This is a genomic window from Cellulosimicrobium funkei (assembly GCF_004519295.1).
Lineage (GTDB): Bacteria > Actinomycetota > Actinomycetes > Actinomycetales > Cellulomonadaceae > Cellulosimicrobium > Cellulosimicrobium funkei.
Genome location: NZ_SOZH01000002.1, coordinates 227,516 through 283,116 on the forward strand (window position 1 = coordinate 227,516; position 55,601 = coordinate 283,116).

49 protein-coding genes and 1 pseudogene (1 of these 50 cut by a window edge) are annotated in these 55,601 nt (G+C 74.9%); 26 read left to right on the forward strand and 24 right to left on the reverse strand.

Features of this window, described 5'->3' with window-relative positions:
• The 4 genes from E1O70_RS02745 to E1O70_RS02760 all read left to right on the forward strand — a co-directional run.
• Positions 1-470 carry the final stretch of a thiamine ABC transporter substrate-binding protein gene (locus E1O70_RS02745; protein ID WP_061267790.1) on the forward strand. The gene continues 622 nt to the left of window position 1, outside the view, so 470 of the gene's 1,092 nt are visible here — the last part of the coding sequence; its start codon lies off the left edge, out of view; the stop codon is at positions 468-470.
• 88 nt (positions 471-558) lie between these two features.
• Positions 559-2,274, forward strand: a complete 1,716-nt coding sequence (locus E1O70_RS02750) for an ABC transporter permease (protein ID WP_205688600.1) — start codon at positions 559-561, stop codon at positions 2,272-2,274.
• Positions 2,275-2,276: 2 nt separating this feature from the next.
• Positions 2,277-3,374 (forward strand): ABC transporter ATP-binding protein, encoded by a 1,098-nt coding sequence (locus E1O70_RS02755; RefSeq protein ID WP_370670913.1) that lies wholly within the window; start codon positions 2,277-2,279, stop codon positions 3,372-3,374.
• A gap of 64 nt (positions 3,375-3,438) precedes the next feature.
• On the forward strand, positions 3,439-3,759 hold the full coding sequence (locus E1O70_RS02760) for a DUF4235 domain-containing protein (RefSeq protein ID WP_061267789.1): 321 nt from the start codon (positions 3,439-3,441) through the stop codon (positions 3,757-3,759).
• 3 nt (positions 3,760-3,762) lie between these two features.
• Here the strand turns inward: E1O70_RS02760 and E1O70_RS02765 are convergent, their stop codons facing one another.
• Positions 3,763-4,395 (reverse strand): response regulator, encoded by a 633-nt coding sequence (locus E1O70_RS02765; RefSeq protein WP_205688606.1) that lies wholly within the window; start codon positions 4,393-4,395, stop codon positions 3,763-3,765.
• Between the two features lie 89 nt (positions 4,396-4,484).
• Positions 4,485-5,750, reverse strand: a complete 1,266-nt coding sequence (locus tag E1O70_RS02770) for a sensor histidine kinase (RefSeq protein WP_082774466.1) — start codon at positions 5,748-5,750, stop codon at positions 4,485-4,487.
• Between the two features lie 222 nt (positions 5,751-5,972).
• Here E1O70_RS02770 and E1O70_RS02775 point away from each other — a divergent pair, with 222 nt between their 5' ends.
• Together E1O70_RS02775 and E1O70_RS02780 are read left to right on the forward strand one after the other, a co-directional pair.
• Positions 5,973-6,431: a DUF6069 family protein gene (locus E1O70_RS02775; protein WP_240696575.1), complete on the forward strand. Its 459-nt coding sequence runs from the start codon at positions 5,973-5,975 to the stop codon at positions 6,429-6,431.
• A gap of 182 nt (positions 6,432-6,613) precedes the next feature.
• The gene (locus E1O70_RS02780) at positions 6,614-7,234 is read left to right on the forward strand and encodes a dihydrofolate reductase family protein (protein ID WP_009863654.1); all 621 of its coding nucleotides are present in this window, start codon (positions 6,614-6,616) and stop codon (positions 7,232-7,234) included.
• Here the strand turns inward: E1O70_RS02780 and E1O70_RS02785 are convergent.
• The 7 genes from E1O70_RS02785 to pgi form a co-directional block, all read right to left on the reverse strand.
• Positions 7,192-8,802: a fused response regulator/phosphatase gene (locus E1O70_RS02785; protein WP_061267788.1), complete on the reverse strand. Its 1,611-nt coding sequence runs from the start codon at positions 8,800-8,802 to the stop codon at positions 7,192-7,194. The two genes, E1O70_RS02780 and E1O70_RS02785, sit on opposite strands and share 43 nt — an antisense overlap.
• On the reverse strand, positions 8,799-10,535 hold the full coding sequence (locus E1O70_RS02790) for an ATP-binding protein (RefSeq protein ID WP_043653465.1): 1,737 nt from the start codon (positions 10,533-10,535) through the stop codon (positions 8,799-8,801). Before E1O70_RS02790 ends, E1O70_RS02785 begins: the two co-directional genes overlap by 4 nt.
• Positions 10,532-11,572 (reverse strand): ATP-binding SpoIIE family protein phosphatase, encoded by a 1,041-nt coding sequence (locus E1O70_RS02795; protein ID WP_051027905.1) that lies wholly within the window; start codon positions 11,570-11,572, stop codon positions 10,532-10,534. The genes E1O70_RS02790 and E1O70_RS02795 overlap by 4 nt, the downstream gene beginning before the upstream one ends.
• On the reverse strand, positions 11,569-11,991 hold the full coding sequence (locus E1O70_RS02800; protein ID WP_034651654.1) for an anti-sigma regulatory factor: 423 nt from the start codon (positions 11,989-11,991) through the stop codon (positions 11,569-11,571). The genes E1O70_RS02795 and E1O70_RS02800 overlap by 4 nt, the downstream gene beginning before the upstream one ends.
• Positions 11,988-12,392, reverse strand: a complete 405-nt coding sequence (locus E1O70_RS02805) for an STAS domain-containing protein (RefSeq protein WP_021483159.1) — start codon at positions 12,390-12,392, stop codon at positions 11,988-11,990. Before E1O70_RS02805 ends, E1O70_RS02800 begins: the two co-directional genes overlap by 4 nt.
• Entirely contained in the window at positions 12,389-13,228 is an 840-nt protein-coding gene (locus E1O70_RS02810) for an STAS domain-containing protein (protein WP_043653447.1), read from the reverse strand. The genes E1O70_RS02805 and E1O70_RS02810 overlap by 4 nt, the downstream gene beginning before the upstream one ends.
• 269 nt (positions 13,229-13,497) lie before the next feature.
• Positions 13,498-15,225 (reverse strand): glucose-6-phosphate isomerase, encoded by a 1,728-nt coding sequence (gene pgi / locus E1O70_RS02815; RefSeq protein ID WP_061267787.1) that lies wholly within the window; start codon positions 15,223-15,225, stop codon positions 13,498-13,500.
• Positions 15,226-15,435: 210 nt separating this feature from the next.
• On the opposite strand from pgi, the gene E1O70_RS02820 reads away from it, so the two are divergent.
• A complete protein-coding gene (locus E1O70_RS02820; protein WP_021483513.1) occupies positions 15,436-16,014 on the forward strand; it encodes a dienelactone hydrolase family protein in 579 nt (192 codons plus the stop codon).
• A 27-nt stretch (positions 16,015-16,041) separates the two neighbouring features.
• Here the strand turns inward: E1O70_RS02820 and E1O70_RS02825 are convergent, their stop codons facing one another.
• From E1O70_RS02825 to E1O70_RS02835, 3 genes are all read right to left on the reverse strand, one after another.
• On the reverse strand, positions 16,042-17,205 hold the full coding sequence (locus E1O70_RS02825) for a GNAT family N-acetyltransferase (RefSeq protein WP_061267786.1): 1,164 nt from the start codon (positions 17,203-17,205) through the stop codon (positions 16,042-16,044).
• Positions 17,202-18,386 carry a GNAT family N-acetyltransferase gene (locus tag E1O70_RS02830; RefSeq protein ID WP_061267785.1) on the reverse strand — a complete coding sequence of 395 codons (1,185 nt, stop codon included), beginning with the start codon at positions 18,384-18,386 and terminating at the stop codon, positions 17,202-17,204. Before E1O70_RS02830 ends, E1O70_RS02825 begins: the two co-directional genes overlap by 4 nt.
• A 125-nt stretch (positions 18,387-18,511) precedes the next feature.
• Complete coding sequence (locus E1O70_RS02835) at positions 18,512-18,778, reverse strand: GlsB/YeaQ/YmgE family stress response membrane protein (RefSeq protein WP_009865881.1); 267 nt, start codon at positions 18,776-18,778, stop codon at positions 18,512-18,514.
• A gap of 170 nt (positions 18,779-18,948) precedes the next feature.
• On the opposite strand from E1O70_RS02835, the gene E1O70_RS02840 reads away from it, so the two are divergent.
• A complete protein-coding gene (locus E1O70_RS02840; RefSeq protein ID WP_034651673.1) occupies positions 18,949-19,326 on the forward strand; it encodes an RNA-binding S4 domain-containing protein in 378 nt (125 codons plus the stop codon).
• Positions 19,327-19,466: 140 nt separating this feature from the next.
• Here the strand turns inward: E1O70_RS02840 and E1O70_RS02845 are convergent, their stop codons facing one another.
• The 3 genes from E1O70_RS02845 to E1O70_RS02855 form a co-directional block, all read right to left on the reverse strand.
• Entirely contained in the window at positions 19,467-20,204 is a 738-nt protein-coding gene (locus tag E1O70_RS02845) for a lytic polysaccharide monooxygenase (protein ID WP_021483737.1), read from the reverse strand.
• Positions 20,205-20,445: 241 nt separating this feature from the next.
• Positions 20,446-21,198, reverse strand: coding sequence for a lytic polysaccharide monooxygenase (locus tag E1O70_RS20540; protein ID WP_128957721.1), 753 nt, complete (start codon positions 21,196-21,198; stop codon positions 20,446-20,448).
• 377 nt (positions 21,199-21,575) lie between these two features.
• Positions 21,576-22,157 carry a 1-acyl-sn-glycerol-3-phosphate acyltransferase gene (locus E1O70_RS02855; RefSeq protein WP_082774840.1) on the reverse strand — a complete coding sequence of 194 codons (582 nt, stop codon included), beginning with the start codon at positions 22,155-22,157 and terminating at the stop codon, positions 21,576-21,578.
• Between the two features lie 142 nt (positions 22,158-22,299).
• Here E1O70_RS02855 and E1O70_RS02860 point away from each other — a divergent pair, with 142 nt between their 5' ends.
• The 3 genes from E1O70_RS02860 to E1O70_RS02870 are packed head-to-tail and all read left to right on the forward strand — an operon-like array spanning position 22,300 to position 25,903.
• The gene (locus tag E1O70_RS02860) at positions 22,300-23,514 is read left to right on the forward strand and encodes an ROK family transcriptional regulator (protein WP_061269365.1); all 1,215 of its coding nucleotides are present in this window, start codon (positions 22,300-22,302) and stop codon (positions 23,512-23,514) included.
• A complete protein-coding gene (locus E1O70_RS02865; RefSeq protein ID WP_061269364.1) occupies positions 23,511-24,455 on the forward strand; it encodes a ChbG/HpnK family deacetylase in 945 nt (314 codons plus the stop codon). The genes E1O70_RS02860 and E1O70_RS02865 overlap by 4 nt, the downstream gene beginning before the upstream one ends.
• Positions 24,452-25,903 (forward strand): MFS transporter, encoded by a 1,452-nt coding sequence (locus E1O70_RS02870; RefSeq protein WP_082774839.1) that lies wholly within the window; start codon positions 24,452-24,454, stop codon positions 25,901-25,903. The genes E1O70_RS02865 and E1O70_RS02870 overlap by 4 nt, the downstream gene beginning before the upstream one ends.
• A 157-nt stretch (positions 25,904-26,060) precedes the next feature.
• Here E1O70_RS02870 and E1O70_RS02875 read toward each other — a convergent pair whose 3' ends face one another.
• Positions 26,061-26,597, reverse strand: a complete 537-nt coding sequence (locus tag E1O70_RS02875) for a MarR family winged helix-turn-helix transcriptional regulator (RefSeq protein ID WP_082774837.1) — start codon at positions 26,595-26,597, stop codon at positions 26,061-26,063.
• Positions 26,598-26,687: 90 nt separating this feature from the next.
• Here E1O70_RS02875 and E1O70_RS02880 point away from each other — a divergent pair, with 90 nt between their 5' ends.
• Together E1O70_RS02880 and E1O70_RS02885 are read left to right on the forward strand one after the other, a co-directional pair.
• Positions 26,688-27,635, forward strand: coding sequence for an LLM class flavin-dependent oxidoreductase (locus E1O70_RS02880; protein ID WP_061269360.1), 948 nt, complete (start codon positions 26,688-26,690; stop codon positions 27,633-27,635).
• Positions 27,632-29,971 carry an LLM class flavin-dependent oxidoreductase gene (locus tag E1O70_RS02885; protein ID WP_061269359.1) on the forward strand — a complete coding sequence of 780 codons (2,340 nt, stop codon included), beginning with the start codon at positions 27,632-27,634 and terminating at the stop codon, positions 29,969-29,971. Before E1O70_RS02880 ends, E1O70_RS02885 begins: the two co-directional genes overlap by 4 nt.
• Before the next feature lie 95 nt (positions 29,972-30,066).
• Here E1O70_RS02885 and E1O70_RS02890 read toward each other — a convergent pair whose 3' ends face one another.
• The gene (locus E1O70_RS02890) at positions 30,067-31,284 is read right to left on the reverse strand and encodes a benzoate/H(+) symporter BenE family transporter (RefSeq protein ID WP_061269358.1); all 1,218 of its coding nucleotides are present in this window, start codon (positions 31,282-31,284) and stop codon (positions 30,067-30,069) included.
• Positions 31,285-31,367: 83 nt separating this feature from the next.
• Here E1O70_RS02890 and E1O70_RS02895 point away from each other — a divergent pair, with 83 nt between their 5' ends.
• Positions 31,368-32,066 (forward strand): helix-turn-helix domain-containing protein, encoded by a 699-nt coding sequence (locus E1O70_RS02895; RefSeq protein WP_082774836.1) that lies wholly within the window; start codon positions 31,368-31,370, stop codon positions 32,064-32,066.
• Here E1O70_RS02895 and E1O70_RS02900 read toward each other — a convergent pair.
• From E1O70_RS02900 to E1O70_RS02910, 3 genes are all read right to left on the reverse strand, one after another.
• On the reverse strand, positions 32,026-33,309 hold the full coding sequence (locus E1O70_RS02900; protein ID WP_240696576.1) for a PrsW family intramembrane metalloprotease: 1,284 nt from the start codon (positions 33,307-33,309) through the stop codon (positions 32,026-32,028). The genes E1O70_RS02895 and E1O70_RS02900 overlap by 41 nt on opposite strands.
• Positions 33,310-33,418: 109 nt before the next feature.
• On the reverse strand, positions 33,419-33,838 hold the full coding sequence (locus tag E1O70_RS02905; protein ID WP_034652356.1) for an LbetaH domain-containing protein: 420 nt from the start codon (positions 33,836-33,838) through the stop codon (positions 33,419-33,421).
• A gap of 678 nt (positions 33,839-34,516) precedes the next feature.
• Complete coding sequence (locus tag E1O70_RS02910; protein ID WP_061269357.1) at positions 34,517-35,518, reverse strand: LacI family DNA-binding transcriptional regulator; 1,002 nt, start codon at positions 35,516-35,518, stop codon at positions 34,517-34,519.
• A 191-nt stretch (positions 35,519-35,709) separates the two neighbouring features.
• On the opposite strand from E1O70_RS02910, the gene E1O70_RS02915 reads away from it, so the two are divergent.
• From E1O70_RS02915 to aspA, 6 genes are all read left to right on the forward strand, one after another.
• Positions 35,710-36,999 carry an ABC transporter substrate-binding protein gene (locus E1O70_RS02915; RefSeq protein ID WP_061269356.1) on the forward strand — a complete coding sequence of 430 codons (1,290 nt, stop codon included), beginning with the start codon at positions 35,710-35,712 and terminating at the stop codon, positions 36,997-36,999.
• 8 nt (positions 37,000-37,007) lie between these two features.
• Entirely contained in the window at positions 37,008-38,036 is a 1,029-nt protein-coding gene (locus E1O70_RS02920) for a carbohydrate ABC transporter permease (RefSeq protein WP_128957722.1), read from the forward strand.
• On the forward strand, positions 38,036-38,929 hold the full coding sequence (locus E1O70_RS02925) for a carbohydrate ABC transporter permease (RefSeq protein ID WP_043657187.1): 894 nt from the start codon (positions 38,036-38,038) through the stop codon (positions 38,927-38,929). The genes E1O70_RS02920 and E1O70_RS02925 overlap by 1 nt, the downstream gene beginning before the upstream one ends.
• Before the next feature lie 170 nt (positions 38,930-39,099).
• Positions 39,100-41,550, forward strand: a complete 2,451-nt coding sequence (locus E1O70_RS02930; RefSeq protein WP_061269311.1) for a beta-xylosidase/alpha-l-arabinosidase — start codon at positions 39,100-39,102, stop codon at positions 41,548-41,550.
• Complete coding sequence (locus tag E1O70_RS02935) at positions 41,547-43,127, forward strand: glycoside hydrolase family 43 protein (RefSeq protein WP_061269310.1); 1,581 nt, start codon at positions 41,547-41,549, stop codon at positions 43,125-43,127. Before E1O70_RS02930 ends, E1O70_RS02935 begins: the two co-directional genes overlap by 4 nt.
• 48 nt (positions 43,128-43,175) lie before the next feature.
• The gene (aspA, locus tag E1O70_RS02940) at positions 43,176-44,705 is read left to right on the forward strand and encodes an aspartate ammonia-lyase (RefSeq protein ID WP_082774831.1); all 1,530 of its coding nucleotides are present in this window, start codon (positions 43,176-43,178) and stop codon (positions 44,703-44,705) included.
• Between the two features lie 80 nt (positions 44,706-44,785).
• On the opposite strand, the gene E1O70_RS02945 is transcribed toward aspA, so the two are convergent.
• Both E1O70_RS02945 and E1O70_RS02950 read right to left on the reverse strand, forming a co-directional pair.
• On the reverse strand, positions 44,786-45,643 hold the full coding sequence (locus E1O70_RS02945; protein WP_061269309.1) for an META domain-containing protein: 858 nt from the start codon (positions 45,641-45,643) through the stop codon (positions 44,786-44,788).
• 64 nt (positions 45,644-45,707) lie between these two features.
• Positions 45,708-46,886, reverse strand: coding sequence for an APC family permease (locus E1O70_RS02950; protein ID WP_128957752.1), 1,179 nt, complete (start codon positions 46,884-46,886; stop codon positions 45,708-45,710).
• Positions 46,887-47,156: 270 nt separating this feature from the next.
• On the opposite strand from E1O70_RS02950, the gene E1O70_RS02955 reads away from it, so the two are divergent.
• The 6 genes and pseudogenes from E1O70_RS02955 (at position 47,157) to E1O70_RS02975 (ending at position 52,095) form a co-directional block, all read left to right on the forward strand.
• Positions 47,157-49,268, forward strand: a complete 2,112-nt coding sequence (locus E1O70_RS02955) for a hypothetical protein (RefSeq protein WP_128957723.1) — start codon at positions 47,157-47,159, stop codon at positions 49,266-49,268.
• A gap of 98 nt (positions 49,269-49,366) precedes the next feature.
• Positions 49,367-49,621, forward strand: a complete 255-nt coding sequence (locus tag E1O70_RS02960; RefSeq protein WP_061269306.1) for a hypothetical protein — start codon at positions 49,367-49,369, stop codon at positions 49,619-49,621.
• An 87-nt stretch (positions 49,622-49,708) separates the two neighbouring features.
• The gene (locus E1O70_RS20545) at positions 49,709-50,662 is read left to right on the forward strand and encodes a cold-shock protein (protein ID WP_061269305.1); all 954 of its coding nucleotides are present in this window, start codon (positions 49,709-49,711) and stop codon (positions 50,660-50,662) included.
• A gap of 154 nt (positions 50,663-50,816) precedes the next feature.
• Positions 50,817-50,990: pseudogene (locus E1O70_RS20685) on the forward strand (alanine--tRNA ligase-related protein); the annotation flags it as partial.
• Between the two features lie 43 nt (positions 50,991-51,033).
• A complete protein-coding gene (locus tag E1O70_RS20690; RefSeq protein WP_420808501.1) occupies positions 51,034-51,552 on the forward strand; it encodes a hypothetical protein in 519 nt (172 codons plus the stop codon).
• A gap of 75 nt (positions 51,553-51,627) precedes the next feature.
• A complete protein-coding gene (locus E1O70_RS02975) occupies positions 51,628-52,095 on the forward strand; it encodes a helix-turn-helix domain-containing protein (RefSeq protein ID WP_128957724.1) in 468 nt (155 codons plus the stop codon).
• A gap of 13 nt (positions 52,096-52,108) precedes the next feature.
• Here the strand turns inward: E1O70_RS02975 and E1O70_RS02980 are convergent, their stop codons facing one another.
• Together E1O70_RS02980 and E1O70_RS02985 are read right to left on the reverse strand one after the other, a co-directional pair.
• The gene (locus E1O70_RS02980; protein WP_061269303.1) at positions 52,109-53,191 is read right to left on the reverse strand and encodes a DUF3039 domain-containing protein; all 1,083 of its coding nucleotides are present in this window, start codon (positions 53,189-53,191) and stop codon (positions 52,109-52,111) included.
• 86 nt (positions 53,192-53,277) lie between these two features.
• Positions 53,278-54,144, reverse strand: coding sequence for a hypothetical protein (locus E1O70_RS02985; RefSeq protein ID WP_061269302.1), 867 nt, complete (start codon positions 54,142-54,144; stop codon positions 53,278-53,280).
• Between the last annotated feature and the right edge of the window lie 1,457 nt (positions 54,145-55,601).

Below are 55,601 nucleotides of genomic sequence, written 5' to 3' on the forward strand. Positions count from 1 at the left end.
GCTGGGAGGACTACTGGGCGGACCTGCGCGCCAACGGCGTGAAGGTCGTCGACGGCTGGTCCGACGCGTACTACGTGGACTTCTCCGGCTCGGAGGGCGCGGGCCTGCGCCCGCTCGTGCTCTCGTACTCGACGTCGCCCGCGTTCACGCTCACCGAGGACGGCTCCGCGTCGACCACGGGCGCGCTGCTCGACACGTGCTTCCGCCAGGTCGAGTACGCGGGCGTGCTCGCGAACGCGAAGAACCCCGAGGGCGCGCAGCAGCTCCTCGACTTCCTCGTGAGCGAGACGTTCCAGGCCGACGTCGCCGACCAGATGTACATGTACCCGGCCGACGACTCCGTCGCGCTGCCCGACGGCTGGGCCGAGTTCGCACCGCTCGCCGACGAGCCCTTCGAGGTCGCGCCCGCCGACGTCGCGGCGCACCGCGACGAGTGGATCAAGGCATGGACGGCGACGGTCGTCGACTGACCCCCGGTCCCCCGGCGACCACGGCTCTACCTCGCGGGGTAGAGCCGTGGTCGCGCAGGGGAGAACCGTGGTTTCCCGAGGTAGAGCCGTGGTGACGGGTCGGGCGGTCCGGCGGGGCGGCGTCGGGCGCGGGGTGCTGTGGGGTCTGGCGGCGGCGGTGCCGCTCGCGTTCCTCGGGGTGTTCTTCGCGTGGCCGGTCGTCACGCTCGTGGCGCGCGGGTTCGTCGGGGACGACGGCGGCCTCGACCTCTCGGGGTTCGCGGAGGTCTTCTCCGAGCCCCGCACGTGGCGGATCGTCGGCCTCACGCTCTGGCAGGCCGTGCTCGGCACGGCGCTGTCGCTGCTGCTCGGCGTGCCCGGCGCGTACGTGCTGTACCGGTGCCGGTTCCCCGGTCGGCGGGTCGTGCGCGCGCTCGTCACGGTGCCGTTCGTGCTCCCGACCGTCGTCGTCGGCGTCGCGTTCCGGTCGCTGCTCGTGCAGGGCGGCCCGCTCGGGTTCCTGCGGCTCGACGAGACGTTCGCCGCGATCGTCGTCGCGCTCGTGTTCTTCAACTACTCCGTCGTGGTGCGCACCGTCGGCGGGCTCTGGGAGCACCTCGACCCGCGCGCCGAGCAGGCGGCGCGCGCCCTCGGCGCGACGCCGTGGCGCGCGTTCCGCACCGTGAAGCTCCCGGCGCTCACGCCCGCGATCGCGAGCGCCGCGTCGATCGTCTTCCTCTTCTGCGCGACGGCGTTCGGCGTCGTGCTCGTGCTCGGCGGCATCCGCTACGGGACGATCGAGACGGAGATCTGGATCCAGACCACGCAGTTCCTCGACCTGCGCACCGCCGCGGTGCTGTCGGTCGTGCAGCTCGTGGTCGTCGCGGCGGCGCTCACGGTGGCGAACCGCACGCGGGCCCGGCGCGAGCGCGCCCTCAACCTGTCGTCGTCGGCGTCGTCCGCGCACCCGCTGCGGCTGTGGCGCGACGGCCGCCCGACGGGCGACCTCGCGCCCGCGGCGCTCACCGCGGCCGTGGTCGTCGTGCTCGTCGGGCTGCCGCTCGGCACCCTCGTCGTGCGGTCGTTCCGCGTCCCGGGCGGCGGCTGGGGCCTCGACAACTACGCGAACCTCGGCACCACGGGCGGCCGCAACGCGCTGTCGGTCACCGTGTGGGAGGCGGCGGGCAACTCGCTGCGCACCGCCGCGCTCGCGACCGTGCTCGCCGTCGTGATCGGGGGTCTCGTGGCGCTCGTCGTGTCCCGGCGCCCGCGCTCGCGTGGGGGCCGGCGCGCGATCTCGGTGCTCGACTCGGTGTTCATGCTCCCGCTCGGGGTCTCCGCGGTGACGGTCGGCTTCGGCTTCCTCGTCACGCTCGACCGGCCGATCGGCCTCGACGTCGACCTGCGCACGTCGGGGCTCCTCGTGCCGATCGCGCAGGCGGTCGTGGCGACCCCGCTCGTCGTGCGCTCGGTCCTGCCGACGCTGCGCGCCATCGACCCGCGCCTGCGCGAGGCCGCCGCGACCCTCGGCGCCGCGCCCGGGCGCGTGTTCCGCACGGTCGACGGCCCGATCGCCGCGCGCTCGCTCGGGCTGGCGGTCGGGTTCGCGTTCGCCGTCTCGCTCGGGGAGTTCGGCGCGACGTCGTTCCTCGCCCGCCCGGACAGCGCGACCCTGCCGGTCGTGATCTTCCGGCTCATCGGGCGCCCGGGCGCCGAGAACTACGGCATGGCGCTCGCGGCGAGCGTCGTGCTCGCGCTGCTCACCGCGACCGTGATGCTGCTCGCCGAGCGGTTGCGCGGCGACCGACCCGGAGGAGAGTTCTGATGGTGCAGACCGACCCCGCCCCCGCGCGCGCGGGCGCGCCGGAGCCGTCGCGCCCCGGCCCCGGCACCGGGGAGGCCGCCGGGCTCGCGGTGCGCGACGTCGTCGTGCGGTACGGCGGGCGCGGCGCCGGGGGAGCGCGCACGGACCCCGGCACGACGGCGGTCGCGGGCGTCACGCTCGACGTCGCGCCCGGCGAGGTGCTCGCCCTGCTCGGGCCGAGCGGCTGCGGCAAGTCGAGCCTGCTGCGCGCCGTCGCGGGGCTCGAGCCGGTCGCCGCGGGCTCCGTGGCGTGGGACGGCCGCGACCTCACGGGCGTCCCCGTGCACCGCCGCGGGTTCGGGCTCATGTTCCAGGAGGGCCAGCTCTTCCCGCACCGCGACGTCGCGGGCAACGTCGCCTACGGGATCGCGGGGCTGCCGCGCGCCGAGCGCGACGCGCGCGTGGCCGAGCTGCTCGACGTCGTCGGGCTCGCCGGGTACGAGCGGCGCGCGGTCGCGACGCTCAGCGGGGGCGAGCGCCAGCGCGTCGCGCTCGCGCGGTCGCTCGCGCCGCGCCCCCGCCTGCTCCTGCTCGACGAGCCCCTCTCCGCGCTCGACCGGGGACTGCGCGAGCGCCTCGCGCTCGACCTGCGCGAGGCCCTGCGCGCCACCGGCACGACGGCCGTCTTCGTCACCCACGACCACGACGAGGCGTTCACCGTCGCCGACCGCGTCGCCGTCATGGACGCGGGCCGGCTCCTCCAGGTCGCGCCGCCCGAGGACCTCTGGCGCGCGCCCGGATCGCGCCGCGCCGCGGAGTTCCTCGGCTACCAGGCGTTCGTCCCGCACGGGCCCGGGAACCTGCTCGCGGTCGGTCCGCGCGGCCTGCGGCTCGCGGGCGAGGGCATGCCGGCGTCGGACGACGCGTGGGACGCGACCGTCGTCGGGAGCGTGTTCCGCCGCGGCGCGGTCGAGGTGACCGTCGACGTCGACCTGCCCGGACGCTCCGGCGGTGCGCCCGCGCGGCTGGTGGCGCTCGCGGGCGCCCCGGCGGTCGTCGAGCAGGGCGACCGGGTGCGGGTCGTCGTCGACCCGGCCGGGTGCGCCGTCGTCCCGGACTGACGCCCGGGCGGGTCGCCCGGGCGTGCGACGAGCGAGAGCGCCGCAGCCGACCTAGCGTCGGGGGATGGACGACGTGACGACCGGTGACCACCCCCCGGAGAAGAACGGCAGCAAGTCCGCGAAGATCCTGTACCGCCCCGTCGGCATCGTCAGCTCCGTCGTGGGCGGGCTCGTCGCCGGGCAGGTGTTCAAGCAGATCTACAAGCGGGTCTCGCCCGGCCACCGCAAGGACGCCCCGACACCTTTGCAGTCGGAGTACCCGCTCAAGGAGATCGTGCTCGCGGCGCTCCTGCAGGGGGCGGTCTACGCGGTGGTGAAGGCGCTCATCGACCGCGGCGGGGCGCGCGCGTTCGAGCGCTGGACGGGGGAGTGGCCCGGCGACTGACGGTCAGTCGAGGCCCGCGGCGTGGACGAGCAGCGCGACCTGCGTCCGGTTCTCCAGCCCGAGCTTGAGCAGCACGCTCGACACGTGGGCCTTGACCGTCGGGACGCTGAGGAACAGGCGCGCGGCGATGTCCGCGTTCGTCGCGCCGCGGCCGAGCTCGACCGCGACGTCGCGCTCGCGCCCGGTGAGCGCGTCGAGCGCGGCCCGGGCCCGCTCGCGCTGGCCGCCCGCGTCGGCCACCGACGTCATGAGACGCCGCGCGATCTCCGGCGACAGCACGGGTTCGCCCGTCGCGGCCGCGCGCACGGCGGCGACGATCCGCTCGGGCGGCATGTCCTTGAGCAGGTAGCCGGACGCCCCGGCGTGCAGGGCTCCGACGACCTCCTCGTCCGTGTCGAACGTCGTGAGCACGACGACGGCCGGCGCGTCCGGTCGCGCCCGCACGCGCCGCGTGGCCTCGATCCCGTCGACGCGCGGCATGCGCAGGTCCATGAGCACGACGTCGGTCGGGTGGGCGTCGAGCACGGCCGTCACCTCCGCGCCGTCCGCGGCCTCGCCGACGACCTCGATCCCGTGCGCGCCGTCGAGCATGAGGCGCAGCCCGGCGCGGACGAGCGCGTCGTCGTCCACGATCACCAGGCGGGTGCGCGCGGTGTCCGGGGGGACCGGCCCGTCGTCGCGGTCGTCGCTCCCGCGCGGGGCGTCCCCGCGCCCACCCTGCTCCGTCACGCGTCCCACGGTAGCCGGACGTCGAGGACGAACCCTGCGTCCCGCGCCCCGACGTCGAGGGTCCCGCCGAGCAGGTCGACGCGCTCCCGGAGCCCGACCAGCCCGGTGCCGGTGCCGCTGCCCGCGCGGTCGCCGACGCCTCCCGGGCCGACACCGCCGCCGCCATCGCCCGCGCCGACGGGGACGCGGCGCGGGCCGTCGTCGGACACCGTGACCCGGACCTCGCCCGCCCGGGCGGCGACGCGGAGCGTCACCGGGCCGCCCGGCGCGTGCCGCCGGGCGTTCGTCAGCCCCTCCTGCGCGACGCGGAAGGCCGCGACCGCGACCGTCGGCGGGACGTCGGCGGACCCCGTCCGCTCGTAGGTCACGTCGCCGCCGGCGTCGCGCGCCTCCACGACGAGCCGCTCGACGTCGTCGAGCGTCGGCTGCGGCGACAGCGCGTCGGCCCCGCCGGGCCCGGGCTCGGCGCGCAGCACCCGTACGACGTCGCGCAGGTCGTCGAGCGCCGAGCTCACCCCGGCGCGCACCAGTCCCGCGGCGCGGGCGAGCCGCTCCGGGTCGGCGTCCGGCCGGTACTCGAGCGCGCCCGCCGTGGCGGCGAGGAGCGAGAGCCGGTGCGCGAGGGTGTCGTGCATCTCGCGCGCTATCCGGGTGCGCTCCGCGACGCGCGCCTCGGCCACACGGCGCTCCTGCTCGCGCTCGGCGCGGCGCGCGCGGTCCCGCAGCGACCACAGCAGCTGGTCGCGCGCCCGCGCGTACTGGCCCCAGCCGAGCAGGGCGGCGTGCACGGCGAGGTCGCACAGGAGCCACCAGCCGAGCGGCAGCGCCTGCGGCCGCCACAGCGCCTGCACGGCGTGACCGACGAACCCGGCGACCGCGACCGGGAGCGCGGTGCGCAGCGGGTACCAGCGCGCGACCTGCAGGGTCGTGACGGTCGAGGCCGGGGTCGCGGCACCCGAGTACGCCGCGAGCGAGGCGAGGACCAGCGCGCCGACCACCGGGGCGTCGCGCGGGGTCCGCGACCACAGCAGGGGCAGCGCCGCGAGGGCGAGGACCGCGACGGCGACGTCGAGCCACGGGGCCGCGCCGGCGTCGTCCTGCGCGACGACCCCGGCCGTCGCGAGCGCCGTGAGCACCGCGACGGCGAGCCAGGCGAGCGCGACCACCCACCCGGGGACGAGGACGTGCGTGCCGTCGCGGCGCGCGGCGGCCGTCGCGAGAACGGGGCGCCCGGCGAGGGGAGGGCAGTCGGTGGTGGTCATGCTCCGGACGCTAGGCGGCCGGTGCGCGGCCGACCACCGACCAAGGTCGGGGGTCGCCGTCCGGCAGGAGGGTCGAGGCCCGACGCCGGCCGGCCCGGCCCCCGCCGTCCGGCCGACGCGAGGCGGGCGCTCGGGCCGCGAGCGTGGGAGACGTCGGCACCCGCCGACCGCGGCCCCGGCCGCACGAGACGCGGCTCCGCCGCGCGACGAAGGAGGAACGTCATGTCCACGACACGGAGCACGTCGAGCAGCGCCTCGGACGCCACCTCGCGCGGCGCCTCGCACGTCCCAGGCCACCCCGTGCCGGACGGGCGGACGGCGCGGCGCGTGCCGCGCTGGGCCGTCCCGCCCGTCGCGGCGGTGGTCGCCGCCGTCGTGCTGCTCGTCGGGACGGCGCTCGGCGTCGACCCCGCGGTGCGCACCGCGACCGGGACGCAGACGGTCGGCGTCGTGGCGGCCGTCGTCGTGACGCTCGTCGTCGGGTACGCCGGGTGGGGCGTGCGTGCGCTGCTCGGCCGCCTGCGCTCGGGCGGCCGACGGCCCTGGCTCGTGACGTGCGGCGTCGTCCTGCTCGTCTCCCTGCTCGGCCCGCTCGGAGCGGTGACGCCCGGTGCGGTGGCCCTGCTCGTCGTCGAGCACCTGACGGTGGGCGCGACCCTGACCCTGGCCCTCCGCCGCTGAACCCCGCCCCCACCCCCCACCCCCACCTCCGCCGAACACGGGGTCGGCGACCGTTATCCGCCGGATCTGGTCGCTGACCCCGTGTTCGACGGGGGATTGGTGGCGTGTTCGGCCGGGGACGATGAGATTCCGCTGCGGCTACGGTCTGTTTCTCGTCGATCCTCCCGACCGGAAGGCCCACCATGACCGCGACGCTCGTGTCCACCCTGTTCCTCTCGCTCGACGGCGTCGCCGAGATCGACCCGGCGTGGCACTTCCCCTACTTCGACGACCACATGGCCGCGGCGGTGGACGAGGACTACCGGGACGTCGACGCGCTCCTCCTCGGGCGCGTCACGTACGACAGCTTCGCCGGCGCGTGGCCCGAGCGGGAGACCGCCGGGGAGGAGGACGCGGAGTTCGCCGCGCGCCTCGGGAACCTGCGCAAGATCGTCGCGACGCGCGGCGACCAGGACCTCGGGTGGCGGCACGTCGAGCGGGTCGACGGCGACCTCGTCGACGCGGTCCGCGCCCTCAAGGAGGAGCCGGGACTCGGCAAGGTGCTCGTCGCCGGGTCGATCTCGGTCGTGCGCCAGCTCCTCGCGGCGGGGCTGCTCGACGAGCTGCGCCTGCTCGTCCACCCCGTCGCGGCGCGCACGGGCGAGCGGCTGTTCGACGAGGGCGAGCCCGTCTACCCGCTGACGCTCCTGCGCTCGGAGACGTTCCCCACAGGCGTCGTGCGGCTCGTCTACGCCCCGGGCGAGATCCCCGGGGACGTCGGCTACGACGACGTCAAGGACAAGGTGCCGTCCGGCGACGCGTGACGCGTGACGGCGACCACCGCGACGTCGTCCTCGCGGCCCGGGTCGTCGAACGCGGCGACGACGCGCTCGCACAGGAGCGCCGGGCTCGCGCCGGCGCTCCGCCCGGCGACCTCGGCCAGCCGGTCCAGCGCGTCCACGAGCGACGCCCCGCGGCGCTCGACGAGACCGTCGGTCACGAGCACGAGGAGGTCGCCGGGGGCGAGCACGTCGTGGTGCGCGGGGCGGGACCGCGGGCTGGGTACGCCCAGCAGGCGCGAGCCCGCCTTGGCCCGGTCGACCGTGCCGTCGGCGCGCACGAGGAGCGCGGGCAGGTGGCCGGCGTCCGTCAGCTCGAGGGCACCGGTCCGGGGGTCGAGCACGCACACGCACACGGTCGCGAACTCGGGGTGGTCCTCGCGCAGCGCCGTGTTGAGCAGGTCCAGGGCGGACGCCGCGTCGTGGCCCTCGCGCAGGTAGGCGCGCAGCGTGACCCGCACCTCCGCCATCACGGTCGCCGCGCGCAGCGAGTGCCCCTGGACGTCGCCGATGACGACGGCCACGCGCCCGTCCGGCAGGTCGAACGCGTCGTAGAAGTCGCCGCCGACGTCCAGCCGGTCGTCCGACGCCTCGTAGCGCGCGACGACCTCGACCCCGCCGCTCACCTGCAGCCCCGACGGCAGGAGCGCGCGCTGGAGCGCGAGGGCGATCCGGTGCTCCTCGGTGAACGTGCGCAGGTTCGACAGCGCGACCGTCGCGGCCTCCGTGAAGCGCGCGGCGGCCTCCTGCTCCTCGTCGGACAGCGGCTCGTCGCCGACCTCGATGCCCAGGCCGCCGACGAGCGCCCCCGACGCGTCGACGAGCCAGTGCGTGAACCACGCCGACGGCCCGACGCCCGCCTCGTCGAAGAGCGGCCGCCAGGGGAGGGGGACCTCGTCCGGGCCGAACACGGCGGTCGACGCCCCGGTCGGCGGGAGGACCGCCGTCGGGCCGCGACCGCGCACGAGCGCGGCGCCCTCCGCGACGCAGACGGAGCGCAGCACGACCCCGGCGTCCGCGACGACCATCGAGATCACGGCGCGACCGAGGACGGCGCACGCGCCCCGGGCGGCGTGGTCGGCGACGGCCTCGGGGGAGCGCGCCTCGTGCAGGGGGACGAGCGCGTCGGTGAGCGCCTCCAGGCGGCGGGCGGTGCGCCCGGCACCACGCTGGGCGTCGACGCGCCGGCACAGCGCGCTGATCGTCGCGAGGAACTCGTCGCGGTCGAGCGGCTCGGGCAGGTAGGCGTCCGCGCCGCCCTCCAGCCCGGCAGTGCGCGCGGCGGCGTCGACGTCGGTCGCGGAGACGTGCAGGACGGGGAGGTGCGCGGTCGCGGGGTCGCTCTTGAGGATCCGGCACACCTCGCGGCCCGAGAGGTCCGGCAGGTTCACGTCGAGCACGACGGCGTCGACCGGGGTCGTGGCGTGCGCGAGCGCGTCACGGCCGGTCCCGGCCTCGACGACGCCGAACCCGGCCCGCCGCAGCCAGCTCGCCATGACGTACCGGTGCGCGGGCGTGTCGTCGACGACGAGCACGGTGCGGTCGGCGTTCATCGGCTCCGCACCTCGCGCCCGAGGGCCGCCACCAGGCGGTCGCGGTCGATCTCGGACTTGGCGAGGAACGGCACGTCGCCGATGCCGGGCGGCGGTGGCGCGCTCGACATGAGCACGGCGGCCGTGGCCGGGTGGACGTCGCGGATTCGCGACCGCAGCGCGAGGCCGTCCGTGCCGGGCAGGCACACGTCGAGGAGCGCGACGTCGGCCGGGCCGTCGTGCAGGAGGGCGAGCGCGTGCGTGGCGTCGTGCGCGACGCTGACGCGCGCCGCGGCGTCGCGGAGCATCGAGGCGACGACCGACGCGTAGGCCCGGTCGTCGTCGACGACGAGCACGTGCCCGAGCGGGGTGTCGCGGCCGGGGGCCTCCTCGGGCTCCGGGCGCGCGGCGGGGGCGTCCTCGGGCACCGCGGAGAGGGACGGGAGGCGCAGCGTGAACACGCTCCCGGCGCCCGGGCGCGACGTCGCGACGAGCGTGCCGCCCAGCGCCTCGGAGGTGCGGCGGGCGTACGGCAGGCCGAGGCCCGTGCCGCGGACGGTCGGCTGGAGGCGGTTGGGCACCTGGACGAACTCCTCGAACACGGCCTCGAGCTGGTCGGCCGGGATCCCGAGACCCGTGTCGCGCACGTCGAACCGCACGACGTCGCCGTCGGCCGCCGCCCGCAGCACGACCTCGCCCTCGTCCGTGAACTTCACCGCGTTCGTCAGCAGGTTGCGCAGCACGCGGGACAGCAGCCGGCGGTCGGTGACGAGCGTGAGGCCCGGCTCGGCCGCGACCCGCAGGGAGACGCCGGACCGCACGAGCGGCAGGGTCGTGCCGCGCAGCTCGTCGAGCAGCGCCCCGAGGTCGACGGGCGTGGGCTCGACGTCGTCGTGGCCCGCCTCGGCGCGCGCGAGGTCGAGCAGCTCGTCGACGAGCGTGAGCAGCGTCGTCGCGCTCTCGCGCAGGAACCCGACCTGCTGCGTCTGGTCGGCGTCGAGGTGGGAGTCCGACAGGAGCGAGGTGAGGCCGATGATCGAGTTCACGGGCGAGCGCAGCTCGTGGCTGACGTTCCGCAGGAAGCGGGTCTTCGCCTCGTTCGCGGCGGCGAGCTCGCGGCCGCGCTCGTCGAGCTCGGCGTACAGCGCGACGACGCCGGTGTTGGTCTCCTCGAGCTCCGCCGAGAGCTGGTCGTACATCGCGAGGACGCCGCGGTTCGTCTCCTCCAGCTCCTCGTTGAAGCGCCGGAGCTCGTCCTGCTGGCGCGTCAGCTCGTCGAGCGTCCGCACGAGCTCGGCGTTCTGGACGCGCACCTCGTCGCTCGCGTCGGCGACGTGCGCCGCGGCGGTGGACCGGCGCACGCCCGCGAGCGTCGCCTCGTCCGTGCGCGCGGTCGCGGGCAGGGCCTTGGTGAGGAGCACGCGCGTGCCCGTCGGGTCGACCTGGAGGCCGGGGACGAGCCGTCGGGCGGCCGGGACGCCGCCGTCGCTCGAGTCGCCCTCGACGAGGAACGGCGTCCCCGCCACGATCTCGGCGCGCAGCGTGGCCTGCGGCAGCCCGGGCAGGACGCCCACGACGACGTCGGCCGTGCCGGAACCGACCGCGGACCGCCCGATCTCGGACAGCGCCGTCGCGACGCGCACCTGGTCCTGCGTGTCGAGGCCGAGCAGGCGGCAGATCTCCCGCCCCGCCCGGCGCAGCGCGAGCACGTCGGAGTCCGAGCGCAGCTGGGTGATGAGGAGGGTGGTGCTCACGCGGCCTCCCGGGGGATCGGCAGCACCGCCACGCACGAGTCGTCGCGGCGCACGGCGTGGTCACGGAGCAGGACGCCCGCGACGACGAGGGGGGAGCGGACGGCGAGGCCCGGATAGTCGGCGAGCGACCACCGGGCCGTCAGCCCGTCGCTGTGCAGCACGACGACGTCGCCCGGCTCGACGGGGTACGTCGTCTCGCGCAGCGGCCGGCCGCGCGTCCCGGCGATGCCGGGGTGGCTCACGAGCCCGCGCGAGCGCGCCCCGTGGACGGTCCCGGCGATGTTGCCGAGGCCTGCGTGCCGCAGCACGCCGCCCGACGCCTGGACCACCGAGACGGCTGCGCCGCGCGTGCCGCCGAGGGCGCCGTGCACACGCTCGAGGAGCGCGACCGCGCTCCCGGGCGGCGCGTCGAGGAAGGCCCGCACGGCAGCGCCGGAGGCCACCGCGGCGAGCGGGCCGTGGCCGAGCCCGTCGGCGACGAGGAGGCTGGGCGCGCCGTCGTCGTGGCGCACCGCGAGGGCGTCGCCGCACACGTCCTGCCCGGTCATGGGGCGGGTCACGCCCGTGGGCGCCGCGAGGTCGGCGGTCGCGCCGTGCGCGACGAACGTCGCCGCGATGACCGTCCCCTGGCCGGGCGACGTCCACGCGTCCCACGCCGACGCGAGGCGGGGGAGGGTGCCGAGGCCGATGCCGAGCGTGCCGCGGCTCGAGACGCCGTCGCGCATCGCCGCGGTGATGTCCCGCATACCGGGCCCGGCGTCGACGGCGAGCACGTCGAGCGCGGCCTCGGCGCCGGTGCGCCGGACGCGGACGAGCACCGAGCCACCCCCGGCGTGGCGGCACTGGTTGGTCGCGAGCTCGGAGACGACGAGGCCGACCTCCGCCGCGCGCTCGTCGTCGAGCCCGAGGTTCCGCGCGGCGGTGCTCGCGCCGCGCCGCACGCTGCCGACCGCGGACGGGTGGTCCACGGTGTACCAGGTCCCGTCCTCGACGAGCGTGCGGCGGTCGTCCGGGCGGTCCGGCTCCGCCGAGGTCATCGGGACCAGGTCGCGATCTCGACGCGCGTGCCCACGCCCGGCGCGGTGTCGATCGCGAAGTGCTGGACGAGGCGTCGTGACCCCGAGAGCCCGAGCCCGAGCCCGCCGCCGCTGGTCCAGCCGTCGGTGAGCGCGAGGTCGAGGTCGGGGATGCCCGGCCCCTCGTCCGAGAAGACGGCGCGGACGCCCGTCCGCGCCCCCTCCGTGACGAGCTGCACCTCGGCCTCGCCACCGCCCCCGTACACGAGGGTGTTGCGCGCGAGCTCGCTCGCCGCCGTCACGAGCTTCGTCTGGTCGACGAGCGAGAGGCGTGCCTGCTGCGCGAGCGACCGCACGAGCTGGCGCACCTTGACGACGTCGGAGTCCGTGCGGACCGGCACGCGCTCCGCGGTCGTCGGCGGCGGGGTGGTCGTGCTCACCTCTCCTCGCGCTCGGCGGCGGCGAGGAGCACGTCCTCGGCGGACCGCTCCTCGGGGGCGAGGAGCGCGAGGCCGCGCTCGACGTCCAGCGCGGTGCGGACGTCGCCGAGCGACAGGCCGAGCTCGACCATGGTGATGGCGACGGCCGGGCGCATGCCCACGACCACCGTCGTCGCGTCGAGCACGTGCGAGATCCCGGCGACCGACGCGAGCATGCGGCCGATGAACGAGTCGACGATCTCCAGCCCGGAGATGTCGATGATCACGCCGCGCGCACCGGTGTCGGTGATCCGCTGGGCGAGGTCCTCCTGGAGCTGCAGCGCCGTGTCGTCCTGGAGGTCGATCTGGATCGAGACGAGGAGCGTCGAGCCGATCTTGAGGATGGGGACGCCGTCGGTCATGCGGGGAGCCCGGCCTGCCGGGTGTCGCGGCTCGCGCGCAGCGCGTCGACGAGGGCGTCGGCGAGGGTCGCGCGCGTGCGGATGTCGCCGAACTCGATGCCGAGCGCGACGATCGTCTGCGCGATCTGCGGGCGGATGCCGCTGATCGTGCACTCGGCGCCCATGAGGCGCGCCGCGACGACCGTCTTGAGCAGGTGCTGCGCGACCTGGGTGTCCACCGCGGGCACGCCCGTGATGTCGATGATCGCGTGCTCGCTGCCCGTGTCGACGAGCGTGTTGAGCAGCTTCTCCATGACGACCTGGGTGCGCGCGGAGTCGAGCGTCCCCACGAGCGGCACCGCGACGATGCCCTCCCAGAGCTTGACCACGGGCGTGGAGAGCTCGAGCAGCTGCTCGGCCTGCTCGGCGATGATCGCCTCGCGCGCGGCCGCGAACGTCTCGAACGTGAAGAGCCCGAGCTGGTCGACGAGGCGCAGCAGCGGGGTGACGTCCGTGTCGGCACCGGTCGCGGAGTCGAGCCGGTACAGGCCCTCCTTGAGGGCGAAGACGCCGATCGCGGTCTCGCGCGGCGTGAAGCCGAGGCGCGCGCGTGCGGACGACACGTCCGCGAGGATGCCCCGGAGCTGGTCGAACGCCGGCTCGGCGAGCGACACGCCGCCGGCGCGCAGGCCCTCGAGGAGCGCGTCGAGGATCTCGCCCTGCTCGCGCTCGAGCTCGCCCCGCGAGGTGCGGCCGTGGAGCTCGTTCGCTGCAGCCTCCAGCCACGCGCTGCGCACGGCGTCCGCGTGCTCGATCAGGGTCCGGGCGAGAGTCTCGGGGGTGGCGGCGTCGGCCATCGGGGTTCCTTCCACGGTGAGAGCGACGCCGAACGGGCTCGCGGCGGTCGCGCGCCCGCCAGTGTACGCAGGGCGCGGGCGCTCGCAGCGCGGCTGTGGACGCGCGGTCGCGCGCACAGCGCCGCGACCGCGCGACACGTCCCCGCCGTGAGGCGGAGGACACACCGCGGGACGCGGTCCGCGGAGGCGCTCGGCCCGTCCCCGTGCGCACGACCGCCCCCCGCGAGCCGCCCGAGCACGGTCGTCCCCGTGCCCGGGCGGGGCGCGGGCTAGCTGCGCAGGTCGAGGTAACGGTCGATGAGGGCCGCGGTGCTCGGGTCCTGCGCCGCGAGGGCGTCCTCGTCGCCCGCGACGGCCGGCGCGATCTCGAGCGCGAGCTTCTTGCCGAGCTCGACGCCCCACTGGTCGAAGCTGTCGATGCCCCACACGACGCCCTGCACGAACGTGATGTGCTCGTAGAGCGCGATGAGCTGGCCCAGGACCGACGGCGTGAGCGCGGGAGCGAGGATCGACGTCGTCGGGCGGTTGCCCGGGAACGTGCGGGCGCTCACGAGGTGCTCCGGGGTGCCCTCGGCGCGGACCTCGTCCGCCGTCTTGCCGAACGCGAGCGCCTTGGTCTGGGCGAAGAAGTTCGCGAGGAACAGGCCGTGCACGTCCGCACCGGGCTGGACCGCGCCGCCGTCGCCCACCGCGTCGACGAGCGGGTGCGCGGGGTTCGCGACCGCGATGAAGTCGGCCGGGATGAGGCGGGTGCCCTGGTGGATGAGCTGGTAGAACGCGTGCTGGCCGTTCGTGCCCGGCTCGCCCCAGAAGATCTCGCCGGTCTCCGTCGTCACGGGGGAGCCGTCCCAGCGCACGCGCTTGCCGTTGGACTCCATGGTGAGCTGCTGGAGGTAGGCCGGGAAGCGGTGCAGGTACTGCGCGTACGGGAGCACGGCGTGCGTGTGCGCGTCGAGGAAGTTCACGTACCAGACGTTGAGCAGCCCCATGAGGACCGGGACGTTGCGCTCGAACGGCGTGCGGCGCACGTGCTCGTCGATCGCGTGGAAGCCCGCGAGCAGCTCGGCGAACCGGTCAGGGCCGATCGCGATCGCGAGCGAGGTGCCGATCGCGGAGTCGACCGAGTAGCGCCCGCCGACCCAGTCCCAGAACCCGAACGCGTTCGCCGGGTCGATCCCGAACGCCGCGACCTTGTCGAGCGCGGTCGAGACCGCGACGAAGTGCTGCGCGACGGCGGCCTGCCGGGACTCGTCCGTGTCCTCGATCGCGCCGACCGCCGCGAGCTCCGTCCACAGCCAGTCGCGCGCGAGGCGCGCGTTGGTCAGCGTCTCGAGCGTGCCGAACGTCTTCGACGCGACGATGAACAGCGTGGTGCGCGGGTCGAGGCCCGCCGTCTTCTCCGCGACGTCCGTCGGGTCGATGTTCGAGACGAACCGGACCTCGATGTCCTGGTGCTTGTACGGCAGCAGCGCCTCGTACGCCATGACCGGTCCGAGGTCGGAGCCGCCGATGCCGATGTTCACGACCGTGCGGACGCGCTCGCCCGTGACGCCCGTCCACTCGCCCGAGCGGACCTTGTCCGCGAACGCGTAGACCTTCGCGAGCTCGGCGTGCACGTCCGCGTCGACGTCCTGCCCGTCGACGACGAGGTGCTCGTCGTCGCCCAGCGGGGTCGGCCGGCGCAGGGCGGTGTGCAGGACGGCGCGGTCCTCCGTGACGTTGATGTGCTCGCCCGTGAACATCGCCTCGAGGCGGTCGTCGAGGTGGACCTCCTCGGCGAGGCGCACGAGCAGTTCGAGCGTCTCGTCGGTGACCAGGTTCTTCGACAGGTCGACCGTGAGGTCGGCCGCCTGGTGCGTGAGGCGGCGCGCGCGGTCCGGGTCGGCCGCGAACCAGGTGCGCAGGTCCGGCTCCACGGTGTCGCGGTGCACGGTCAGCGCGGTCCAGGACGGCGTGGAGGTGGGGTCGATCGGGGGCGGCACGGGCTGCGAGGTCATGACCACCAAACTACTGACCGACGTCGGCCCTCGCCCACCCCGACCGTCCCGCGGTCCATGGTCCGGCGGCCTGACGAACGGCCGCCGCAGGTCCCTGGACCCCGGGCGTGCGTGGGCGGGTCGCGCGACGATGGGGGTCGTGCGCCGTCGGGCGCGCACCGGGCGGCGGTGCCGTCGCACGGCCCACGAGCGACGATCGGAGGAGGGACCATGGCGGAGGTCGTGCTGTTCCACCACGTGCAGGGACTGACGGAGGGCGTGCGGACGCTCGCGGAGACCCTGCGCGGCGCGGGGAACGTGGTGCACACGCCGGACCTCTTCGAGGGGCGCACGTTCGCGACCCTCGACGAGGGCATGGCCCACGTGCAGGAGCTCGGTTTCGGGACCGTGCTGGAGCGCGCCCGGGGGGCCGTGGACGGCTACGACCTCGGCGTCGTGTACGCCGGGGTCTCCCTCGGCGTCCTCCCGGCCCAGATGCTCGCCCAGACGCAGCCGGGCGCCAAGGGCGCGGTGCTCCTCGAGGCGTGCGTGCCCGTCTCCGAGTTCGGCGACGCCTGGCCCGACGCCGTGCCCGTCCAGGTGCACGGCATGGACGCGGACCCGTCGTTCGCGGGCGAGGGCGACCTCGACGCGGCGCGCGAGCTCGTGGAGTCCACGCCCGACGCCGAGCTGTTCGTCTACCCCGGCGACCGCCACCTCTTCACGGACCCGAGCCTGCCGTCGTACGAGCCGGAGGCCGCCGCGCTCGTCACCGAGCGGGTGATCCGCTTCCTCGACGGCATCCGCTGAGCGGTCGGGCCGCGGCGGCCCCCGGGGTCAGGGCGCGCTGCCGGGGTCCGGTGCGTCGAGGACGAGCTGCCACTCCGCCTCGACGCCCGTGGGCGCGAAGCCCAGCGCGACGTTGATCGCGAGCATGTGCCGGTTCTCCTCGGCGTTCCACGTGTGCACACGGCGCGACGACGGCCGGGCGCGCGCCAGCTCGTCGAGCACAGCGACCTTGACGAGCAGGCCCAGGCTGCGCCCGCGGTGCTCGCGCAGCACGAGCGTGTCCTCCTGGAACACGACCTCGGGCCGGTCGCGGGGGTACGCGACCATCGAGAACGCGGCGAGCGTGCCCGTCGCCGTGTCCTCCGCCGCGGCGACGACGTAGCCGCGGCCCCGGTCGTGGATCTCCCGGGAGAAGGTCCGGACGCGCTCCGCGTCCCACGGGTCCTCCGCGAGGTCGAGTCCCCCGCTCGGGGCGTCGGTGCTCATGCGCGTCTCGAGCACCGCGAGCTGCGCGAGCCACTCCTCGGGGACGTCGTCCGTCCACACGTGCACGCGGTACCCGGCCGCCCGCGCCGTCGCCGCGTCTCGCAGCGGGTCGAGCACGCCCGACGGCACCGGGAGCTCGAGCACGGAGTGCCGCATCACCTGCGCGAGCGTGAAGCCGCGGTGCAGCGCGAAGGTCGTCGCGTCGTCGTGCGCCGGGACGCGCCCGCTGCCCGTGGGCGCCTCGATCGCACCCGGGCCGGGCGGCGGCTCCGGCGCGAAGGACGAGTCGGACTGGACCACGCGCCGCCCCTCGGCGCGCACGACGTCGAGCGCCGCCTCCCACAGCGCCGTGCCGACGCCGCGGCGCCGGTGCGCCGGGTCCACGCCGACGTAGACGAGCGCCGTGTGCGTGTTGCCCTGCTGCGGGAGCGCCACCATCGACCGGCCGACGACGTCCTCGGGATGCGGCGTCGTGCCGTGCGGGGCGTCGTCGAGCACCGCGACCCACCGCAGCACGCGGCGGTAGCCGGCGCTGGCGACGGTGGACGCGACCGTGGCGGGGTCGAGCGCGAGGTCGGTGTGGCCGTGGATCGCGCGGTCGATCGCGTCGCCGACGCGGACCGTGCCGTGGACGGCCCACGCGTCGGGCGCGTCGAGGCGCCCGGGGACGGGCTCGATGCGCACGCGCCCGTCGCGGGTCGTGGCGGTGGTCGGTCCTGCGCTCACTCGGCGTCCTCCGGGGTCGTCCGGCGCTGCCACGCGGCCCACACGCCCGCGGGGCGGAAGCCGAGCGCGACGTTGATCGCGAGCATGTGGTCGTTCTCCTGCGCGTTCCACGTGTGGACGCGCCGGGCGCCGGGGCGCTGCGCGGCGAGCGCGTCGAGGTTGGCGACCTTGACGAGCATCCCGAGGCGGCGCCCGCGGTGCTCGCGCAGCACGAGCGTGTCCTCCTGGATCGCGAAGTCCTCGCGGCCGCGCGGGTGGACGAGCACGGTGAACGCCGCGAACGTGCCCGACGGCACGTGCTCCGCGGCGCACACGAGGAACGCGTCGTCGTTCTCCGCCCGCTGCTGCACCCACGTCCGCACGCGCCGCGCGTCCCACGGGTCCTCGCCGTAGTCGACGCCGCCCGTCGGCGCGTCGGTGCTCATGCGCGTGAAGAGGACTGCCACCTGGTCGGCCCAGGCCTCCGGGACCTCGTCGGTCCAGGAGTGCAGGCGGTAGTCACCGCCCGCGGCGGCCCGGGCGTCCTCGCGGTGCGCGTCGAGGACCGCGGGCGCGACCGGGAGGTCGAGCACCGAGTGCCGCTCGACCTGCTCGAGCACGTACCCGTGGGCGCGCAGGAAGCGCGGGCCGGGCGCGTCCGCGGGGACCCTGCCGGCGCCCGTCGTGGCCTCGAGCGCGCCGGGCCCGGGCGGCGGCTCCTCGCCGTGGTTCGTGTCCGAGAAGAGCACGGTGCGCCCCGCGTCGAGGTTCAGCCGCTCGCCGAGCGCGAGCAGCGCGCCCCCGATGCCGCGGCCGCGCTCGGCGGGACGCACGACGGCGTAGGACTCGCCCAGGTGCTCGTTGCTCGTGACGGGGCGGGTCACGAAGAGGTGCGCGACGACGTCCGCCACCGCGGGCGGGACGCCCTGCTCGTGCCACGCGGCCGCCGCGGCGGAGCGCACGACGACGAACCGGCGCTTCGTGGAGTACTCCTGGTGGGCCATGCCCGTGAAGATCTCGCGGGGCGGCAGCGCGAGGTCCTCGTAGCCGTGCACCTCGAGCTCGTGCTCGCGGCCGACGTCCGCGACGGCGAGGTAGGCCCACGCCTCGGGCGCGTCGAGCGACGCGGGGTGCGGGGCCTCGACGAGCGTGTACCCGCGCGGGAGGGAGACGTCCGGGACGGGAGGGGCGACGGCGCTCATGGGTCCAGCGTGTCCGGCGCACGGGCGGCGCGTCCACGGCAATACGCCCGGGGACGCACGGACGGCCCGGTCCCTGAGGGGACCGGGCCGTCCGGGGAAGCGGGCCGCCGGTGCGGCCGACGCCGTCAGGCGCGCTTGCGGTTGGTGAACCAGGACCAGATGAACACCACGATGATGGAGCCGATGAGCGCGAAGCCCCACGTGCCGAGGTCGAAGAACTCCTCGTTGACGTCGGTGCCGAACACCGCCGAGGCGATGAACCCGCCGAGCAGGGCGCCCACGATGCCCAGCAGAAGGGTGACGATCCAGCCGCCCTTCTGCTTGCCCGGCACGATCGCGCGGGCGATGGCACCCATGATGAGGCCGATGAGGATCCAGCCGATGATGCCCATGTCACGCTCCGTTTCCCGTAGGGACAGATCCGGCCAAAAGGACTCTTGCCCCGAATGACCTGACACCACCGTGGCACGGGCGCCCGGTCCTCGCACGTCGACGGCGGTCTGCCGGGGCGGGCGGCCCCGCCGGCACCGCGCACTGCGCGGTCTCGTAGGCTCGGAGGGTGGTGACGACCGAGGCGACGAGCGCGCGCGTCGACAGCTGGCTGTGGGCCGTCCGCGTGTTCAAGAGCCGCTCGCAGGCGACCGCCGCCGTGAAGGCGGGGCACGTGCGCGTCAACGGCGAGCGCGCGAAGCCCGCGACGAGCGTGAAGGTGAAGGACCGCGTCGTCGTGCGGGGCGGTCCGGTCGAGCGGATCCTCGTCGTCGAGAAGGTGCTCGTGAAGCGGGTGTCCGCGACCCTCGCCGCGACGGCCGTCGACGACCAGAGCCCGCCCCCGCCGCCGCGCGAGCTCACCGTGCGCGTCGCCGTCCGCGACCGTGGTGCCGGGCGCCCCACGAAGCGCGAGCGCCGCGACCTCGACCGGCTGCGGGGCCGGGGCTGACCTCCCGCAGCCGCCGACCCGCGCGACCGCGCCCCGTGCGGCCCCGCACGCCCGACGCGCAGGACGGCCGACGGTCGCGTGCGAGCACGCGTCCGCCGGCCGTCGGCAGTGCTGTCGGGATCGCTCCCGGGATCAGCAGGTCAGCAGGCTCCGAGGTCCTTCCAGACGCCCCACTGGCCGCTCTGCGACGGGTTCTCGCCCGTCGTCCACCACTTGGCCTGGTAGTTGCGGCCGGAGTAGGAGACGTTCGCCCCGCCGACGTAGGCGGCGCTCGCCGACCAGGCGGGAGCCGTGCACGTGCCGGGGTTGCCCGGGTTCCCGGGGTTGCCGGGGTTCCCGGGGTTGCCCGGGTCGGTCCCGCCGCTGCCGATCTTCAGGTCGACGCAGTTGTAGAACGCGTTGACCGTGTTCGACACGTTCCAGCGCGCGAGGATCGTGTGGTTGCCCTCGGGCAGGCCCGTCAGGGTGTGGGAGATGTTGCTGGGCGGCTGCGCGCCGTTCTGGTTGAACGTCTTGAACAGCACGCCGTCGACGAAGTACTCCCACGTGCTCGTGTTGTGCGCCGCGGTGAGCTTCCACTGGAACGTGACCGACGTGCCGGTCTGCGTGCGCGGCCAGGGCTTGCTCGAGTCGTCGAGGATGCTGAAGCCGCTGCCGCCCGAACACTGCATCGAGCCCTTGGGCGCCTCGACGGACTGGGGCTCGTACTTGATCGAGCCGCAGTCGAAGGACGTCGTGCCCTTCGCGCAGTGGTCCTGCCGGCTCGGCGGCGACGTGATCCAGCCGTGGGCGCTCGCGCTCGGTGCGACGGCCACGGGCGCGATGATCGCGACCGCGCCGACGACGGCTGCCAGGAGTACCGCTCTCAGTCTTCGCATGAGATGTCTCGCTCTCCATCCGGTGGTGCATGGGTCCTGCGGCGCGCTTCCTCGCGGGCCGCCTCTCGGATCGGGCACCTCGACGCTACGAAACGGGCGGAGAGCCGGACAATTGGGCAAAGCCCGTACGTGCTTCCGCGTACGCGCGCCGGGCGCGCCCTCGTCGCCGGGTCGGCGACGCACGACGGCGGGTGGTCTCGCCCGTGGGACGAGACCACCCGCCGTCGCGGGGTTCAGCAGGTCAGCAGGCGCCGATCAGCTTCCACGGCCCCCATGCCTCGGAGCCCGGGACGTTGTTCTGCGTCCACCACTTCGCCTCGTACACGTTGCCCGCGTAGGAGACCTTCGCGCCGCCCGTGTAGGTCGACGTCGCGGCCCACGCCGGGTCCGCGCAGGTGCCCGGCGTGCCGCCGCCGGGGGTGCCGCCCTCACCGGGCGTGCCACCGCCGGGGGTGCCCCCGCCGGGGTTGGTGCCGTCGGCCGTGACGGTCAGGTCGACGCAGTTGTAGAACGCGTTGACCGTGTTCGACACGTTCCAGCGCGCGAGGATCGTGTGGTTGCCGAGCGGCAGGCCCTTGAGGGTGTGCGAGATGTTCTTGGGGGGCTGGACGCCGCCGCCGTCGAACGTCGCGAAGAGCTGGCCGTCGACGAAGTACTCCCACACGCTCGTGGCGTGGTTCGCCGTGAGGTTCCACTGGAACGTCACGTCGCGGCCCGTGGTCGTGCGGGGCCAGGGCTTGCTCGCGTCGTCGAGGATCGCGTAGCCGCTGCCGCCGGAGCACTTCATCGAGCCCTTGGGGGCCTCGACGGACTGGGGCTCGTACTTGATGGAACCGCAGTCGAAGGACGTGGTGCCCTTCGCGCAGTTGTCCTGCCGGCTGGGGGGAGAGGTGATCCAGCCGTGCGCCGAGGCGCTGGGGGCGATCGCGATCGGGGCGATGATCGCGGTCGCGCCCACGACGGCGGCGAGGAGCGCCGCGCGGAGTCGCTTCATCGGGGGACTCGCTTCCTAGGTCGGGGAGGGCCGACGTCGTGCGGAGCCCGCACCGTCGACCGTGACGAGGGGGACCGTAAGCAGGTGGAGGACGAGGCTCCAACGCCTACGCAGGGCCGCTCCGGAGTACGGGATGTCCCGTACGCGACGACCTGCGGAGGGCGTCTTCGTGCGGCTGGACCGGGGTCCGCGACCCCCTCGCGACGTGCCTCGGGCATCCGTCCGGCGGGTGAAAAGTGTGGGGACTACGTAGGGCGCCGGGACGCCGGACGAGACGGCGGCCCGAGCTGGACGAGCGTCTGGGAACGAGGGCGTCGGACGGCCCGGTGCGCCCCTGCGCGGGAACGCGTCCGAGGCGCGTTCGGGTCCGCGGCCCGTCAGGCGGGCGCGTCCTCCTCGCGCAGCCGCGGCTCGGTGCGCAGCGCGGGCCGGAGGCCGGACTTGTCGGCGTAGAACGCGCGCACGACGTCCATGTCGGCGCGGACGTCACCGGTGAGGTCGATCGTCGGGCCGAGGCCCGTCGTCATCGTGGTGCGGTCCACGTAGCCGAGCGTGACCGGCAGGTGCGCCTCGCGCGCGATCCGGTAGAAGCCCGACTTCCAGTACGACCCGGCGCCGCGCGTGCCCTCGGGCGTGACGACGAGCGAGAAGACCTCGCCCGCCTGGAGGCGGCCGACGACGTCCGCCACGACCCGGCTCGGGTCGCGCCGGTCGACGGGGATGCCGCCCAGCGCGCGCATGACCGGGCCCGCGGGACCGGCGAACAGCGTGTGCTTGCCCAGCCAGCGCACGTGGATGCCGGTGCTCCAGGCGATCGCGAGCATGAGCACGAAGTCCCAGTTCGACGTGTGCGGGGCGCCGACGAGGAGCGTGGGCCGGCTCGTGTCGTACGGCTGCGAGCGCAGCCGCCACCGGCTGGTCGCCCAGAAGGCGCGGGCGAGGGCTCGGCGGATCACCACGTCACGGTACAGGGTGGGAGCGCGGGGCCGCCGTCGACAACCACAGGCAGCGCGGTTAGTCTCCGGCGGGTAGGGAACTTCCCGCCCTACCTGCTCGGCCCGGACATGTCTGCTCGACCACCCACTGCTCGACGGAGACCAGATGGACACCACTCCCGCCGGAACCCCCGCCCTCCTGCGCACCCTCAACGCGCGCGCCGTGCTCGACGTCCTCGGCACCGGCGCGCAGGTCGCCCGACCCGACGTCGTCGCGGCGACCGGCCTGTCGAAGACGACCGTCGCGCAGACCCTGCGCGCGCTCGAGGCGACGGGCGTCGTCACGGAGGCAGGGCTCGACCGGGACCGTCGCGGCCCGGCCGCGACGCTGTACCGGGTCGACCCGGACTACGCGTTCGGGCTGGGGATCGACGTCGCGCGCGACCGCGTGCGGGTCGCGCTCGTCGACGTCACGGGAGCGGTCCGTGCCCGCGCCGAGCGTCGCGACGTCAGGCCGACCCCGACGGCGCGCGCCCGCGCCGCCGCCGAGCTGGCCCGCGCGTGCGTGACCGACGTCGAGGCCCGGCTGCCCGAGGGCGCGAGCGTCGAGGTGACGCGCGCCGTCGCGGCGGTGCCGTCGATCGTCAGCCCGGACCACGCGACGATCCGCCGGGTGCCGGGCTTCGAGAAGGGCGGCACGGACCTCCACGACGCGCTCGTCGACGCGCTCGGCTGCCCGGTCACGCTCGAGAACGACCTCAACCTCGCGGCGCTCGCGGAGCAGCGCGACGGCGTCGCGGCGGGGGTCCGGACGTTCGTCGTGCTGGGGCTCGGCGACGGGTTCGGCGCCGGACTCGTCCTCGACGGTCGCCTGCACCGCGGCGCGGCGGGCGGCGCGGGCGAGGTGTCCTTCCTCCCGCACCCCGGCCGGTCGCTCGGCTCGGAGACGCTCGGGGCGTCGTCGATCGCGGCCATCGCGAAGGAGAACGGCCTCCCGGACGACATCGCGGTCAAGGACATCGTGGACCGCGCAGCGCAGGGCGACGGCGCGTCCGGCGACGTGCTGGACGAGGTCGCGGAGCGCATCGGCGTCGTGGCGGCGGCCGTCGCGCTCGTCGTCGAGCCGGAGCTCTTCGTCCTCACCAACCACGCCGCGCGCCCCCCGATCGCCGAGCGCGTGCAGCGGTTCCTCGGCGAGAAGCTGGCCGTGCTGCCCGTGCGGGTCGTCCCGTCGGAGCTCACGAGCGACGCCGTCGTCGTGGGCGCGGCCCGGTCCGCGAGCGACGCCCTGCGCGACGAGGTGTTCCGCGCCGCCGCGGCTCACTCCGCACCGGGCGAGAGCGGCGAGGCCGACGACGAGCACGCGGAGGCCGCGTCGTGACGACGCCCGCGGCGGGCGGGCCGCCGTCGGACCTGGTGTCCCGGCTGGGCCTCGCGGGCGACGCGCGCGCCGTGATCCTCAACGCCGACGACTACGGCATGTGCCGGGCGGCGAACCGCGCGATCTCCGAGCTGCTCCTCGCGGGGCACCTCGACTCCGCGACCGTCATGGTGCCGTGCGGCTGGGCGCCGGACGCGCTCGCGTTCGCTGCGGCGCACCCCGTCGACGTCGGCGTCCACCTCGTGCTCACGAGCGAGTGGACGCGCTACCGGTGGCGGCCCCTCACGGGGGCGGGGACCTCGCTCGTCGACGCCGCGGGGTACTTCCCGCGCGACGTCCGCACCGTCGAGCAGCGGGCGCGCGCCGAGGACGTCGCGGCCGAGCTCGCGGCGCAGCTCGACGCGGCGCTCGCCGCCGGGGTCGACGTCTCGCACCTCGACAACCACATGGGCTCGGTCTACGGGCTCGAGACGGGGCGCTCGTTCCTGCCGCAGGTGTTCGAGCTCGCGGCCCGGCACGGGCTGCCGTTCCGCCTGCCGCGCACGACCGACGGGATGCTCCTGCCGCCCGGCGACTTCCAGCCGCTCCTCGACGAGGCGACCGCGGCGGCCGACGCGCTCGGGGTCGTGCTCGTCGACCGCCTGTGGACGCACCCGTTCGAGCTCGCCGGCGAGGGCACGGACGACGCGGAGGGCTACGAGGACGTCCGCGACGGCTTCCTCGACCTGCTGCGCCGCGTGCCGTCCGGCGTCACCGAGATCTACCTGCACCCCATGCTCGACGACGACGAGCTCGGCGACGTCGCCGACTACGCCGCGCCGAAGCGTGGGTTCGAGCACCGCCTCCTGGCCGACCCGGCCGTCGCCGCCGTGGTCGCCGAGGAGGGCCTCGTCCGCGTCGGCTGGCGCGACCTCCGCGCGGTCCAGCGGGGCGAGCGATGAGCGCGCCGTCCGGGACGCCGTCGGGCACGGTGCCGAGCGGACGGGCGCCGACCGGAGGGCTGCTGGCCCGCGTGCGGGACCGCCGCCTGGTGGGCGCGGCCACGCGCGCGCAGACCGTCGCCTACGGCGCGTCCGCGTTCCCCGCGAACCTGCTGCTCCAGACGTTCTCCGCGTTCGTCGTCTACTTCTACGTCGACCACCTCGGCGTGCCCGCCGGCTGGGTCGCGGGCGCGATGGTCGCGCACGGCGTCCTCAACGCGGTGCTCAACCCGCTCGTCGGCGCGGCCTCCGACCGGCGGCGCACCCGCTGGGGCCGTCGCGTGCCGTGGATCGGGCTCGGCGTCGTGCCGCTCGTCGTTGCGTTCGCGCTCGTGTGGATGCCGCCCGCGCTGAGCCCCACCGGGCTCGTCGTGTGGTTCCTCGTCGTCGTCGCCGTGTACGACGTCGCGTACGTCGTCGTCGTGCTCAACGTCTCCGCGCTGTTCCCCGAGATCTTCCGCACGACGGCGGAGCGCGCCCGCGGGAACGCGCCGCGCCAGATCTTCGGCCTCGTCGGCATGATCCTCGGCACCGCCGGCGCCCCGCTGCTGTACGGGACGCTCGGGTGGACGTGGATGGCGCTGCTCCTCGCCGTCGTGAGCCTCGGGTTCTTCGCGTGGTCCCTCGTCGGCATGGTCGAGCGCCCCGTCGACGTCGCGGCGGTGCGCGAGCGCGAGGCCGCCGTCGGGCTCGGCGCCCAGCTGCGCTACACGTTCGCGAACCGGGCGTTCGTCACCTACGTGCTCGGGTCGCTGCTGCTGCAGAGCACCACCGCGATCGTGCTCGCCGCCGTGCCGTTCTACGTGCGCTACGTGCTCGGCGGGGCGGAGGCCGACGCGACGTTCCTCCTCGCGCCGATCTTCGTCGCCGCCATCCCGGCGATCGTCGGGTGGTCGTGGGTCGTGCGCCGCATCGGCCCGCGCTCCACGATGCTGTGGGTCGTCGCCGTGTACGGGCTCGCGACGTGCCTCTACCTCGTGCCGACCACCGTGCTCGGCGCCGCGCTCGCGGGGCTCGCCGTCGGCGTCGGCGTGGCCGGCCTCATGCAGGTGCTCGAGGTCGCGCTCGCGCAGGTCATCGACGACGACGAGCGCCGCACCGGCCTGCGCCGCGAGGGCATGTACTTCGGGGCCAACGGGTTCGTCGTGCGCGGGTCCGTGATCGTGCAGGCCGTCCTGGTCGCGGCCGTGCTCTCCGCGAGCGGGTACGTCGAGGGCACGGGCGACGTCGTGCAGCCGGAGAGCGTCGCGACGGGCGTGCGCCTCCTGCTCGGCGGCGTCCCCGTCCTCATCGCCGCCCTGGCCTTCGTGTGCTTCTGGCTCTACCCGCTGCGCGGCCGGGACCCCGAGGGCACCGACGCCGCCCTCGCCGACGCCTCACCGACCGCCGCGGACCCCCTCCCGAGGTAGCCCCCGCCCCCGCGAGGTAGAGCCCCGGTCGCCCGAGGTAGAGCCCTGGTCACGCGAGGTAGAGCCGTGGTCGCGCGAGGTAGAGCCGTGGTCGCGCGCGAGGCGCACCACGGCTCTACCTCGGCTGACCCTGGCTCTACCTCGGCGGGCCCCGCCTCTACCTGGGCGGGGTGGTGGTGCCGAGGGTGTGCTCGGCGACGGCGCACGGGTCGGTGCCCGCGTCGATGTCGCGGAGGTCGCACGCGACGCGGCGCATGAGGGTGCGGAAGGTGCTGCGCTCGTCGGGCGAGAGCATGTCGAGGAGCTCCTCCTCGGCGTCGTGCACGGCGGCGGCCCACCCGGCGAGACGACGGCGGCCCTCGGGCGTCGCGACGACGCGGCGCGCGCGCCGGTCGGCGGGGTTCTGCTGCCGCTCGACGAGGCCGGACGCGACGAGGTCGTCGACGAGGTACGTCATGACGGTGCGGTCGATGCCGTGGTGCTCGGCGAGCGCGAGCTGCGTGGGGTGGTCGCCCTGCGCCACGGTCACGAGGACCTGGTAGCCGCGCGTGCCGTGCGGGACGTCGTCGAGCGCCTGCTCGACGGTCGCGCGGTAGGCGCGCAGCAGGACGCCGAGGTGCCAGCCGAGGTCCTCGAGGCGGCCGGGGAGCTCGGTCGGGCCGGTGGGTGCGGCGGTCGTCGCGCTCGTGCTCATCCGCTCAGGGTACCGCGGGAATGCGGTTGCACCACCTATCTGTTCTCGATATGTTCTGCTCAACAACGTATCTTGAGATCGCGAGGAGCCATGCCCGACTACGGCCACGACCTGCGCTTCGGGTCCTTCGTCACGCCCACCGCCGCGGCGCCCCAGCAGGCGGTCGCGCTCGCGCAGCTGTCCGAGGAGGTCGGCCTGGACCTCGTGACCTTCCAGGACCACCCGTACCAGGCGGCGTTCCTCGACACCTGGACCCTGCTGTCGTGGGTCGCGGCGCGCACCGAGCGCATCCGCCTCGCGGGCAACGTGCTCAACCTGCCGCTGCGCCCGGCGGCGGTGCTGGCGCGCGCCGTCGCGAGCCTCGACCGGCTGTCGGGCGGGCGCGTCGAGCTCGGCCTGGGCGCGGGAGGGTTCTGGGACCCGATCGTCGCGATGGGCGGCGAGCGCCTCACGCCGGGGCAGTCCGTCGACGCGCTCTCCGAGGGCATCGACGTCATCCGCGGGCTGTGGGACACGACGACGCGCGAGCGCCTGGAGGTGGGCGGCACGTACCACCACGTCGACGGCGCCAAGCGGGGCCCCGCCCCCGCGCACGACGTCGAGATCTGGGTCGGGGCCCTCAAGCCCCGCATGCTGCGCCTCGTCGGCGCGCAGGCCGACGGCTGGCTCCCGTCGCTCGCGTACCTGCAGAGCTTCGAGGCGCTCGCGCAGGGCAACGCGACGATCGACGCCGCCGCCCAGGAGGCGGGCCGCGACCCGCGCGCGGTGCGTCGCCTGCTCAACGTCGGCGGCCGGTTCACCGCCGACGGCGGCGCCGGGTTCCTCCAGGGGTCGCCCCGGCAGTGGGCCGAGCAGGTCGCCGAGGTGACGCTCGAGCACGGCGTGTCCACGTGGATCGTCGGCGGGGACGACCCGACGACGCTCGCCGTCGTGGGCCAGGAGGTCGCGCCCGCCGCGCGCGAGCTCGTCGCGGCGGCGCGCGGCACGACCGACGGCCCGGCACCGGTCGCACCGGCCGACGGCGGGGCCCGCGCATGACCGACTACGGCCACCCGCTCCGGTTCGGCACGTTCGTCACGCCGTCCGCGCAGGACCCGGAGGCGACCGTCGGGCTCGCGCGCGTCGCGGAGGACGCCGGCTACGACCTCGTGACGTTCCAGGACCACCCGTACCAGCCGCGCTTCCTCGACACGTGGACGCTGCTGTCGTACGTCGCGTCTGCGACGGAGCGCATCCACGTCGCGCCCGACGTCGTCAACGTCCCGATGCGCCCGCCCGCCGTCCTGGCGCGCGCGACGGCGAGCCTCGACCTGCTCTCCGACGGGCGCGTCGAGCTCGCCCTCGGGGCGGGGGCCTTCTGGGACGCGATGGCGGCGATGGGCACGCGCCGGCTCACGCCGGGGGAGTCCGTCGACGCGCTCGCCGAGGCGATCGAGGTGATCCGTGCGATCTGGGGCGAGGACGGCGACGGCGAGCTGTTCGTCCCCGGCCGGCACCACCGGCTCGACGGCGCGACGCCCGGCCCGGGCACCACGCGCCGCATCCCGCTGTGGCTGGGCGCGCTCGGCCCGCGGATGCTGCGCCTGGTGGGGGAGAAGGCCGACAGCTGGCTCCCGTCGCTGGGCCGCGTGGGCCTGGACGGGCTGCGCGCGGGCAACGCGCGCATCGACGAGGCGGCGGCCGCCGTCGGGCGCGACCCGCGCGAGGTGACGCGGCTGCTCAACGTGTCGGGCACGTTCGAGGCGGACGCCGGAGCGTCCGGCCTCGGGGGCGCCCCCGACCTCTCCGGGCCGCCCGAGGCCTGGGTCGAGCGGCTCCTGCCGCTCGTCCTCGACGAGGGCGTCTCCACGCTGATCCTCGCGACCGACGACGAGCGCAGCACCCGCCGGTTCGCGGACGAGGTCGCTCCCGCCCTGCGCGACGCCGTCGACGCCGCGCGCGCGGAGCGGGGCACCGACACGTCGCGCGTCGTGCCGCTCGCCGTGCGGGCCGCGCGTCGTGACGGCATCGCGTACGACGACGTCCCCGCCTCGCTCGCGGAGCGCGCCGTCGAGCCGGGCGACGCCGCGTACGCGGGCGTGCGCTCGAACTACCTGCGCGGCGGCTCGCCGGGCCTCGTGCTGCGCCCGCGCGACACCGCGGAGGTCGTCGAGGCGCTCGCCTTCGCGCGTGCCCAGCCGGTGACGCGCCGGGTGCCGCTGTCCGTCCGCTCGGGCGGGCACGGGATCAGCGGGCGCTCGACGAACGACGGCGGCATCGTCCTCGACCTCGCCGCGCTCGACCAGGTGGAGGTGCTCGACGACGCCACGCGCCTCGTGCGCGTCGGCCCCGGCGCGCGGTGGGGCGGGGTCGCGGCGGCGCTCGCGCCGCGCGGCTGGGCGATCACGTCGGGCGACTCCGGCGGCGTCGGGGTGGGCGGTCTCGCGACCGCGGGCGGCATCGGCTTCCTCGGCCGGGCGCACGGCCTGACGATCGACCACGTGCGCGCGGTCGAGGTCGTCCTCGCGGACGGCTCGGTCGTGCGCGCGAGCGACGACGAGAACACGGACCTGTTCTGGGCCGTGCGCGGCGCCGGGGCGCAGGTCGGGATCGTCACGTCGTTCGAGCTCGTCGCGGACGAGGTGTCCGCGGTGGGGTTCGCGCAGATGGTGCACGACGCGTCGGACCTCGCCGGGTTCCTCGAGCGCTGGGGCGCCACGGTGGAGGCCTCGCCGCGGGACACGACGAGCTTCCTCATCGTGGGGCGGCCGCGGCCCGGGCAGCCCCTCGTCGCGCAGTCCATGACGATGGTCGACTCCGACGACCCGGACACCGTCCTCGCGCGGCTCCAGCCGTTCGCGGCGATCTCCCCGCTGCTCGCCCGGGCGACGGCGCAGATCGTGCCGTACGACGCCGTCGTCTCGGCGCCCCCGCCCGGCCCGCACGGGGGGCAGGGCGAGCCCGTGTCGCGGTCCGGGCTGCTGGAGCACCTCACGCCCGAGGCGTCGGCACGGCTCGCGGGCCTCGTCGCGAGCGGGGACACGTACTTCTTCCAGATCCGCTCGACGGGCGGTGCGGCGTCGGACGTCCCCGCCGACGCGACGGCGTACGCGCACCGGTCCGCGAACTTCTCGGTCGTCGCGATGGGGGCGAGCCGGTCCCGTCTCGACGCGCGGTGGGACGCGCTCGCCGACGTGTTCGACGGGATGTACCTCAGCTTCGACACCGACCTGCGCACCGAGCGCGTGACGGACGCGTTCCCGCCCGCGACCCTGGAGCGGCTGCGGGAGGTCAAGCGCCGCGTGGACCCGACGAACGTCTTCCGCGACAACCTGCCCGTCCTCGGGCCGCACCCGACGGACGAGCCCGCGCCCGCCGTCGTCCCGCCGAGGTAGAGCCCCGGTTCGCCGAGGTAGAGCCCCGGTTCGCCGAGGTAGAGGCGTGGTCACGACCACGCCTCTACCTCGCGCTACCAGGGCTCTACCTCGCGCTACCGGGGCTCTACCTGGGGGCTACCGGGGCTCTGCCCCGGGGTGGGTGCCCGACGGCGCAGCGTGAGGACCGTGTGGACGGCGAGGCCCGCGAGCACGGCCCAGAAGGCGGCGCCGATGCCCGCGACGACCGTCCCGCTCGCGGCGACGAGGAACGTCACGACGGCCGCCTCGCGGCCCCGCGGCTCGGCGACCGCGCCCGCGACGGCGGCGCCGAGCGTCCCGACGAGCGCGAGCCCGGCGGCCGCCTCGACGAGCCCGTCGGGCGCGGCCGCGACCAGCGCGGCCAGGCCGGCCGAGCCGACGGCGAGCACGAGGTAGGCCCAGCCCGCGGTGTGGGCCGCGACCCAGCGCCGTCGGGGGTCGGGGTGCGCCTCGGGGCCTGCGGCGAGCGCGGCGGAGATCGCCGCGAGGTTGATCGCGTGCCCGCCCGCGGTGGCGCCCGCGAGCGTCGCGAGGCCGGTGACGGTCATGGTCTCGCGCCACGGCACGCGGTAGCCGAACGAGGCCATCACCGCGACGCCGGGGACGTTCTGCGACGCCATCGTCACGACGTAGAGCGGCACGGCGAGCCCGACGACCGCCTGCCACGACAGCGTCGGGACGGTGAGGTCGAGGCGGGGGACGGCGTCGGCCCAGGCGAGGGTGCCGCTCCCCACGGCCTCGTACCCGACGATCGCGAGCGTGACCGCGAGCGCCGCCGGCGAGGCCCAGCGCGGCGCGACCCGCAGCAGCACGAGCCACGTGAGCACGACGGGCGCGACGAGCAACGGCGTCGTGACGAACGCGCGGACGGGCGCGAGGCACAGCGTGAGCAGCACGCCCGCGAGCATCGCCTGGGCGATCGGGGTGGGGATCGCGGCGACGAGGTCGCCGAGGCGCGGCCAGAGCGCGGTGAGCAGCACGAGCCCGCCGACGACGCAGAACGCGCCGACCGCGGCGGGCCAGCCGCCCGCGACCGCGCCCGTGCTGACGAGCAGCGCGGCCCCGGGCGTGGACCAGGCGAGCGTGAGCGGGGTGCGGTGGCGCGTCGTCAGCCAGAGGATGCCGACGGCCTGCGTCACGCACAGGGCGAGGAGCCCGGACGCGGCCTGATCGGGCGTCGCGCCGACGGCGCGCAGGCCGGCGAGCACGACGGCGAACGAGCTCGTGAAGCCGACGAGGGCCGTGACGAGCCCGGCGAGGACGGGGCGCAGGCGCTCCGGGTCGGGTTCCATGCTGCTCCAGCGGACGTGCCGAGCCGTTCTGTTTGCGGAACGCTACCAGAGTGGCCTGAGTTACGGCCGGTAGGCTGCCGCGCGTGAGCGACGGGGGAGCGCAGGCGGGCACGGGAGCGGGCGCAGGAGCGAGCGCGGGGGCGAGCGCAGGGTCGGGCGACGACCCGGGCGGTGGTGCTCCTGCGTCGTCGGGCCGCCGCGGGGACGAGACGCTCGCCGCCGTCGCCGCCCAGATCCGGGCGCTGCGGGCCGAGCGGGGGCTGTCGCTGTCGGCGCTCGCGGCGGCGGCGGGCGTCGGGAAGGGCTCGCTCTCCGAGATCGAGCACGGCGCGCGCAACCCCACGCTCGCGACGCTCTACGTGCTCGCCGGGGCGCTCGGCGTCCCGCTCGCGACGCTCCTCGCCGAGCGGCCGGGGTCGGAGGTGTCGTCGGAGGGCGTCCGGGCCCGCCTCCTCGACGCCCACCACCTGCCCGACGGCACGGCCGTCGAGGTCTACCACCTGCACCTCGAGCCCGCCGCGGACCGCACGTCGCCGCCGCACGGGCCGGGCGTCGTCGAGCACCTGCTCGTGACGTCCGGTCGCGTGCGCGCGGGCCGTCGTGGCGCGGAGGCCGTGGTGACCGTGGGCGACGGGCTGCGCTGGGTGTCGGACGCCGAGCACTCCTACCGCGCGCTCGACGGGGCACCCGTCGACGCGGTGCTCGTCATCCGCACGCCCCCGCGACGCGGCGAGCGGCCCGCTACCGCAGGCCCGGTCCCGGCGCCCACGCGCCGGACGTGAACCCCGACGGCGCGCCCGGCGACCACGGGGCCGGCGGCGGCTGCGGGGCCCGGACGAGGAACGCCTGGCGCGCCGTGAGCATGAGGTGCAGCAGCGCGCGCCGCTGTCCCTCGACGCGCCACGCCTCGACGGCGCCGCGCTCGACCCGGTCGTGGAGCAGCGCGAGCTCGGTCGCGGCCTGCTGGTAGTCGCGCATCGCGTGCGCGGCCCCCGCGCCACCGGTGCGACGCGCCCAGTCGCGCGCCTGACGGCGCGCGGCGAGCGTCGACAGCATCGCGAGGTCGGCGGGCGTGACGAGGCCCGTCGGCACGTAGGGCACGAGCTGGCGCTGGATCGTCGCGACCGTGCGGCGTCGGTCCCGGACGAGCAGGACGACCAGCGTGACCAGCACCCCGAGCCCGGCGAGGTACGCGACCCCGAGCGCGAGCGGGCCGAAGCCGGTCGAGGCGTTCCACAGCATGTGCAGGGCGATGGCCGCGGCGAGACCGCCGAGCGGCGCGAGCACGCGGCGCGGCCCGGGCGGGCTCGTGGCCGCGCTCGCGACGCCGAGGCCCGTGAGCGCCGTGCACAGCGGGTGCAGGAGGGGGGTGACGATCGCGCGCAGCACGAACGTCGGGCCGAGCGTGCCGTCCTGCGCGGCCATGATGAAGTACGTGACGTTCTCGACCGCCGCGAACCCGAGGGCGACCATCGCGGCGTAGATCACGCCGTCGGTCCAGCCGTCGATCTCGTGGCGCCGGAACCAGAGCATCCCGAACAGGACCGCGCCCTTGAGGATCTCCTCGACGAACGGCGCCCCGAACGACGCGACGACGTACCAGCCGACCTCCTCGCCGAACAGCGGCGCGGTGAGCAACTCCAGGCCGAGCGTGTTGAGGATCCCCGCGACGAGCGTCGCGATCCCCGCGCCCCACAGGAACGCGACGACGAGCGCGCTCGGCGGCTCGGGCTCGAGGCGGTCGAGCGCGAGCACGACCGGCACCCAGATGCCCAGCGGCACGAGCGCGAGCAGCAGCCCGACCGTGAACGTGCCCACCCCGGACAGCGCCGCGAGCACGAGGCCCACGAGCAGGCACAGGCTCGCGACGGCGATCGTCACGATGACGCCGACGCGCGCGCGGCCCGGCGGCCGGCCCTCGAGCACGGCGCGTGGGTCGAGCGGGACGGCGGCACCCGCCGGGCCCAGCGGGTGCGGCGGCTGCTGGGGCGGGGGGACGGCCGGGCCGTGCGGCGGGAAGGTCACGGGCGGTAAGGCTACGCACCCGGCGGCCGACGCGGGAAGGCGTCCGCCCGGCGCGCCGCACGCGCGCCGCGCGGGGGCGGTCGCGCCGCGCGGCGGCCGGGGGGTGGGGCTACGCCGCGACGTCGTACCCGGAGCGCAGGCCGCCCCGGCGGCGCACGGTCGCGTCGTCGGGCACGATCTCGTCCGGCGGGACGACGGCGCCGGCCTCCACGAGCACCCGGCGCCCGACGCGCGCGCCGCTGCCCACGCGGGCGCGGTCGCCGACGCGCGCCTCGGGTGCGATGCGGACGTTGTCGCCGACGCGGACGTCGCGGCCGAGGACGACGTCCCGGTCGATCCAGGTGCCGTCGCCGAGCCGGCAGCCGTGGCCCACCACGGCGCCCTTCTCGACGTAGGTGCCCCACCCGACGGGCACGGACTCCGGGACGCGGGCGTGGGGCGACACGAAGCCGCCGCCGGTGTGACGGTCGTAGTGCATGATCTCGCCGAAGTCGTTCTCGACCTGGACGCGGCGTGCGAGGCGGGCCACCTGACCTCCTCAAGGTCTGTCGACAGTGGTACTGGTGACATAACGACGACGAGGCGCCCAGGATTCCAACACCGCCACCCCGCCGAGGTAGAGCCCTGGCTTCGCGAGGTAGAGCCGTGGTCCCGCGGGGTACAGCCGTGGTCCCGCGGGGTAGAGCCGTGGTCCCCCGAGGTAGAGCCCTGGTCCCGCGAGGTAGAGCCGTGGTCCCGCGGGGGTAGAGCCGTGGTCGCCGGGCCGACGGCGGAGGTCGCCCCGCCTTTCGTGCCCCGCAGGCGAGAACCGCCCGGGCGACCTCTCGCGGCGGCGCCACGGTCGCCGGGCGCGGACCGACCGCCGTCGTGCCGAGCAGGTGGATCGGGCGCGTCCTGGCCGACGGACGAGCCGGAACCGCCTGCTCGCTCTGCCGGGATGGCCTGGTCGGCCCGCCCCCGTTCCCGACGGGCGACCTGGCCGCCATGGGTGCCCGGCCGACGTCGGGCGCGGTCAGCCTGGACGCCCGCGGTGAGCCTGCGGCGTCGGGCGTGACCTCGGCTCTACCTCGCGGGACCTCGGCTCTACCTCGGCGTGACCTCGGCTCTACCTCGGCGTGACCTCGGCTCTACTTCGGCCGACCAGGGCTCTACCTCGCGGGGCCACGGCTCTGGCCCGCGACGGCGGCACCGTCCGGGCGGCGGGCGGTCAGACGGCGCGGGTGGTGCCGCGGACGACGAGGGTCGTGGGGAGGCGGACGTGGGGCTCGCGCGTGCGGCCCTCGACGAGGTCGACGATGAGACGCAGGGCCTCGGTGCCCATGCGGTGGATGGGCTGGTCGACGGTCGTCAGGGGCGGGGTGGTGAGCGCGGACTCGGGCACGTTGTCGAAGCCGATGACGGAGACGTCGTCGGGCACGCGCAGGCCGAGCTCGGCGGCGACCTCCATGGTGCGGATCGCGGAGAGGTCGTTGGCGGCGAAGATCGCGGTGGGTCGCTCGGGGAGCGAGAGGAGCTCGTGCGCGGGGGAGTCCGCGAGGTCGGGGCGGTAGCCGCCGACGCGCACGAGGTCGGGGTCGAAGGCGATGCCCGCGTCGGCGAGCGCCTCGCGGTACCCCTGCTCGCGCAGGCGCGCGGACTCGAGGTCGGGGCGGCCCGCGAGGAAGCCGATGCGGCGGTGGCCGAGGTCGAGGAGGTGCTGCGTCGCGGTGCGGCCGCCGGCGAGGTTGTCGGAGTCGACGGTCGGGGGGTCGGACGGGCCGCGGTGCGGGTCGACGGCGACGACGGGGATCGAGCTGCCGCGCGCGACGACGGTGGGCGTGACGAGGATGGCGCCGTCGATGAGGGTGCCGCCGAGGCGGGACAGGGAGCGCTGCTCCCAGCCGACGCGGTCGTCGCGGCGCAGGCCGCCGGAGTAGGCGAGGAGCTCGTACCCGGTCCCGTCGACGGCCTCGGAGATGCCCTTGAGCAGCTCGGTCGAGAACGGCTCGAACTCGGCGACGAGGATCCCGATGACGTTGGTCTTGCTGCTCCGCAGGCTCCTCGCGACGATCGACGACTCGTACCCGAGGTCGTCGATGACCTGCTGGACGTGGCGGGAGGTCTCGGGCGCGACGCCGTAGCGACCGTTGATCACCTTGGAGACGGTCGCGACGGAGACGCCGGCGGTGCGCGCGACGTCGCCGATCGTGACTCTTCCCGTGGAGCGCATGGGGATGACAGTAGCCCCTGGCGAGGGCGTCCGGAGGCCCGCGCCACGTCGTGTGTAAAACGTTATCGATATCGATTGACACGACCGGGTCGCGCCTGCCAGAGTCGCTACCGGCGGCCCCACAGCGGTGGCGGCCCGGCGCGCTCGAGGCAGCGTGCGCCCCGGTGCGACTCGACGAAGAGGACGGAACGATGAAGTCTCGGAAGCTCCTGACGGCGACCGCCGTCGCCCTGGCGGGCACGCTCGTGCTCACGGCCTGCGGAGGCGGAGGCGACTCCGGCTCGGACGACGGCTCGGTCTCGATGACCTTCTGGCACAACTCCACGACCGGTGAGGGCAAGGCCTACTGGGAGGAGACGGTCGCGGCGTTCGAGGAGGCGAACCCCGGCGTCACGATCGAGATCCAGGCCATCCAGAACGAGGACATGGACGGCAAGCTCCAGACGGCCCTCAACTCGGGCGACGCGCCCGACATCTTCATGGCGCGCGGCGGCGGCAAGCTGGCCGACGTCGTGGAGGCCGGCCAGGCGATGGACCTCACCGACGCGATCGACGACACCACGCGCGAGGCCGTGGGCGACGCGGCGCTCAGCGCCTTCACGGTCGACGGCAAGGTCTACGGGATGCCGGTCTCGATCCTCCCGGGCGGCGTCTACTACAGCGAGGACCTGTTCTCGCAGGCCGGCGTGACGGCGAACCCGACGACGATCAGCGAGCTCGAGGGCGTCGTCGACCAGCTCAAGACCGCAGGCGTCGCGCCGATCGCGCTCGGCGCGAAGGACGCGTGGCCGGCCGCGCACTGGTACTACTTCTTCGCGCTGCGCGAGTGCTCGCAGGACACCATCAACACGGCGGCGAGCGAGCGCAGCTTCGACGACCCGTGCTGGCTCAAGGCCGGCGAGGACCTCCAGGCGTTCGCCGAGACGGAGCCCTTCAACCAGGGCTACCTCACGACCTCCGCGCAGCAGGGCGCGGGCTCGTCCGCGGGCCTCATCGCCAACCACCAGGCCGCGATGGAGCTCATGGGCGCGTGGAACCCCGGCGTCATCGCGTCGCTCACGCCGGACGAGAAGCCGCTCGCGGACCTGCAGTGGTTCCCGTTCCCGGCCGTCGAGGGCGGTGACGGCGAGCCCGGCGCCATGATGGGCGGCGTCGACGGGTTCTCCTGCTCGGCCCAGGCCCCCGCCGAGTGCGCGGAGTTCCTCAACTTCATCATGTCGAAGGAGTCGCAGGAGGCGTACGCCACCGCGTTCCACACCCTGCCCGCGAGCAAGGAGGCGCAGGGCGTCGTGACGGAGCCCGCGCTCGTCTCGATCCTCGAGGCCTACAACGAGGCGCCGTACGTCACCGTGTGGCTGGACACGCTGTTCGGGCAGAACGTCGGCAACGCGCTCAACACCTCCGTGGTCAACCTGCTCGCCGGCAAGGGCACGCCGCAGGACATCGTCGACACGACGAACGCCGCAGCGGCCAAGGAGTAACCGGAGCCATGACCGTGTCCCAGGGCGAGACCTCGCCGAGCACGACGACGCCCGAGGACCGGGCCGGGGGCGGCGCCGGCGCCGTGGCGGGGCCGCCCCCGGCCGCCGCGGCGCGGGCCCGCCGCCCGCGCCGCGGCCGCTGGGGCCAGCGAGCCGAGATCGCGGTGCTCGCCGGGCCGGCGCTCGTCGTCTTCCTCACGTTCGTCATCGTGCCCGTGCTGATGGCGGCGTACTACGGGTTCTTCAAGTGGAAGGGCTTCGGCCCGCCGACGGACTTCGTGGGGTTCGAGAACTACCTCACGATCTTCCGCGACCCCGAGTTCCTCGCGGCGCTGCGGCACAACGGGTTCATCGTGCTCATGTCGCTCGTGCTCCAGGGCCCGGTCGCGGTGGTCGTCGCGCTCATGCTCAACCGGCGCATGCGCGGCCGCTCGGTGGTCCGCGTGCTGGTGTTCGTGCCGTACGTGGTGTCCGAGGTGATCGTCGGCACGGGGTTCAGCCTCATGCTCTCGACGACCGGCGCCGTGAACGACCTGCTGGAGAAGGTCGGCCTCGGGTTCCTCACGGTCGACTGGCTCGCCGACCCCGACGTCGCGATCTGGACCCTGCTGCTCATCATCACGTGGAAGTACATCGGCTTCGCCGTGATCCTCTTCCTCGCGGGCCTCCAGGGCATCCCCGACGAGCTGGGCGAGGCCGCCGCGATCGACGGCGCGTCCTACTGGAAGGCGCAGCGCTACGTCACGCTCCCGCTGCTGGGCCCGACGGTCCGCATCTGGGCGTTCCTGTCGATCATCGGCTCGCTCCAGCTGTTCGACCTCGTCTACATCATCTGGGGCCAGTACGTGGCCTCGACGGCCGGCACGTCGACCATGGCGACGTACATGGTCGCGAACGGCCGCAACGCGGGGAACTACGGGTACGGCAGCGCGGTCGCGGTCGTGCTGTTCCTCATCTCCCTCGCCGTGGCGCTCGTGTACCAGCGGTACGTCCTGCGCCGTGACACCGAGGGCGCGATCACGGAAGGGAAGAAGTGATGGCCACCGTCACCGCCGTACCCGCGCCCGAGCGTCCCGCCGGCGTCAAGACCCCGAAGGAGCCCCGCGGCTCCGGCATCGGCCGGGGCGGCCCGCTGACCTACGTGGTCGCGTGGCTGCTCGTGGGCGTGTGCCTCGCGCCGATCGCGTACATCGTCGTCGGCGGGTTCCGCACCAACGCGCAGATCACGGCCGACCCGTCGGGCCTGCCCGACCCGTGGCAGGTCGTCAACTACGTCGAGGTCCTGTCGAGCTCGCTGTTCTGGCAGCAGCTCGGGAACTCGCTCGTCGCGGCACTCCTCACGACGCTCGGCGTCGTGGTGCTCGGCCTCATGGCGAGCTACGTCATCGCCCGCTACTCGTTCGTGGGGCGCGGGGCGCTCTACGCGCTGTTCGCGGCGGGCCTGATGTTCCCCATGACGGTCGCGATCACGCCGCTGTACATCATGATCCGCTCGCTCGGGCTGATGAACTCCGTGGGCGGCCTCGTGCTCCCGCAGATCGCGTTCGCCCTCCCGACGACCGTCATCATCCTCGTGCCGTTCCTGCGCGCCATCCCGCGCGAGATCGAGGAGGCCGCGTCGATCGACGGCGCGAGCCGCCTCGGCTTCTTCTTCCGGATGGTCGTGCCGCTGTCCCTGCCGGGCGTCATCACCGTGGGGATCCTCGCGTTCGTCGCGAGTTGGAACAGCTACATGCTCCCGCTCTTCATCCTCAACGACGAGACGTCGTACACGCTTCCGCTGGGCGTGCAGGCGTTCGCGTCGCAGTACTCCGTGGACACCGCCCGCGTGCTCGCCTTCACGTCCCTGTCGATGATCCCCGCGCTCGTCTTCTTCTCGCTGTTCGAGCGGCGCATCGTCGGCGGCCTCACCGGCGCCGTGAAGGGCTGACCCGCGCCCGTCCGCACCCTGCCCCGTCCCGCGCCGCGCGCGGGACGGGGCCACCACCGAAGGAGAACGGTCCCGTGACCGACGTCGTCCCTGCCGTCCCGACGGCACCCCTCAGCAGCCCGACCCCGGGCGCCGACCCCGCGCCGACCCCGCGCCCCGCACCCCCGCAGATGCCCACGGTCTCCGAGCGCGTGCGCGCGCTCCACGCGCGCATGACCCTCGACGAGAAGCTCGCGCAGCTCGTCGGCTACTGGCTCGACCAGAACGGCACCGTCGCCCCGATGCAGTCGGAGATGACGGCCGGCCAGGCCGACGGCGGCCGGCTCGCGGAGATCACGCAGCACGGGATCGGGCACTACACGCGCGTGTACGGCACGCGCCCCGTCGACCCGGCGGAGCGGGCGGCGTGGCTGTGGGCGGAGCAGCGGCGGCTGCGGACCGGGACCAGGCTGGGGATCCCGGCGATCGTGCACGAGGAGTGCCTCACGGGTCTCGCCGCGTGGCAGGCCGCGACGTACCCGACGCCGCTCGCGTGGGGCGCGTCGTTCGACCCGGACCTCGTCGAGGAGATGGCGCGCGAGGTGGGGGAGTCGATGCGCACGCTCGGCGTCCACCAGGGCCTCGCGCCCGTGCTCGACGTCGTGCGCGACCCGCGCTGGGGCCGCGTCGACGAGTGCGTCGGCGAGGACCCGTACCTCGTGGGCACGGTCGGCACGGCGTACGTGCGCGGCCTCCAGGACGCGGGCGTGCACGCGACGCTCAAGCACTTCGTCGGGTACTCGGGCTCCCGCGCGGGGCGCAACCACGCGCCCGTGAGCGCCGGGCCGCGCGAGCTCGCCGACGTCTACCTCCCGCCGTTCGAGATGGCGGTGCGCGACGGCGGCGCCCGGTCCGTCATGGCGTCGTACGTGGACGTCGACGGCGTGCCGCTGCACGCGAGCACCGAGCACCTCACCGAGGTGCTGCGCGAGCGCTGGGGGTTCGACGGCGTCGTCGTCGCCGACTACTTCGGCGTCGCGTTCCTCGAGGTGATGCACCGCGTCGCGGCCGACCGGGGCGAGGCGGCGGCGCAGGCGCTCCGGGCGGGCCTGGACGTCGAGCTGCCGACGGGCGACGCCTACCTCGCGCCGCTCGCCGAGCGCGTGCGGTCGGGAGCGCTCGACGAGGCGTGGGTCGACCGCGCCGTGCTGCGCCTGCTCACCCAGAAGGAGGAGCTCGGCCTGCTCGACCCCGGCGCCTACGCCGACGAGCCGCCGACCGCCGTCGACCTCGACACCCCGCGCCAGCGCGCGACCGCGCGCCGCCTCGCGCAGGAGTCGCTCGTGCTGCTCGCGAACGACGGCGTGCTCCCGCTCGTGCGACCCGGGGCCGACGGCGCGCCGGCCGCCCCGCGGCGCGTCGCCGTCGTCGGGCCGGACGCCGACTCGGCCGAGGCGCTCATGGGCTGCTACTCGTTCGTCAACCACGTGCTCGCGCACCACCCTGGCACCCCGGCGGGCATCGAGCTGCCGACGGTGCTCGAGTCGCTGCGCGACGCGCTCGCCGGGGCGGGCACCGACGTCACGTACGTGCGCGGGTGCGCGGTCGAGGGCGACGACGTCACGGAGATCCCGGCCGCGGTCGACGCCGCGCGGGACGTGGACGTCGCGGTCGTCGTCGTGGGCGACGAGGCCGGGCTGTTCGGGCGCGGCACCGTCGGCGAGGGCAACGACGTCGAGTCGCTCGAGCTGCCGGGCGTGCAGCGACGGCTCGTCGAGGAGGTCGTCGCGACGGGCACGCCGGTCGTGCTCGTGCTGCTCACCGGCCGCCCCTACGCGATCGGCTGGGCCCTCGACGCGGGATCGTCGCGCGGCGGCGTCCCGGCCGCCGTCGTGCAGGGCTTCTTCCCCGGCGAGGAGGGCGGGCGCGCCGTCGCGGACGTGCTCGTCGGCGCGGTGAACCCGTCGGGCCGCCTGCCCGTGTCGCTGCCCCGCGCGGGCGGCGCGCAGCCCTACTCCTACCTCCACCCGGTGCTCGGCGGACCGTCCGACGTCACGTCCACCGACCCGACGCCGGTGCGGCCGTTCGGCTTCGGGCTGTCGTACACGCAGTTCGCGTACGCGGACCTCGAGGTCGACGCGGCCGTGGCGGCGGGCGGGACGTTCCGCGCCGCGGTCACCGTGACCAACACGGGCGCGGTGGCGGGGGCGGACGTCGTGCAGCTGTACGCGCGCGACGTCGTGGGCTCCGTGCCGCGGCCCGTCGCGCAGCTCCTCGGGTACGCGCGCGTCGACCTCGCTCCGGGCGAGTCGCGCCGCGTGACGTTCCGCGTCCCGACGACGCGCCTCGCGTTCTCCGACCGCCGCCTCGTGCGCGTGGTCGAGCCGGGCGACGTCGAGGTGTGGGTCGGCGCGCACGCGGCGGCCGTCGACTCCGCCCCCGGAGCGGGCGACCTCGGGTCCACGACCGGCGGCGCGATCGTCAACGAGTCCGCGCCGGCCGCGCGGCACGTGGTGCCGGGCGCGGCGACCGCGCGCGCGACCCTGGCCGTCACCGGCCCCCTGCACGAGGTCACGGCCGCGGACGAGCGGCTCGTCGCCGTCGAGGTGTCCGCACGCGTCGAGGCGGGGGAGCGCGCATGACGCGCGTCCAGAACCCGGTGCTGCCCGGGTGCAACCCCGACCCGTCGGTGTGCCGCGTCGGTGACGACTTCTACCTCGTCACCTCGACGTTCGAGTACCTGCCCGGCCTGCCGGTGCTGCGCAGCCGCGACCTCGCGACGTGGGAGCACGTGGGGGACGTCGTCGACCGGTCGGGGCAGCTCGACTACGACGGCATCCGGTCGTCGGGCGGCCTGTTCGCCCCGACGCTGCGCCACCACGACGGCACGTTCTGGCTCGTGTGCACGCTCGTGGACCCGGACGACGACACCCGCGGCGGGAACTTCGTCATGACGGCGACCGACCCGGCCGGGCCGTGGTCCGACCCGGTGTGGCTGCGCGACGAGGACGGCGAGCGGGTCGCGGGGATCGACCCGTCGATCTTCTTCGACGACGACGGTCGCGTCTGGCTGCACGGCACGCGTCTCGCGCCCGAGCCGGAGTGGTTCCACCAGACCGAGGTGTGGGTGCGCGAGCTCGATCCCGCGACGTGCACGCTCGTGGGCCCCGAGCACGTCGTGTGGACGGGGGCCGTGCGCGGCGCCGTCTGGGCCGAGGGGCCGCACCTGTACAAGGTCGACGGCACGTACTACCTGCTCGCGGCCGAGGGCGGGACGGACTTCCACCACGCGGTGTCCGTCGCGCGCGCGTCGTCGGTCACGGGCCCGTACGAGGGCAACAAGGCCAACCCCGTGCTCACGCACCGGCACCTCGGACGCGGGGTGGACGTCGTCGGCGTGGGCCACGCCGACCTCGTCGAGGCGCCCGACGGCTCGTGGTGGGCCGTGCTGCTCGCGATGCGCGTCTACGGCGGCTACCACTACCCGCTCGGCCGCGAGACGTTCCTCGTCCCCGTCGTGTGGGAGGACGGCTGGCCCGTCCTCGCGCCCGGCGAGGGCCGCGTGCCCGACGCCGTCGAGGTCCCGTTCGCGAGCCCGGCGCCCCGGACGGCGGTCCAGGGCGGGGCGAGCGGCGTCGTCCGCCCCGACGACCCGCGCTGGACGGCGGTGCGCGTCCTGCCGCGCGACGTCGCCACCCCGGCGGGCGAGGGCTGGGACCTCCCGGTGCGCCCGACGACGCTCGCCGAGCCGGGCGCGCCCGCGTTCCTCGGCGTGCGGCAGCAGCACCGCGAGGTCGACGTGACGGTCACCGTGCAGGTCCCGGCCGCGGCGGGGGAGCGCGCGGGCGTCGTCGTGCGCCAGTCCGAGGACGACCACGTGCGGCTCCTCGTCGACGGCGGCCCGGGGGACGAGCGGCGCGTCGTCGCGGTGCACCGGCGCGGAGGCACGGACGCGGTGGTCGGGGAGACGACGGTGACCGCCGCCCCCGGGGAGCCGGTCGTCGTCGGGCTGCGCGTGCGCGGGCAGGACTACGGGCTCGTCGCCGGGCCCGCCGACGGGCCGGTCACGGACGTCGCGACGGTCGACGGGCGCACGCTCGACAGCGCCGCCGCGGGCGGGTTCCTCGGGCTCTGGCTCGGCGTGCACGCGACGAGCGAGGGCCGCCCGAGCGCGTCCGTCGTGCGCGTCGAGCGGTTCGTGTACGAGCCGGTGGCCTGACGCGTCGCCCGGGCGTGCGGGAGCGTGCGGCCGGGCTACGGTCGGGGCATGTCGAGCGAACGGACACGCACCGAGGTGGACCTGCTGGGACCGAAGGAGGTCCCGGCGGACGCCTACTACGGCGTCCACACGGTCCGCGCCATGGAGAACTTCCGCATCTCGGGGACGACGGTGAGCGACGTCCCCGAGATGGTGCGCGGCATGGTGATGGTCAAGAAGGCGTCGGCGCTCGCGAACCGTGAGCTGCGCACCATCCAGCGCGACGTCGCCGACGCGATCGTCGCCGCGTGCGACGAGATCCTGCGCCACGGGCGGTGCCTCGACCAGTTCCCGGTCGACGTGTTCCAGGGCGGGGCCGGGACGAGCGTCAACATGAACACCAACGAGGTCGTCGCGAACCTCGCGCTCGAGCTCGCCGGGTTCGAGAAGGGCCGCTACGACGTCATCAACCCCAACGACCACGTCAACCGCTCGCAGTCCACGAACGACGCCTACCCCACGGGTTTCCGCCTCGCGGTCCACGAGCTCGTCGCGCGGCTCCAGGACGAGGTGCGGCGGCTCGAGCGCGCGTTCGACGAGAAGGCGTCCGAGTTCGCGGACGTCCTGAAGATGGGGCGCACGCAGCTCCAGGACGCGGTCCCCATGAGCCTCGGCCAGGAGTTCGCCGGGTTCGCCGTGAACGTCGGGGAGGAGATCCGCCGGCTCGAGGTCGCGGGCGAGCTGCTGCTCGAGGTCAACCTCGGCGCGACCGCGATCGGCACCGGGCTGAACACCCCGCCCGGCTACCCGAAGGTCGCGACGCGCCGGCTCGCCGAGGTGAGCGGCCTGCACACCGTCCCGGCCGAGAACCTCGTCGAGGCGACCTACGACAACGGCGCCTACCTCGCCGTCCACTCCGCGCTCAAGCGGCTCGCGGCCAAGCTGTCGAAGATCTGCAACGACCTGCGGCTGCTGTCGTCGGGGCCGCGCGCGGGCCTCGGCGAGATCAACCTGCCCGAGCTCCAGGCCGGGTCGTCGATCATGCCCGCCAAGGTGAACCCCGTCATCCCCGAGGTCGTCAACCAGGTCTGCTTCAAGGTCATGGGCAACGACGTGACGATCACGCACGCCGCCGAGGCCGGGCAGCTCCAGCTCAACGTCATGGAGCCCGGGCTCGCGCAGTCGATGTTCGAGTCGCTGCACCTGCTGACCAACGCGTGCGTCGCGCTGCGCACCAAGTGCGTCACGGGCATCACGGCGAACGTCGAGGTCTGCCGCCGCCACGTGCTCGACTCCATCGGCATCGTCACGTACCTCAACGAGATCATCGGCCACCGCAACGGCGACCTCGTGGGCGCGGAGGCCGCCCGGACCGGGGCCTCCGTGCGCGACGTCGTGGTCGCGCGCGGCCTGCTCACGGCCGACGAGGTCGACGCCGTGCTCACGACCGAGAACTTCCTGCGCCCCCGCTACACCGGCCGCTACTACGCGCCCGACGAGCGCGGCCTGCCGCCCGCGGGCGAGGAGGGCGAGTCGTCACGCGTCGTCGAGTCCGACGACGCCACGGGCGCGCCCCCGGAGCCCGAGCCCGAGTCCTGAGGCCGAGGGCGACCTGCCCGCCGTCGGGTCGGCCCGAGGGCCGATCCCGCCGCTCGGGTCGATCGCGCGGCGGAGCGGCGTCATCCCCGGACGAGGCGAGCGATCTCCGTGCCGTCCGGGCCGACGAGCACCAGCCGACCGCCGTCCAGGCCGGCACGGGCTGCCGAGGCGACGTAGCCGGGGACGCTCTCTCCCTCGCACCACATCAGGGTCTGGAGGCCCGTGGTCGCGAGCAGCCGACCGCCGTCGTCCAGAGCCCACGCACCCCCGCCGCCGTTGCACCCGTCGGAGCCGGACCATGTCCCGTCCTCGCGGAAGACGACGTGCGGGTCGGTGGAGGAGCGCGCGGCCGGCTCCCACCGCCCGACGACGTCCCGCACCTCCGCGGGCGCGAGGCCGCCCGGCAGCGGCGCGGGCGGGTCGAACGCCGCCCGCACGTCGTCGGTCACCTCGGGGGCCCGCGCGAAGTGCTCCGCGGCGTCGGGGATCGGGGCCGGGGCGCCGTCGACCTGCAGCCCGGCGACGACGTCGCCGTCCGCGTCGAGCAGGCGCCAGCCCTCGCCGTCGGGCTCGTAGGCGACCACCGTGCGCAGCCACGGGACCTCGGGGATCCCCGCCGCGCCGCACGCCGCCGCGGCGGCGTACGGGTCGGAGGCGACGAAGGCCCGGCCTGCCGCCTCCCAGCCGCCCTCGACGTACGCGCCGCAGTCGCCCCACAGCATGTACTGCCCGGCGTCGAGCCGCAGCCACGTGTCGGGGCCCTCGCCGTCGGCCCCCGAGACCCGCCACATCCCGACCAGCCCGACGGGGTCCGACCCGGACGCGCCCGGCGCCCCGGGGGTCGCGCCGTCGGGGGCGCCGCAGCCCGCGGCGAGACCGACCGCCAGGAGGGCGGCGATCGTCGCCGCGGACGCACGCACGGTCCGGTGTCCGCTCATACCTCGCTCGTGTCCCGGGGCCGGCGGGTCTTGCAGCCGTGCGCCGGGCGGAGCGGGACGGCGGCTACGACCGGACGCGCACGGCCCGGAGCGCGACGCCGACCGCGAGCACGACGACCCCCGCGACCACGCTCGGGACGGGCAGCGTGACGACGAGCGCGACGCACCCGAGCGCGCCGAGCACGGGGAGGACGCGCGGGTAGAGGCGGTGCGGCGCGGTCTGGCGCAGCGCCGAGAGGTTCGCGACGAGGTAGTAGACGAGCACCCCGAACGACGAGAACCCGATCGCGCCGCGCAGGTCCGTCGTGAGCACGAGCAGCACGACCGCCGCCCCGACCGCGAGCTCTGCGCGGTGCGGCACCCGGTGCACGGGGTGCACCGCGGCGAACCAGCCCGGCAGGTCGCCGGTGCGGGCCATCGCGAGCCCCGTGCGGCTCACCCCGGCCAGGAGGGCGAGGAGCGCGCCGGCGCTCGCGGCGACCGCGCCGACGCTCACGACCGGTGCCGCCCACGCCCACGACCCGGCCGCGACGGCGTCCGCGAGCGGCGCGGCGGACGCGGCGAGCCGCGCGGGCCCGAGCACGGGGAGGAGCGTGACCGCCACGACGGCGTAGAGCACGACGACCGTCCCGAGCGACACGAGGACCGCGCGCGGGATGGTGCGGCGCGGGTCGCGTACCTCCTCGCCGAGCGTCGCGACGCGCGCGTACCCGGCGAACGCGAAGAACAGCAGCCCGGCGGCCTGGAGGACGCCGTACCAGCCGCCGTGCGCGCCGTCGGCGTCGAGGACGACGGACCATCGCGGCGTCGTCCCCGCGAGGCTCGCGACGACCGCCGTCGCGATCGCGAGCAGCGCGACCGCGACGATCCCGCGCGCGAGGCGGGCCGTGCGCGTCACGCCGCGGTAGCCGACCGCGGTGAGCACGACGACCGCCGCGGCGGCGACGGGACGCTCCCACCCGGGCGGTGCGGCGTACGCGGCGAGGACGAGCGCCATGGCGGCGCAGCTCGCCGTCTTCCCGACGACGAAGCCCCACCCCGCGACGTAGCCCCACCACGGGCCCAGGTGCTCGCGCCCGTACACGTACGTGCCGCCGGACGTCGGGTGCTGCGCGGCGAGCTGGGCCGACGACGTCGCGTTCGCGTACGCGACGACGGCGGCCAGGGCGAGGCCGACGAGCAGTCCCGTTCCCGCCGCGGCCGCTGCCGGCGCGAACGCCGAGAACACGCCCGCGCCGACCATGGACGCGAGCCCGACGACGACGGCGTCCGTCGTGCCGAGGCGGCGGGCGAGCGACGGCTGGCCGGGTGCGGTGGTCACCCGCACAGCGTGCCAGCACCAGGTGTCCACAAGATGTCCGACGGCGGCCCCGCCACCGGCCCCGGGCGTGGTCCGGAGCGTCCCCGGGAGCCGGTACAGTTCCCGCCGGTGTCCCGTTCCGGTCGTCGTCGACCGGTCCCGACGAGCGGGGGGCGACGGGCTGTGCGCTTCGGCGAGGACGGCGGTGCAGGGGTGGTCTCAGGAGGGTCCGGCGACGGGCGGCGCGCGGGGCGGACGGCGTCGCGCGCGGTGCTCGTGGGGGTGCTCGCGGGCGCGGTCGTGGTGGGGGCGCCGGGGGTCGCGAGCGCGGACCCGGACGACGGGCTGTCGGAGACGTCGCACGTCCGCTACGAGGTGGACGGCACCGGCCCGGTCCGGGTCCGGGTGACGACGACGCTGCGCAACGAGCAGCCCGACAGCGGCCAGTACTTCTACTACTGGGACGCCTACGCCATCCCCGTGCCGGCGGGCGCGACGGACGTCACCGCGACGAGCGGCGGCGCCACCCTCCCCGTCACGCTGGAGCCGACGGAGGACCCGGCCACGAGCGCCGCGCGGGTCTCGTTCTCGCCCCTCAACTACGGGCGCGAGCGGACCGTGGAGTGGGCCTACACGATCCCGGGCGAGCCGATCCGCTCGGAGGGGTACACGCGCGTCGGGCCCGGGTACGCGACGTTCGCCGTCCGCGCCGCCGGGGATCCGGGCCAGGTGACCGTCGAGATCGTCACCCCGACGTCGATGGACTTCGACAGCACGTGGGACGGGTTCACCCCGGTCCTCGAGGGCACGACCCGGACGCACCGCGCGACGGAGAGCACCGACGACCTCGGCACGTGGTCGTTCGTCTCCCTCCGGGACCCGGCGCAGGTCGACACGACGACGGTCGACGCCGCGGGGACGGAGCTCGTGCTCGAGAGCTTCCCGGGCGACGCCGAGTGGAGCGCCTTCGTCGCGGAGCAGGTCGCCGCCGGGCTGCCCGCGCTCGAGCGCGTCGTCGGGATGCCGTGGCCGGGGAACCTCGAGCGCATCCGCGAGGACGTGTCGCCCGAGGTGCTGGGGTACGCGTGGTTCGACCGCGGGTCCGGCGAGATCGTCATCCCCGAGGACCTCGACGCCGGGCTGCTCTTCCACGAGCTCTCGCACGCGTGGCTCGCCGGGGACCGGTTCGCGGACCGGTGGGTGTCCGAGGGCCTGGCCGAGGTCGTGGGGGAGCGCGTCGCGGCGCAGACGGGCGGCCCGACCGAGACGTTCCCGGCCCCCGCGCGCGACGCGGCCGAGGCGCTCCCGCTCGTCGCCTGGGCGGCCGTCGACGTGCAGGACGGCGCCGACGCCACCGAGGAGTACGCCTACGCCGCGGCGTGGACGGCGGTCTCCGCGCTCGTCGGCGGGCTCGACGACGAGACGCTCGGGACGCTCGTCGCCGCCGCGTACGCGGGGGAGAGCGCCTACGACGCCCCCGGCGAGCCGGGCCGTCCCGGCCTGACCGACGGCCGACGCTTCCTCGACCTCGTCGAGGTGCGCGGCGAGGTCGAGGACGCCCAGGCGGCCTACCGCACGTGGGTCGCCGACGCCGACGAGACCGCCCTGCTCGACGCGCGGGGCCCGGCCAGGGAGGCCTACGTCGCCCTCGACGCGGCCGACGGCCAGTGGCTCCCGCCCGCGGGGCTGCGCACCGCGATGACGGACTGGGCGTTCGCGGACGCCGACGCGGCCCGGGAGGCGATCGGGCCCGACGCCGCCGCGGCCGCCGGCCAGGTCCAGGAGGCCGCCGACGACGCGGGCCTGCCCGACCCGGCCGCCGTGCGCACGCAGTACGAGAGCGCCCGCACCGCCGAGGAGTACGCCGCGCTCGCGACCGTGCTGCCGCGCACGGTCGAGGTCGTCGGGACGGTCGGCGACGCCGTCGCCGCGAGCACCGGCGGCGGGCCGTTCGCCGACCTCGGCCGCCTCCTGCTGGACGTCGACGGCTCGACCGCCGAGGCACGCGCCGCGCTCGACGCCGGCCGCCTCGACGAGGCCGACGCCGCGGCCGACGACGCGTCGTCGCGCGCCGCCGTCGCGCCGTGGGTCGGGATCGGTGCCGTGCTGCTCGTCGTCGCGGCGCTCGCGGGTGCGGTCGTGCTCGTGGTGCGCCGCCGTCGTGCGGCGGCCGCCGCCGCGCCCGCCGCGCCGGACGCGGACCCGGCGGTCGAGCAGGACTCGGCGGTCGAGCAGGACTCGGTGGTCGGGCAGGACTCGGTGGTCGACGGGACGGACGACCCGGCGGACGAGGGGAAGCCCGTCGTCCCCGTCGCGGCGCCGTAGCCCGCGGCCCGGGTGGTGAGCCCGGCGGGGCGACGTACGGTCGAGGGAGTGCGCCCGGTCGACCAGGCGGCCGGGCCGGAGACCAGGAGGGCCCGCTCATGACCGCGTCGCAGCCGCAGGACCGCCGGGGCACCGGCGACGAGCAAGACTGGCGGGACGAGCAGGAACCGGTCCGCGGCGAGCCGGACATCGGCACCGCGGGCGCGTTCCCCGCGCTCGCCAACGACTCGCTGCCGAAGGACCCCGAGGTCCCCACCGACGTCGACCCGGGCGACGAGCGAAGCTGGAGCGGCGACGACGTCGACGACCCGGGCGCGGAGCCGGGCGCCGGCGCGTCGGGCACCGGCCGCTGAGGCCAGCCGAGCGGTCCCGCGGCGCCGGGGCGCGGCGTCGTCGGGGACACTAGGAGCAGCACTGTCTGTCGATGCAAGGAGTCCTAGGTGCCCCAGGGAACAGTCCGATGGTTCGACGCCGACCGAGGGTTCGGCTTCATCGACCTCGGGAACGAGGCCGAGGACCTGTTCGTGCACGCGTCCGAGATCGTCGGTGACGACGGCCCGAAGCAGCTCCGCGAGGGGCAGGTCGTCGAGTTCGAGATGGGCACCGGCGACCGCGGCCCGCAGGCGCGGCGCGTCCGCGTGACGGGCGACCGCGCCGCCGACGCGCCCGTGGGCGTGCTCGGCACGGTGGTCTGGTACGAGCCGGCCAAGGGCTACGGCTTCGTCACGCCCGACGGGCGCAGCGACGAGATCTTCCTGCACAGCTCGGCCATCGTCGGGGGCGGCGTCGTCACGGAGGGGCAGCGCGTGGCGTTCCTCGTCGTCGAGGGCGAGAAGGGCCCGCAGGCGGACCACCTGCTGCCGCTCGGCGCGCAGGCCGCGCAGCCCGCGGCGGACGGCGCCGACGGCACCGTGTCCTGGTACGACGACGTCAAGGGCTTCGGCTTCGTCGCTCCCGACGGCGGCGGGGACGACGTCTTCGTGCACGTCAGCGCCCTGGGCCGCGGGCTCACCGAGCTCGCCGAGGGTGCGCGCGTGACGTACGACGTCGTCGAGGGCGACAAGGGGCCGAACGCCCGGAACGTGCAGCTCGTGGGCGGCTCCGGGCGCCCGGGTCCGGACCGCGGCCGACCGGGCTCGGACCGAGGCCGTCCGGGCTCGGACCGCGGTCGTCCGGCGTCCGGCGGTCGCGTGCGCGGCGGCGAGGGCACGGTCGCGCGCTACGACGCGGACCGCGGCTTCGGCTTCATCACGCCCGACGCCGGCGGCGAGGACCTGTTCGTGCACGTGTCGGTCGTGCGCGGCGGGGAGGAGCTCGAGGAGGGGGACCGGGTCCGGTTCAAGATCCGGCAGAGCGACCGCGGGCCGCAGGCCGACGGCGTCGAGCTCATCTGAGCGAGGGGCGGCGCGGCTCCCGTCGAGCCGCCCTGCCCCGCACCTGCCCCGCACCCGCCCCGCTGCGTCCCACCGCGGCGGGGCGCGGTCGTCCTCGCCGGGGGCCGCGGGGATTGCCCTGGAAGTCGGTGGTGCCGGTCCCTAGGGTCGTCGGATGGACGCCCAGGAGATCCGCTCGGCCTACCTCGACTTCTTCGCCGCCCGGGGGCACGCCGTGATCGAGCGAGCGCCCCTGGTGCTGCGCGAGGACCCGACGACCCTGTTCACGGGCGCGGGCATGCAGCCGCTGATGCCCTACCTGCTGGGCGTGCGACCGCACGCCGCCGGGCGGCTCCTGGTCGACTCGCAAGCCGTGCCTGCGGTCGCAGGACATCGACGAGGTCGGCGACCGGCGGCACACGACCTTCTTCGAGATGCTGGGCAACTGGAGCCTCGGGTCGGCCGACGATTGCCCGGCTACGGACGTACGTGCCGAGCTTGGCGATCGCCGACTGGTGCTCGCGACGAGCGGTGACCTGTGCAGTGACCTGTGCGGCGACTTCTTCGGGGTGCTCGATGTAGTCCCGAAGCCACCAGGCGACATGCTCTGCGTTGGGGCCGGACATCTCCGCGAGGTCAGCAGCGCGGGACAGGGCTCCAGTTGCGACGTCGGGAACGGCACTCATGATGTAGCGCACGATCTCGGCCCAACTGTGCACTCGCGGTGCAGCTCCGTCGCGAGTTGTTCGACGTCGGCGTCGCTCAGAACACCATCAGGACGGGTCGTGGCGGAATCATCGCGCACCGCGGAAGGTCCTGGCCCGGTAGGCCGACGATTCTGCAGGCTCGGCCTCGCTGGCCGGTCCTCGACCGGTTCGAGGGTGGGTCCGGTGCTCAACGGTCACCGTTGACGCCGTCGCACTGGTGGCTGGTGGTCACGGGAGCCGATTGGACACTCACCAAGTACGTCACTACAGTTATTACAGATGATAGGGCGAGACGGAAGGGAGGTGCTGTCGATGGTCGTCACGGTCGAAGCCAAGACGGCAGGGCAGAAGGACCTCGTCGTGCTGTCCCAGGCCCTCGAGCAGCTGGGTCCGGAGTCGCCTTTGCGCGCCCTGCTCGCGACGCTGCGCGGCAGCCTTACCGCTGGCAAGGGTGCGACGCTCGTCGAGCAGGATGCCCAGCTCAGCCCGAACAAGGCGGCGGACATGATCGGCGTCTCGCGCCCGTTCCTGCTGGGCTTCATGAAGTCCGGCGCGCTGAAGTTCACCACGGTGGGCACCCACCAGCGCATCGCGCTGTCCGACCTGCTCGAGTTCAACGAGCGCCGGCTGGCTGCAGGCAAGCTCGTGGCGGAGGCCTCCGCGAACAAGGCCGCCCGCGAGCAGGCTGCCGTGGACCGCCTCGCGCCGATCAGCGACGAGGCGCTCAGGGAGCTCGACGAGCTCTGAGCACGGCCGGTCCTTAGGACCGCAGGTGCTCCAGGAGTGCGCGGGCGACCGGCTCATGCTCCTCGCAGGTGGGACACACGGGCAGATCGGCGGAGCTGTCCAGGCGGGGCACGAACCACTCACCGCACAGCGAGAGCACGGCCGTGCCGGTGACGAACCCCGCAGTGAGCCGGCCGGTGTTGACGTAGTGGAGCACCGTCGGCGCGGGCAGCTCCTTGACGTGCACGGCGATATCGGTCGTCGCGCTGATGGTCGCGGTCAGCTGTGCCAGGCGTGCGTGCGAGATCGTCGACAGGAACAGCAGGTCGCCACCGGGCAGGTACGACTGGTCCTGTTCGCCGTCGCACACGCACGCCAGGATCTCGACAATCGCCTCGACCAGATCACGGCCCGCGCCGCGGACCAGCAGCGAGGTCTGGAGTATGCCGGAGCTCGTGTGCGCCAGGTCGGCGGTGGGCGCGGGTGCGTCGTGCTCGATCTCCACGCGCAGCGTGCACGCGCCGCCCCCGGCCGGCGCGGTCAGCGCGAACTCGATCGGGCGGGTCTGCGCGACGGCGTCACGCAGCGCGTCCAGGAGCGCGGTCAGCGCGGCGATCTTCCAGCGGCGCCGCTCGAGGTGGACGGCGTCCTGCGCGGCCAGCTGCTTGTCGAGCTCGCTCGGTGCCCAGGTGCCCTTCTTGAAGAAGTCGGCTGACGTCGAGTGGAAGCGGTCGTGACGCTCGGCGAAGACGAGCCACCAGACGCCGTCCTCAAGCACCACGGCGCCGCGCCAGGCCGCCCCGGTGCGTGCGCGCACCTCGTGGACGGTGCGGCGGGCCGTCTTGGTCGACGCCGCCTTGGACGAGGACGCGTGGACGTCCGGCACGCCGCCCTTCTCCAGGATCGTGCGGGCGTCGTCCAGGAGCGGGTGCTTCAGCTCGCCGAGTCGGAGCCCGGCCAGGATTGCTCGTTGGGTGTCGAGGTCGGTGGCCTGCTTGGCCCGCTCGAGCTCGTGCTGCGCGGCGGCGACCAGCGGCTCGTCGTCCGGAAGGATCTTGAGCGCCTTGAGCGTGGGGCGCACCTGCGGCGCCTCGCGGTGTGGTTCGGTCGTGCTCATTTCACCTGTCCTGGATAGCGTGGGGACCTGCACCCCGGAACCGTCACGGCCGGGGTTCTGCTGTGCCTGTTGGTGTTCGTGGCTCGTCATGCGGATGAGGCTGGACCCGCCGGGACGATTGCGTCGCGTGCTGCCCGAGCCGCCTTGCGCAGCGCCTCGCGGTGATCGGTGCTGTACGGGTAGGCCAGGGCCCGGTGCCACTCCTCGCGCCGCCCCAGCGGGTGGCGCGCGTCGGGCACGAGCTTGACCTTCTCCCGCAGCAGCCCGGTCCGGCGCAGTTCGAGGTACCCGCGCTCGGCGGTGCGTTCGCTGAACCCGTAGAACTCCTGGGCGCGCTCGTTGGCCATGACGAACGTGAGCTTGCCCTTGGGGTCCTGCGTGTCGCGCAGGATCACCAGGAGCATCGCCTTGCCCGGCAGCGACAGCGCGTCGATCGCGCCGGCGGTCCAGTAGTCGAACGGCAGCGTGAAGAACCCCCGGCCCCGCGCGGCCGGGTCCTCCTCGGGCTCGGGGTTCCACGGCTCCCCGTCGCCGTTCTCGCGCTTGAGGACGAACTCGGGCATGCCCTTGCGGCCCTGGACATCCAGGAGGCCGCGGTCCTGGAGAAAGCCCATCGCCCCGCGCACCGACCGCTCGGTGACCTCCGGCCCGAGCAGCCGCGCCCACGTCCTGACCGACAGCGGCGACCCCGGAAGGATCGGCTGCAGCGCGTGGACCGACAGCAGCAGGTCCAGAGCGACCTCCTTGCGCCCGGTGACCAGCTCGGCCAGGACCGACGGGCGCGGCTTGGTCTCGCGCTGCACGAAGTCCTTGCGGATCCGTACGAACCCTCGGCGCGCCTGCTCGAGCAGGGTGGCGCGAGTGTGCTCGGTGTCCGAGATCGGCTCGTCCTCGATCCCTGCGAACGGGTCGAACTCTGCGTCTTGGCCGGCGGCCTCAGTGCTGGTGGTCATGACCCAACGGTACGCCATGGGTCCCGACATGTTGTCGATCAGAACCCGGACAGATGACGCTCTCAGGTGCCAGTGTGCGACGTCGTGCGATCCTCGATGCGAGGACGTGCGACACCAATGCGAGACCGTAAGGCTTAAGGGCGCCCGGACGACCGGACCGGCGACCCTGGTCCGGTCGTCCCGCCGGGCCTGGACGGAACTTCCTGCCGGTTCGTGCCCTCCCCGGCAACACGCCCCTCCGAGGCACCCACCACACTCTCGCCGGCCACGCCCGGTGGCGAAGCTCGGTTAACCGATCGCGCCAGGACCGCGGCCACCGGCGTCGTCGACGCCTGCCTCCTCGAGCGGGCCGGCCACGGTCGTCCAGCATCATGGCGTCCAGGTACTCAGTCCAGAGGTCGTTCTCCTTGCCGTCACGATCCGCTGTCGCCACTGCTCGGTCTGCCGCCGGTCCATGTCGTCGATGTCAAGCATCCGGGCGCGCTCGACCTGGGCCCAAAAGCCACGTCCGGGGAGCCTTTGCATCGGTCAGGCCGCGTGGAGGGGTGAGTCCTCGGCTTCGACGGATCATCCGGTCAATCGCGGCGGATCCTTCAGTTGCGAGCCCGAGAGGCCGCCACGCTCCCTCCGGAGTTGGGATGGCGTCGACCTCGTGAGTCGGTCCGCTGTCATGATCCGGCGTAGGGCTGCGGTGTACGAGGTGCTTTCGGCTTGTGCCAGCGCACGCGCCTCGCGCTTCAGCGCCGGACGACGAGTCCGGGCTCTGGGCGGTGGGAATCGTCCTGTAGCTTCTAGGCATGCTGGCCGGAGCGGCGCTGATGGGCGGGATCGCCCACATGGTGAGGCATCGTTACCCGCAGCCGACGGACTGAGCCGCTACTTCTCACAGATCGCGCGACACGCCCCAGGTTGCGCAAAGTACAGCGGCGTGTCCGCGCAATCTGCGCTGCACGTTGACATCAAGATCCGCCGTGAGAGGGGCGATTCAGCGTGCGTGGTCCTGGCCGGCAGGGGGTGCTGCATACACCTCTGGTCTCGTACCGCTGTCGTCGACGAGACTGGCCGGGTGAGGCTGATGCAGATCGAGCCCGGTGCCACCGGTGCGTGGGAGATCGAGACGTTCATGTCTGGTGCCTACCGCCTCTCGATCCCCGCGGACGGGCGGCCGTCGGTGGTCGAGTTGGCAATGCCAGGTGAGGAGCAAGACGCCGAGGCGGTTGGGCTCCTGGCGTGGGGGGGGGCTGCTGCACGGATCTGTGACATCTCAGATCGCTTGCTCGCCGAGCAGGCTGGAAGGATGTTGCTGTGCCCAGGCCCTATCCCCGTGAGTTTCGTGAGGACGTCGTGCGGGTCGCCCGGAACCGTGGTCCCGGTGTGACGCTGGCACAGATCGCCCAGGACTTCGGGGTCCATGAGATGACGATCACGAAGTGGTTGCGTGCCGCCGATGTCGAGGA

Coding starts and splice junctions, on each gene's coding strand:
- E1O70_RS02760 (WP_061267789.1), top strand. CDS start 3,439: ATGGACGACGTGACGACCGGTGACCACCCCCCGGAGAAGAACGGCAGC.
- E1O70_RS02770 (WP_082774466.1), bottom strand. CDS start 5,750: ATGACCACCACCGACTGCCCTCCCCTCGCCGGGCGCCCCGTTCTCGCG.
- E1O70_RS02775 (WP_240696575.1), top strand. CDS start 5,973: ATGTCCACGACACGGAGCACGTCGAGCAGCGCCTCGGACGCCACCTCG.
- E1O70_RS02780 (WP_009863654.1), top strand. CDS start 6,614: ATGACCGCGACGCTCGTGTCCACCCTGTTCCTCTCGCTCGACGGCGTC.
- E1O70_RS02785 (WP_061267788.1), bottom strand. CDS start 8,802: ATGAACGCCGACCGCACCGTGCTCGTCGTCGACGACACGCCCGCGCAC.
- E1O70_RS02795 (WP_051027905.1), bottom strand. CDS start 11,572: ATGACCTCGGCGGAGCCGGACCGCCCGGACGACCGCCGCACGCTCGTC.
- E1O70_RS02805 (WP_021483159.1), bottom strand. CDS start 12,392: ATGACCGACGGCGTCCCCATCCTCAAGATCGGCTCGACGCTCCTCGTC.
- E1O70_RS02810 (WP_043653447.1), bottom strand. CDS start 13,228: ATGGCCGACGCCGCCACCCCCGAGACTCTCGCCCGGACCCTGATCGAG.
- pgi (WP_061267787.1), bottom strand. CDS start 15,225: ATGACCTCGCAGCCCGTGCCGCCCCCGATCGACCCCACCTCCACGCCG.
- E1O70_RS02820 (WP_021483513.1), top strand. CDS start 15,436: ATGGCGGAGGTCGTGCTGTTCCACCACGTGCAGGGACTGACGGAGGGC.
- E1O70_RS02830 (WP_061267785.1), bottom strand. CDS start 18,386: ATGAGCGCCGTCGCCCCTCCCGTCCCGGACGTCTCCCTCCCGCGCGGG.
- E1O70_RS02835 (WP_009865881.1), bottom strand. CDS start 18,778: ATGGGCATCATCGGCTGGATCCTCATCGGCCTCATCATGGGTGCCATC.
- E1O70_RS02845 (WP_021483737.1), bottom strand. CDS start 20,204: ATGCGAAGACTGAGAGCGGTACTCCTGGCAGCCGTCGTCGGCGCGGTC.
- E1O70_RS20540 (WP_128957721.1), bottom strand. CDS start 21,198: ATGAAGCGACTCCGCGCGGCGCTCCTCGCCGCCGTCGTGGGCGCGACC.
- E1O70_RS02860 (WP_061269365.1), top strand. CDS start 22,300: ATGGACACCACTCCCGCCGGAACCCCCGCCCTCCTGCGCACCCTCAAC.
- E1O70_RS02870 (WP_082774839.1), top strand. CDS start 24,452: ATGAGCGCGCCGTCCGGGACGCCGTCGGGCACGGTGCCGAGCGGACGG.
- E1O70_RS02875 (WP_082774837.1), bottom strand. CDS start 26,597: ATGAGCACGAGCGCGACGACCGCCGCACCCACCGGCCCGACCGAGCTC.
- E1O70_RS02880 (WP_061269360.1), top strand. CDS start 26,688: ATGCCCGACTACGGCCACGACCTGCGCTTCGGGTCCTTCGTCACGCCC.
- E1O70_RS02885 (WP_061269359.1), top strand. CDS start 27,632: ATGACCGACTACGGCCACCCGCTCCGGTTCGGCACGTTCGTCACGCCG.
- E1O70_RS02890 (WP_061269358.1), bottom strand. CDS start 31,284: ATGGAACCCGACCCGGAGCGCCTGCGCCCCGTCCTCGCCGGGCTCGTC.
- E1O70_RS02910 (WP_061269357.1), bottom strand. CDS start 35,518: ATGCGCTCCACGGGAAGAGTCACGATCGGCGACGTCGCGCGCACCGCC.
- E1O70_RS02915 (WP_061269356.1), top strand. CDS start 35,710: ATGAAGTCTCGGAAGCTCCTGACGGCGACCGCCGTCGCCCTGGCGGGC.
- E1O70_RS02920 (WP_128957722.1), top strand. CDS start 37,008: ATGACCGTGTCCCAGGGCGAGACCTCGCCGAGCACGACGACGCCCGAG.
- E1O70_RS02925 (WP_043657187.1), top strand. CDS start 38,036: ATGGCCACCGTCACCGCCGTACCCGCGCCCGAGCGTCCCGCCGGCGTC.
- E1O70_RS02930 (WP_061269311.1), top strand. CDS start 39,100: ATGCCCACGGTCTCCGAGCGCGTGCGCGCGCTCCACGCGCGCATGACC.
- E1O70_RS02935 (WP_061269310.1), top strand. CDS start 41,547: ATGACGCGCGTCCAGAACCCGGTGCTGCCCGGGTGCAACCCCGACCCG.
- aspA (WP_082774831.1), top strand. CDS start 43,176: ATGTCGAGCGAACGGACACGCACCGAGGTGGACCTGCTGGGACCGAAG.
- E1O70_RS02945 (WP_061269309.1), bottom strand. CDS start 45,643: ATGAGCGGACACCGGACCGTGCGTGCGTCCGCGGCGACGATCGCCGCC.
- E1O70_RS02950 (WP_128957752.1), bottom strand. CDS start 46,886: ATGGTCGGCGCGGGCGTGTTCTCGGCGTTCGCGCCGGCAGCGGCCGCG.
- E1O70_RS02960 (WP_061269306.1), top strand. CDS start 49,367: ATGACCGCGTCGCAGCCGCAGGACCGCCGGGGCACCGGCGACGAGCAA.
- E1O70_RS02975 (WP_128957724.1), top strand. CDS start 51,628: ATGATAGGGCGAGACGGAAGGGAGGTGCTGTCGATGGTCGTCACGGTC.
- E1O70_RS02980 (WP_061269303.1), bottom strand. CDS start 53,191: ATGAGCACGACCGAACCACACCGCGAGGCGCCGCAGGTGCGCCCCACG.
- E1O70_RS02985 (WP_061269302.1), bottom strand. CDS start 54,144: ATGACCACCAGCACTGAGGCCGCCGGCCAAGACGCAGAGTTCGACCCG.